This window comes from Leifsonia xyli subsp. xyli str. CTCB07 (genome assembly GCF_000007665.1).
GTDB classification, from domain to species: domain Bacteria; phylum Actinomycetota; class Actinomycetes; order Actinomycetales; family Microbacteriaceae; genus Leifsonia; species Leifsonia xyli_C.
In genome coordinates this window covers 629,123-683,397 of record NC_006087.1, presented here as the reverse complement: position 1 = coordinate 683,397, position 54,275 = coordinate 629,123, and the positions used below count along the sequence as shown (strand labels likewise).

Annotated in this window: 61 protein-coding genes, 1 tRNA gene and 7 pseudogenes (1 of these 69 cut by a window edge); 26 read left to right on the top strand and 43 right to left on the bottom strand. The window is 67.8% G+C overall.

The window, feature by feature from the left end:
- Positions 1-118 precede the first annotated feature (118 nt).
- Positions 119-1,129 (bottom strand): annotated as a pseudogene (locus LXX_RS13410) (IS481-like element ISLxx4 family transposase).
- 268 nt (positions 1,130-1,397) lie between these two features.
- On the opposite strand from LXX_RS13410, the gene LXX_RS03325 reads away from it, so the two are divergent.
- From LXX_RS03325 to LXX_RS16555, 4 genes are read left to right on the top strand one after another with little or no spacing between them, the layout of a single operon-like run.
- Positions 1,398-2,021 carry a flavodoxin family protein gene (locus LXX_RS03325; RefSeq protein ID WP_011185617.1) on the top strand — a complete coding sequence of 208 codons (624 nt, stop codon included), beginning with the start codon at positions 1,398-1,400 and terminating at the stop codon, positions 2,019-2,021.
- Entirely contained in the window at positions 2,018-3,241 is a 1,224-nt protein-coding gene (locus tag LXX_RS03320) for an MFS transporter (protein WP_011185616.1), read from the top strand. The genes LXX_RS03325 and LXX_RS03320 overlap by 4 nt, the downstream gene beginning before the upstream one ends.
- 54 nt (positions 3,242-3,295) lie before the next feature.
- Positions 3,296-4,024, top strand: a complete 729-nt coding sequence (locus tag LXX_RS03315; RefSeq protein ID WP_192807313.1) for a hypothetical protein — start codon at positions 3,296-3,298, stop codon at positions 4,022-4,024.
- Positions 4,025-4,063: 39 nt separating this feature from the next.
- On the top strand, positions 4,064-4,405 hold the full coding sequence (locus LXX_RS16555; RefSeq protein WP_041767216.1) for a glycosyltransferase: 342 nt from the start codon (positions 4,064-4,066) through the stop codon (positions 4,403-4,405).
- A gap of 195 nt (positions 4,406-4,600) precedes the next feature.
- Here LXX_RS16555 and LXX_RS03305 read toward each other — a convergent pair whose 3' ends face one another.
- Together LXX_RS03305 and argS are read right to left on the bottom strand one after the other, a co-directional pair.
- Entirely contained in the window at positions 4,601-5,299 is a 699-nt protein-coding gene (locus tag LXX_RS03305) for an LmeA family phospholipid-binding protein (RefSeq protein ID WP_011185614.1), read from the bottom strand.
- A gap of 92 nt (positions 5,300-5,391) precedes the next feature.
- Positions 5,392-7,080 (bottom strand): arginine--tRNA ligase, encoded by a 1,689-nt coding sequence (gene argS / locus LXX_RS03300; protein ID WP_011185613.1) that lies wholly within the window; start codon positions 7,078-7,080, stop codon positions 5,392-5,394.
- Positions 7,081-7,167: 87 nt separating this feature from the next.
- On the opposite strand from argS, the gene LXX_RS03295 reads away from it, so the two are divergent.
- Positions 7,168-7,767, top strand: coding sequence for a hypothetical protein (locus tag LXX_RS03295; RefSeq protein WP_041767213.1), 600 nt, complete (start codon positions 7,168-7,170; stop codon positions 7,765-7,767).
- A gap of 62 nt (positions 7,768-7,829) precedes the next feature.
- Positions 7,830-7,902: transfer RNA gene (locus tag LXX_RS03290), tRNA-Arg, on the top strand.
- A 1,095-nt stretch (positions 7,903-8,997) separates the two neighbouring features.
- Here the strand turns inward: LXX_RS03290 and metG are convergent.
- Positions 8,998-10,707, bottom strand: a complete 1,710-nt coding sequence (gene metG, locus LXX_RS03285; protein ID WP_256030696.1) for a methionine--tRNA ligase — start codon at positions 10,705-10,707, stop codon at positions 8,998-9,000.
- 187 nt (positions 10,708-10,894) lie between these two features.
- Between metG and LXX_RS13405 the strand changes: the two genes are divergently transcribed.
- Positions 10,895-11,185 (top strand): histidine phosphatase family protein, encoded by a 291-nt coding sequence (locus LXX_RS13405; protein ID WP_081423070.1) that lies wholly within the window; start codon positions 10,895-10,897, stop codon positions 11,183-11,185.
- Positions 11,186-11,559: 374 nt separating this feature from the next.
- Positions 11,560-11,771 (top strand): annotated as a pseudogene (locus LXX_RS14140) (class I tRNA ligase family protein); the annotation flags it as partial.
- Positions 11,772-12,206: 435 nt separating this feature from the next.
- Here LXX_RS14140 and LXX_RS03280 read toward each other — a convergent pair.
- From LXX_RS03280 to LXX_RS15345, 5 genes are all read right to left on the bottom strand, one after another.
- On the bottom strand, positions 12,207-13,352 hold the full coding sequence (locus tag LXX_RS03280) for an ROK family transcriptional regulator (protein ID WP_041767211.1): 1,146 nt from the start codon (positions 13,350-13,352) through the stop codon (positions 12,207-12,209).
- A gap of 68 nt (positions 13,353-13,420) precedes the next feature.
- On the bottom strand, positions 13,421-14,284 hold the full coding sequence (locus LXX_RS03275) for a carbohydrate ABC transporter permease (RefSeq protein WP_011185610.1): 864 nt from the start codon (positions 14,282-14,284) through the stop codon (positions 13,421-13,423).
- Positions 14,281-15,198, bottom strand: coding sequence for a carbohydrate ABC transporter permease (locus LXX_RS03270; RefSeq protein ID WP_011185609.1), 918 nt, complete (start codon positions 15,196-15,198; stop codon positions 14,281-14,283). Before LXX_RS03270 ends, LXX_RS03275 begins: the two co-directional genes overlap by 4 nt.
- A 14-nt stretch (positions 15,199-15,212) precedes the next feature.
- Positions 15,213-15,959 (bottom strand): hypothetical protein, encoded by a 747-nt coding sequence (locus tag LXX_RS15350; protein WP_218060897.1) that lies wholly within the window; start codon positions 15,957-15,959, stop codon positions 15,213-15,215.
- The gene (locus LXX_RS15345; protein WP_218060896.1) at positions 15,956-16,612 is read right to left on the bottom strand and encodes an ABC transporter substrate-binding protein; all 657 of its coding nucleotides are present in this window, start codon (positions 16,610-16,612) and stop codon (positions 15,956-15,958) included. The genes LXX_RS15350 and LXX_RS15345 overlap by 4 nt, the downstream gene beginning before the upstream one ends.
- A gap of 128 nt (positions 16,613-16,740) precedes the next feature.
- Between LXX_RS15345 and LXX_RS03260 the strand changes: the two genes are divergently transcribed.
- From LXX_RS03260 to LXX_RS16550, 8 genes are all read left to right on the top strand, one after another.
- Positions 16,741-17,058, top strand: coding sequence for an oxidoreductase (locus LXX_RS03260; protein WP_011185608.1), 318 nt, complete (start codon positions 16,741-16,743; stop codon positions 17,056-17,058).
- A complete protein-coding gene (locus LXX_RS03255) occupies positions 17,055-17,855 on the top strand; it encodes a sugar phosphate isomerase/epimerase family protein (protein ID WP_011185607.1) in 801 nt (266 codons plus the stop codon). The genes LXX_RS03260 and LXX_RS03255 overlap by 4 nt, the downstream gene beginning before the upstream one ends.
- Complete coding sequence (locus LXX_RS15340; RefSeq protein ID WP_218060895.1) at positions 17,852-18,115, top strand: MGH1-like glycoside hydrolase domain-containing protein; 264 nt, start codon at positions 17,852-17,854, stop codon at positions 18,113-18,115. Before LXX_RS03255 ends, LXX_RS15340 begins: the two co-directional genes overlap by 4 nt.
- A gap of 30 nt (positions 18,116-18,145) precedes the next feature.
- A complete protein-coding gene (locus tag LXX_RS15335) occupies positions 18,146-18,670 on the top strand; it encodes an MGH1-like glycoside hydrolase domain-containing protein (protein ID WP_218060894.1) in 525 nt (174 codons plus the stop codon).
- Between the two features lie 48 nt (positions 18,671-18,718).
- Complete coding sequence (locus LXX_RS15330; protein ID WP_218060893.1) at positions 18,719-19,120, top strand: MGH1-like glycoside hydrolase domain-containing protein; 402 nt, start codon at positions 18,719-18,721, stop codon at positions 19,118-19,120.
- Positions 19,121-19,142: 22 nt separating this feature from the next.
- The gene (locus LXX_RS03245; protein WP_011185606.1) at positions 19,143-20,285 is read left to right on the top strand and encodes a glycerate kinase; all 1,143 of its coding nucleotides are present in this window, start codon (positions 19,143-19,145) and stop codon (positions 20,283-20,285) included.
- Positions 20,286-20,639: 354 nt separating this feature from the next.
- Positions 20,640-20,840: a hypothetical protein gene (locus LXX_RS15325; RefSeq protein ID WP_223227705.1), complete on the top strand. Its 201-nt coding sequence runs from the start codon at positions 20,640-20,642 to the stop codon at positions 20,838-20,840.
- Entirely contained in the window at positions 20,762-21,271 is a 510-nt protein-coding gene (locus tag LXX_RS16550) for a M23 family metallopeptidase (RefSeq protein ID WP_370558469.1), read from the top strand. The genes LXX_RS15325 and LXX_RS16550 overlap by 79 nt, the downstream gene beginning before the upstream one ends.
- Positions 21,272-21,543: 272 nt before the next feature.
- On the opposite strand, the gene LXX_RS12555 is transcribed toward LXX_RS16550, so the two are convergent.
- The 7 genes from LXX_RS12555 to msrB form a co-directional block, all read right to left on the bottom strand.
- The gene (locus LXX_RS12555) at positions 21,544-22,227 is read right to left on the bottom strand and encodes a GntR family transcriptional regulator (RefSeq protein WP_011185605.1); all 684 of its coding nucleotides are present in this window, start codon (positions 22,225-22,227) and stop codon (positions 21,544-21,546) included.
- Positions 22,228-22,304: 77 nt separating this feature from the next.
- Positions 22,305-22,697 (bottom strand): hypothetical protein, encoded by a 393-nt coding sequence (locus tag LXX_RS03225; protein ID WP_011185604.1) that lies wholly within the window; start codon positions 22,695-22,697, stop codon positions 22,305-22,307.
- A 28-nt stretch (positions 22,698-22,725) separates the two neighbouring features.
- Positions 22,726-24,789: a PTS fructose transporter subunit IIABC gene (locus tag LXX_RS03220; protein ID WP_011185603.1), complete on the bottom strand. Its 2,064-nt coding sequence runs from the start codon at positions 24,787-24,789 to the stop codon at positions 22,726-22,728.
- Positions 24,790-24,821: 32 nt separating this feature from the next.
- A complete protein-coding gene (gene pfkB / locus LXX_RS03215; protein WP_011185602.1) occupies positions 24,822-25,769 on the bottom strand; it encodes a 1-phosphofructokinase in 948 nt (315 codons plus the stop codon).
- Positions 25,766-26,551 carry a DeoR/GlpR family DNA-binding transcription regulator gene (locus LXX_RS03210; protein WP_011185601.1) on the bottom strand — a complete coding sequence of 262 codons (786 nt, stop codon included), beginning with the start codon at positions 26,549-26,551 and terminating at the stop codon, positions 25,766-25,768. Before LXX_RS03210 ends, pfkB begins: the two co-directional genes overlap by 4 nt.
- 419 nt (positions 26,552-26,970) lie before the next feature.
- Positions 26,971-27,480 carry a peptide-methionine (S)-S-oxide reductase MsrA gene (gene msrA / locus LXX_RS03205; protein ID WP_011185600.1) on the bottom strand — a complete coding sequence of 170 codons (510 nt, stop codon included), beginning with the start codon at positions 27,478-27,480 and terminating at the stop codon, positions 26,971-26,973.
- Positions 27,477-27,944: a peptide-methionine (R)-S-oxide reductase MsrB gene (gene msrB / locus LXX_RS03200; protein WP_011185599.1), complete on the bottom strand. Its 468-nt coding sequence runs from the start codon at positions 27,942-27,944 to the stop codon at positions 27,477-27,479. The genes msrA and msrB overlap by 4 nt, the downstream gene beginning before the upstream one ends.
- Before the next feature lie 248 nt (positions 27,945-28,192).
- Between msrB and LXX_RS03195 the strand changes: the two genes are divergently transcribed.
- A complete protein-coding gene (locus tag LXX_RS03195) occupies positions 28,193-29,188 on the top strand; it encodes an SDR family oxidoreductase (RefSeq protein ID WP_041767204.1) in 996 nt (331 codons plus the stop codon).
- On the opposite strand, the gene LXX_RS03190 is transcribed toward LXX_RS03195, so the two are convergent.
- Positions 29,114-30,037 carry a gamma-glutamyl-gamma-aminobutyrate hydrolase family protein gene (locus LXX_RS03190; protein WP_223227704.1) on the bottom strand — a complete coding sequence of 308 codons (924 nt, stop codon included), beginning with the start codon at positions 30,035-30,037 and terminating at the stop codon, positions 29,114-29,116. The genes LXX_RS03195 and LXX_RS03190 overlap by 75 nt on opposite strands.
- 141 nt (positions 30,038-30,178) lie before the next feature.
- On the opposite strand from LXX_RS03190, the gene LXX_RS03185 reads away from it, so the two are divergent.
- The 3 genes from LXX_RS03185 to LXX_RS03175 are packed head-to-tail and all read left to right on the top strand — an operon-like array spanning position 30,179 to position 32,668.
- Complete coding sequence (locus LXX_RS03185; RefSeq protein ID WP_041767202.1) at positions 30,179-30,901, top strand: TPM domain-containing protein; 723 nt, start codon at positions 30,179-30,181, stop codon at positions 30,899-30,901.
- Positions 30,898-31,842: an arginase family protein gene (locus LXX_RS03180; RefSeq protein ID WP_011185597.1), complete on the top strand. Its 945-nt coding sequence runs from the start codon at positions 30,898-30,900 to the stop codon at positions 31,840-31,842. Before LXX_RS03185 ends, LXX_RS03180 begins: the two co-directional genes overlap by 4 nt.
- Before the next feature lie 40 nt (positions 31,843-31,882).
- Complete coding sequence (locus LXX_RS03175) at positions 31,883-32,668, top strand: crotonase/enoyl-CoA hydratase family protein (RefSeq protein WP_011185596.1); 786 nt, start codon at positions 31,883-31,885, stop codon at positions 32,666-32,668.
- A 27-nt stretch (positions 32,669-32,695) separates the two neighbouring features.
- Here the strand turns inward: LXX_RS03175 and LXX_RS14820 are convergent, their stop codons facing one another.
- The gene (locus LXX_RS14820) at positions 32,696-32,911 is read right to left on the bottom strand and encodes a hypothetical protein (RefSeq protein ID WP_176714772.1); all 216 of its coding nucleotides are present in this window, start codon (positions 32,909-32,911) and stop codon (positions 32,696-32,698) included.
- On the opposite strand from LXX_RS14820, the pseudogene LXX_RS03170 reads away from it, so the two are divergent.
- Both LXX_RS03170 and LXX_RS14135 read left to right on the top strand, forming a co-directional pair.
- Positions 32,811-34,230 (top strand): annotated as a pseudogene (locus tag LXX_RS03170) (NAD(P)/FAD-dependent oxidoreductase). The gene LXX_RS14820 and the pseudogene LXX_RS03170 overlap by 101 nt on opposite strands.
- Positions 34,231-34,351: 121 nt before the next feature.
- Entirely contained in the window at positions 34,352-34,750 is a 399-nt protein-coding gene (locus tag LXX_RS14135) for a hypothetical protein (RefSeq protein ID WP_141692824.1), read from the top strand.
- A 58-nt stretch (positions 34,751-34,808) separates the two neighbouring features.
- Here LXX_RS14135 and csrA read toward each other — a convergent pair whose 3' ends face one another.
- The 21 genes and pseudogenes from csrA to fliD form a co-directional block, all read right to left on the bottom strand.
- Positions 34,809-35,066, bottom strand: a complete 258-nt coding sequence (gene csrA, locus LXX_RS03160) for a carbon storage regulator CsrA (RefSeq protein WP_011185595.1) — start codon at positions 35,064-35,066, stop codon at positions 34,809-34,811.
- Positions 35,067-35,225: 159 nt separating this feature from the next.
- A pseudogene (locus LXX_RS13390) lies at positions 35,226-35,883 on the bottom strand (FHIPEP family type III secretion protein); the annotation flags it as partial.
- Between the two features lie 25 nt (positions 35,884-35,908).
- On the bottom strand, positions 35,909-36,796 hold the full coding sequence (locus tag LXX_RS03145; RefSeq protein WP_011185594.1) for a MotA/TolQ/ExbB proton channel family protein: 888 nt from the start codon (positions 36,794-36,796) through the stop codon (positions 35,909-35,911).
- Positions 36,797-36,848: 52 nt separating this feature from the next.
- Complete coding sequence (locus tag LXX_RS03140) at positions 36,849-37,079, bottom strand: flagellar FlbD family protein (RefSeq protein ID WP_011185593.1); 231 nt, start codon at positions 37,077-37,079, stop codon at positions 36,849-36,851.
- Positions 37,080-37,161: 82 nt separating this feature from the next.
- Positions 37,162-38,334, bottom strand: a complete 1,173-nt coding sequence (locus LXX_RS03135; protein ID WP_011185592.1) for a flagellar hook protein FlgE — start codon at positions 38,332-38,334, stop codon at positions 37,162-37,164.
- Between the two features lie 22 nt (positions 38,335-38,356).
- Positions 38,357-38,515, bottom strand: a complete 159-nt coding sequence (locus tag LXX_RS14130; protein ID WP_011185591.1) for a hypothetical protein — start codon at positions 38,513-38,515, stop codon at positions 38,357-38,359.
- Positions 38,512-38,775 (bottom strand): flagellar hook assembly protein FlgD, encoded by a 264-nt coding sequence (locus tag LXX_RS12550; protein WP_223227746.1) that lies wholly within the window; start codon positions 38,773-38,775, stop codon positions 38,512-38,514. Before LXX_RS12550 ends, LXX_RS14130 begins: the two co-directional genes overlap by 4 nt.
- Positions 38,776-38,800: 25 nt before the next feature.
- On the bottom strand, positions 38,801-40,144 hold the full coding sequence (locus LXX_RS03125) for a flagellar hook-length control protein FliK (RefSeq protein ID WP_041767193.1): 1,344 nt from the start codon (positions 40,142-40,144) through the stop codon (positions 38,801-38,803).
- The gene (locus tag LXX_RS03120) at positions 40,141-40,941 is read right to left on the bottom strand and encodes a C40 family peptidase (RefSeq protein ID WP_050737827.1); all 801 of its coding nucleotides are present in this window, start codon (positions 40,939-40,941) and stop codon (positions 40,141-40,143) included. The genes LXX_RS03125 and LXX_RS03120 overlap by 4 nt, the downstream gene beginning before the upstream one ends.
- Positions 40,938-41,363 carry a hypothetical protein gene (locus tag LXX_RS03115; RefSeq protein WP_050737826.1) on the bottom strand — a complete coding sequence of 142 codons (426 nt, stop codon included), beginning with the start codon at positions 41,361-41,363 and terminating at the stop codon, positions 40,938-40,940. The genes LXX_RS03120 and LXX_RS03115 overlap by 4 nt, the downstream gene beginning before the upstream one ends.
- Positions 41,360-42,685 carry a FliI/YscN family ATPase gene (locus LXX_RS03110; protein ID WP_011185589.1) on the bottom strand — a complete coding sequence of 442 codons (1,326 nt, stop codon included), beginning with the start codon at positions 42,683-42,685 and terminating at the stop codon, positions 41,360-41,362. Before LXX_RS03110 ends, LXX_RS03115 begins: the two co-directional genes overlap by 4 nt.
- Positions 42,682-43,239, bottom strand: a complete 558-nt coding sequence (locus LXX_RS03105; protein WP_011185588.1) for a FliH/SctL family protein — start codon at positions 43,237-43,239, stop codon at positions 42,682-42,684. Before LXX_RS03105 ends, LXX_RS03110 begins: the two co-directional genes overlap by 4 nt.
- Complete coding sequence (fliG, locus tag LXX_RS03100) at positions 43,229-44,269, bottom strand: flagellar motor switch protein FliG (RefSeq protein WP_011185587.1); 1,041 nt, start codon at positions 44,267-44,269, stop codon at positions 43,229-43,231. The genes LXX_RS03105 and fliG overlap by 11 nt, the downstream gene beginning before the upstream one ends.
- 229 nt (positions 44,270-44,498) lie before the next feature.
- A complete protein-coding gene (gene fliF, locus LXX_RS03095) occupies positions 44,499-45,824 on the bottom strand; it encodes a flagellar basal-body MS-ring/collar protein FliF (RefSeq protein ID WP_011185586.1) in 1,326 nt (441 codons plus the stop codon).
- Complete coding sequence (locus LXX_RS03090; RefSeq protein WP_011185585.1) at positions 45,824-46,138, bottom strand: flagellar hook-basal body complex protein FliE; 315 nt, start codon at positions 46,136-46,138, stop codon at positions 45,824-45,826. The genes fliF and LXX_RS03090 overlap by 1 nt, the downstream gene beginning before the upstream one ends.
- Complete coding sequence (locus LXX_RS03085) at positions 46,138-46,536, bottom strand: flagellar basal body rod protein FlgC (RefSeq protein ID WP_011185584.1); 399 nt, start codon at positions 46,534-46,536, stop codon at positions 46,138-46,140. The genes LXX_RS03090 and LXX_RS03085 overlap by 1 nt, the downstream gene beginning before the upstream one ends.
- Positions 46,533-46,889, bottom strand: coding sequence for a hypothetical protein (locus tag LXX_RS03080; RefSeq protein WP_011185583.1), 357 nt, complete (start codon positions 46,887-46,889; stop codon positions 46,533-46,535). Before LXX_RS03080 ends, LXX_RS03085 begins: the two co-directional genes overlap by 4 nt.
- A gap of 163 nt (positions 46,890-47,052) precedes the next feature.
- Positions 47,053-47,328 carry a hypothetical protein gene (locus LXX_RS03075; RefSeq protein ID WP_041767191.1) on the bottom strand — a complete coding sequence of 92 codons (276 nt, stop codon included), beginning with the start codon at positions 47,326-47,328 and terminating at the stop codon, positions 47,053-47,055.
- Positions 47,321-47,755, bottom strand: coding sequence for a flagellar export chaperone FliS (gene fliS, locus LXX_RS03070; protein WP_011185581.1), 435 nt, complete (start codon positions 47,753-47,755; stop codon positions 47,321-47,323). Before fliS ends, LXX_RS03075 begins: the two co-directional genes overlap by 8 nt.
- Positions 47,756-47,774: 19 nt before the next feature.
- Positions 47,775-47,939: a hypothetical protein gene (locus LXX_RS14815; protein ID WP_176714773.1), complete on the bottom strand. Its 165-nt coding sequence runs from the start codon at positions 47,937-47,939 to the stop codon at positions 47,775-47,777.
- 69 nt (positions 47,940-48,008) lie between these two features.
- On the bottom strand, positions 48,009-48,818 hold the full coding sequence (gene fliD, locus LXX_RS12545) for a flagellar filament capping protein FliD (RefSeq protein WP_050737825.1): 810 nt from the start codon (positions 48,816-48,818) through the stop codon (positions 48,009-48,011).
- Here fliD and LXX_RS12540 point away from each other — a divergent pair.
- Entirely contained in the window at positions 48,802-49,014 is a 213-nt protein-coding gene (locus LXX_RS12540) for a hypothetical protein (protein ID WP_050737824.1), read from the top strand. The two genes, fliD and LXX_RS12540, sit on opposite strands and share 17 nt — an antisense overlap.
- Positions 49,015-49,016: 2 nt before the next feature.
- On the opposite strand, the gene LXX_RS12535 is transcribed toward LXX_RS12540, so the two are convergent.
- The 4 genes and pseudogenes from LXX_RS12535 to LXX_RS03050 all read right to left on the bottom strand — a co-directional run bounded on the left by LXX_RS12535 (position 49,017) and on the right by LXX_RS03050 (position 52,423).
- Positions 49,017-49,211 carry a hypothetical protein gene (locus tag LXX_RS12535; RefSeq protein WP_050737823.1) on the bottom strand — a complete coding sequence of 65 codons (195 nt, stop codon included), beginning with the start codon at positions 49,209-49,211 and terminating at the stop codon, positions 49,017-49,019.
- A 117-nt stretch (positions 49,212-49,328) separates the two neighbouring features.
- Positions 49,329-50,162 (bottom strand): flagellin, encoded by an 834-nt coding sequence (locus LXX_RS03060; protein ID WP_011185580.1) that lies wholly within the window; start codon positions 50,160-50,162, stop codon positions 49,329-49,331.
- Positions 50,163-50,387: 225 nt separating this feature from the next.
- Entirely contained in the window at positions 50,388-51,206 is an 819-nt protein-coding gene (locus LXX_RS03055) for a sigma-70 family RNA polymerase sigma factor (protein ID WP_011185579.1), read from the bottom strand.
- Between the two features lie 218 nt (positions 51,207-51,424).
- Positions 51,425-52,423: pseudogene (locus LXX_RS03050) on the bottom strand (IS481-like element ISLxx4 family transposase).
- Between the two features lie 133 nt (positions 52,424-52,556).
- Between LXX_RS03050 and LXX_RS03045 the strand changes: the two are divergent.
- From LXX_RS03045 to flgK, 3 genes and pseudogenes are all read left to right on the top strand, one after another.
- Positions 52,557-53,042, top strand: a complete 486-nt coding sequence (locus LXX_RS03045; protein ID WP_041767189.1) for a flagellar protein FlgN — start codon at positions 52,557-52,559, stop codon at positions 53,040-53,042.
- 38 nt (positions 53,043-53,080) lie between these two features.
- Positions 53,081-53,182: pseudogene (locus LXX_RS16545) on the top strand (hypothetical protein); the annotation flags it as partial.
- Between the two features lie 38 nt (positions 53,183-53,220).
- Positions 53,221-54,275: pseudogene (flgK, locus tag LXX_RS03040) on the top strand (flagellar hook-associated protein FlgK) (its annotated part continues 241 nt past the right edge of the window); the annotation flags it as partial.

Genomic DNA, 54,275 nt, shown 5'->3' with positions numbered 1-54,275 from the left:
TCAAAGTTCGATGACCAGGTCGCCCACCGTCGCCATCGACCCGACCGATCGAATTCGGTCCACGACAACGGACCCGTTACCGAGGCCGCAACATCGTCGAGCGCTGCTTCAATGACGCTCAAGCAGCAACACACCCTAACTGTGATGTGAGGTTGTTGTCGATTCTGCTAATGGGTGGGGCTCTGATGGCGGAGTGGTGCTGGTGATGATTGTAGAAGTGGGGCCAGCCGGGGAGTGCTTCTCGTCGTTCGGCCTCTGAACCATAGAACTGGGCGTAGGCCCAGCCGTCGGCGAGTGTGCGGTGGAAGCGTTTGATCTTCCCGTTGGTCTGTGGTCGGTATGGTCGGGTCTTCTTCGCCCTGATCCCGAGCTCTGTGCAGGCGTCTCGCCAGGCGTAGGACTTGTAGGCGGAGCCGTTGTCCGAGAGGACGAGTTCGACGCTGACATCCCGGTCGGCGAACCAGGCGACAGCACGCCGCAGGACACCGATCGCGGTGTCCGCCTTCTCGTCGGAGCAGATCTCGGCGTAGGCGACGCGGGAGTGGTCGTCGATGATCGTGTAGACGAACACGGTGCCCAACCGTGGCTCGTAGCGGTGGTTCCTGCTCTTCGTGCGGGTGGCGGTCGCTTCCCGGTTGCGTTCGCCCTGGACGCGGCCGACGAATCGTCAGCCGCCGCCGTTGGGGATGTTGCCGAACTTCGTCACGTCGACATGGATCAGCGATCCAGGGTGGTCGTGCTCGTAGCGACGGATCGGCTCGCCCGTGACCCGATCAATGGTGCAGAGCCGGTTGATGCGGCAGCACACCAGGACGGCGTGGACGGTCGAGGCGGGAAGGCCAAGCTCGCCGGCGATCTGCACCGGCCCCAGGCGTCGTCGCCACCTCGCCCGCACGATCCGCTTGAGCACGGGCAACGGCGTCCGCGTTGGCATCGATCGTGGGCGGCTAGACCGGTCGGTCATCCCTCCCGTGCCTTCGGCGCGGAACCTCGCCGCCCATTTCCGCGCGGTAACGGGCGAGACCATAAACATCTTCGCTGCGACGGAGACCAGCCAATGGTCCTCGACGATGAGCCTGGCAAGGCGCAGACGAGCGCGCGGTGTGAGAGCAGCGTTAACGTGGGACACGAAGGCCTCCTGGATCGTGAAGCGGTTGAACTGAACAGCTCCACTTCACAACCGGAGGCCCTCGCCCCTCAACTCCTCACGACCGTATCGCCGAAACAACCCCCCTGGACATCACACCTAGCACCCCACGAACACCGTGTTAAATTTTCCATACCTCATGGCTATCGTCCAGAATATCCATAACTGCGATCAACTTGCCCAGCACTCGCCTCCTCGATTGTGTCGAAAAATCAACCGTTGCTAGGACCCTTTCATCTGAGGATTTCGAATGAGAATTCTTGCCATCAATGACTCGGAGCGCGTTGATGGATGGACGTCGAAGGTGACGGCGTTCGCCCTCGATCGAGCTAGCAGCCGAGGCTGCGAAACGCAGCAGATTGGTCTCGCTGACTACCGTGTCTCGCAGTGCAACTGCGGTCAGCGCAACTCACGAGCTACACCATGTCCTGTTGACGATGACGTGCCTCTCATCGTTGAGGCCATGGAACGGTCCGACGCGGTGATGCTCGCTGCGCCTGTCCACGGCTTTGGACTTGCAGCACGGATGCAGCTTTTCATCGAGCGGGCGGGAGTTGGGGTCATGAGATTCCACCGGCCTCTCACCAACAAGCTCGGTGCAGCAATCGTCATCGGCCGGCGTTATTCCCTGAAAGGAACGCACGCTCAGCTCGTCAACAATCTCCTCCTTAACCGGCTGATCGTCGTCGGGAGCGGATTCCCCGCCCTCGTCCACACGGTGGGCGTTGGCGGCGCGTTGGACGACGAAGAGGGTCTCGACTCCGTGCGCCGCACCTTTGACCGCATTGTCGATGTGGGACAGCTATTCGAATCGGTCGGACTTGAGATCTCTGCACCACACGACGTCGAGATTCGCTTGGGAAGAACCGGATGAACACCACCGCACCCGAGCCGGATGCCGGCGCCTCGCTTGCGAGCACGGATTTTCGAGTGCTGCTCGCCAGCCGAATCTTTTCAGCTATGGCATCCGGACTAACCTGGGTCTTGCTCAGTCTGTGGGTGTTCGCTCAAACCGAATCCCCATTCCTGACTGGTCTCATGAGCGCCACCAACGTAGTTCCGTACATCGTTTTCGGGATTCTGGCCGGCGCAACGGTAGACCGCGGCACGCCAAGTGCGGTGATCGCCGCGATGGAGTTCGTTAACTGCGCAGCGCTTGCGGTAGTTCCGATCCTCACCTTGACCGGGACGACAGCGATCTGGCCATTGTTCCTCGTGGCCGCTGTATCATCCACGGCCTACGTTTGGTTCGATGTTTCGAGCAGCGCTATCGTCCCAAGGATCGTCCCGGGACGCGATCTCGCTCTCGCAAATAGCCGTCTCTGGCTGATCTCTACGCTCGTCTCCGTCGCCGCGGCGCCCCTTGCTTTTACCATGCTGAACACGTTTGGCCTCGGGACCTCGTTCGGTATTCTCGCCGCTCTGTATGCGATTTCGGGATTCGTCCTGACGAGACTTAAAGCACTCAACCCGGTGGCTCCATCCGTGGGGAGTCGCCTTCAGCAGCTTGTCGAGGGCCTTCGGTTCTCCGTTGTGGAGCCAACGATCCGTTTCTTCATGACGACCAGTATCGGAATGGGGATCAGCGGAGGCGCCGTCTACGGCATGCTGATCGTATTCAGCTCCGATGCTCTTGGGCTGGCATCCACCGACCTTCACATCTCACTTATTGTCGGGGCATCCGGGCTAGGCGCACTGATCGGTGCTTTAGCGACCCCACGGCTAGAGCGATGGAGCACGCTTCGTATGGTCCGGGTGCTTCTTCTGGCGAACGTCGCATTGATGTTTCTCTTCACGCGCTCGCCAAACTGGCTGATCGCCGGGGTTGCGGTGTTGGCATGGAATGCCACACAGACCTCGCTTATGGTGCTCAGCATTGCCGCGCGCCAGCGCGTGACACCTCTTCATCTGCAGGGACGCGTCAATTCCGCTGGCAGGACCGTTGCTTGGGGATCTGTGCTGGTCGGCACCTTCGTGTGCGGTTCCTTGGCGTCTGGGCTGGGAGTTCGCACCGCGCTCTTGGTCCTCGTTGTGCCGGTCACAGCGAGCTTCGTCATCGCTCTCATTTTACGGTTTCCACGATTGGCGGCATAAATGCGCGTACTTGCTTTTTCATTCACTCGCAGCAGTTTGGGACATGTCCGTCGCATGGCTGCTGCTGCGGAAGCATTGATTGCCCGTGGACACGAGGTAGCTATTGCCTCGCACGAGGCCGGACGCGAGGAGGTCACACGCGCCGGTGCGAGGTGGCTTGGGATCAGAGAAATCGCGCCCGATCTACGATGGCATGAGATCTCCGAGCCGGATGCGTTCAGGGATTTCGTACGCACCCGCCAGGCAAGTAGGTCTTATGTCGAGTCCAGCCTGGAAGATGAATTCGGGACAATTGAGGCGGTGCGACCCGACCTGGTTCTCGCGGACATGCGAAATACCGCCGGTGTTGCGGCAGCGCTCCATGGCATACCTTCCATCACCGTTCACAACCTCCGCCTATTTGCCCATCCGCTCCATGTGATCTTGCCTGAATTGCTGAGGACACTCGACGATATCGGTATCGACAGCAATGCAAGAAACAAGATCCTCGGCGACGTCTTGGCGATACCGAGCCTTGGAGCCCTCGACCCATGGAACGAACTTGCCCCCGAGATCTCGGGAATGGTTATGGACCTTGTGCTCGAGGCACGTCACATCGGGCCATTGTTCTCGGCTGCGGATCGCCGCGACCTCCTCGACCTGCCGCCAACACGCGATCGAAAGATTGTCGTGACGCTCGGAGGAAGCGGAGCCGGCGGCGACGATGTACGTCACTTCCTCGATTCAACCGCACGTCTCGATATCGAGACCAAAGTCATTATCGGCCCGGATGCTGCACAGTGAGTTGCTGAGGGTGTCACCCGGTGGAAGCACGCGAGATTCTTGAACTTCACGCAAGGGGTGATAGCCGAGATCCGCGGAGCGAGCCTCGTCGTTACTCATGGCGGGCACGGCTCACTCCTCGAGACACTTGCTGCCGGACCAGCAGCGTTGTTCTACCCGCGTTCGCCAGAGCAAATCGGAAACGCGCAACGTGCCGTCGAGCTGGGGCTCGGCGCACGTGTCGATGCCTCGATGCCTGGGGACGAAGTGGCAAGGACGGTGGAAAGGCTCATGGCAGAACAGGAGCCCCGCACCAGCTTGAGAGAACTTCTGAGGAGCACCGACGGAGCCACAGCCTTGGCGGAGCTGGGGGAACAGTTCGTTGCCACACAGCCGAGCTGAGGCCCGTCTCACTATTGATCATGCCAACGCAGGCAGATTGGCCACGTCCCACTGGTGCCTTTCCGCCGTTACCTGCCTCGCTTCGCCTTGGAAATTGAGGACGCCGGCACCGCTTCGCCATGTACGGTTTCCTGGCCGACGCGCTCCAGCCGATCAATCGTGTCTTGTCAAGGCATGTTCTCGGGGCAGTGTCCCTTACTGCGAAGGAACTCCTCGCCCATCACGAAGCGCGAGGCGCTCAGCACCACCGTCGCACGGCCCGGCGTCACCGTGATGTCGCGCACCAGAACGCCATCCGGCAGGTACTGCGCCGCGCACACCGGGAAAGGCCCGCTCTCGGTCAGCGACTGGAGCAGCCGTGTGACGTTCACATCGCCCGTCGCCATCGAGATGCTGGTCTTTCTCCGGGTGCAACAGCACTTCCTTGCCCGCCGCCTCCGGCTTCGCGCTCACCGTGTAGCCGACGGGGAGGCCGAGGAGATCGAGGCGGCCGTCGTAGCCGACAGCGCCCTGCTGCAGGGTCAGGTCTCCGGTGACTCCCGGAACGGTGACCAGCTTGTTCAGCGAGTCCTGCGAGACGCTCAGCGTGCCGGTGGCGGAGGCGATCGGCACGCCGAGATCGGTGGGGACGCCGGTCGCGTGGACGCGGAAGCTCAGCGGAGCGCCTGCGACCGTCGCACGCGGGGCGAGGAGGTCGACGCTCTCGAACTGGCCGGCGAGAAGCTGCTGGAGCACGGAGAGTCCGCCGATGCGGACATCCACATCGGCTTTCACGGTCTCGGGCAGGCTTTTCTCGATCTCGGCGGCGACCCGCTGCTCCAGGACCGAGCGCGCGATGGCATCGGTCGCGACAAGCAGAATCGCCAGGGCCGCGAGCGGGACGAGCGTCCACACGAAGAGGCGTGGCCAGCGGAGCCTCGCCCGGGACGGAGCCTCCCCCGCTGCCCCCCGGCAGCAGCTGTTCCGTCGGCTGATCGGTCATCGGATCACATCCGCTCCGGAGCGGACACCCCCACCAGCCTCAGGCCGTTGCGGAGAACCTGGCCGGTCGCGTCGTTCAGCCACAGGCGGGTGCGGTGCGCGTCCGTCACCGGCTCCTCGCCGAGCGGGATCACGCGGGTCGAGCCGTCGCGGACCGCGTACCAGGCGTGGTACAGCCCGGCCAGCTCCTCGATGGAGCGGGCGACGCGGTGCGGCTCGCTCAGCTCGGCCGCCTGGGCGACCACCCGCGGGAACTCCTGCAACCCGCCGAGCAGTGCGCTCTCGGTCTCGTGCGTGAGCAGCTCCGGCTTGAACGCGCTGCGGTCCACACCGGCGCGCTCCGCGTTGGCGGCCACCGAGCGAGTGCGGGCGTGCGCGTACTGCACGTAGTAGACGGGGTTCTCGTTGCTGCGCTTGGCGAGCAGGTCGAGGTCGACGTCGAGCTGCGAATCGGTGGACGAACGGACGAGCGCATAGCGGGCGGCGTCCACCCCGACTGCGTCCACCAGGTCGTCCAGCGTGACGATCGTGCCGGCGCGCTTGGACATCTTGACCGGCTCGCCGTCCCGGACGAGGTTCACCATCTGGCCGATGAGGATCTGCAGGTTGACGTTCGGGATGTCGCCGAAAGCCTCCACCATCGCCATCAGCCGGCCGATGTAGCCGTGGTGGTCGGCACCGAGCATGATGATGTTCTGCTCGAAGCCGCGCTCGCGCTTGTCCAGGTAGTAGCCGAGATCACCCGAGATGTAAGCGGGCTCGCCGTTCGAGCGGACGATCACCCGGTCGCGGTCGTCGCCGAAGGCTGTCGTGCGCAGCCACACCGCACCGTCCTCTTCGAAGATGTGGCCGAGCTCGTCCAGGCGGCGGATGGCCCGCTCGACGGCCCCCGAGGCGTGCAGCGAGTCCTCGTGGAAGTAGACATCGAAGTCGACGCCGAAGGAATGCAGGCGGTCTTTGATCTCCTGGAACATCAGCGCTGTGCCCGCCGAGCGGAACACCTCCTGCTGGTCGTCCCGGGAGAGCGCGGCGAGGTCGCCGTCGTAGCCCGCAGCGACCTTTGCGGCGATCTCGCCGATGTAGCCACCCCCGTAGCCGTCCTCCGGCGTCGCCTCGCCCCGATGGGCGGCGAGCAGGCTGCGGGCGAAACGATCGATCTGGGAGCCGTGGTCGTTGAAGTAGTACTCGCGGGTCACATCCGCGCCCTCTGCCTGCAGGATGCGCGCCAGACTGTCGCCGACCGCCGCCCAGCGCGCGCCACCGAGATGGATGGGCCCGGTGGGATTGGCGGAGACGAACTCGAGGTTCACGAGCAGACCGTCGTACAGGTCCCCGGTGCCATAAGCTGCCCCGGCCTCCAGGATCGTGCGGGCGAGCTGGCCGGCCGCAGCAGCCTCCAGCCGGAAGTTGATGAAACCCGGGCCGGCGACCTCGGCGGAGGCCACACCGTCGATTCCGGCAGCGGCCTCCGCGATCTCTGCCGCGAGCTCGCGAGGGTTGGCGCCGGCCTTCTTCGCCAGCCGCATCGCGACATTGGAGGACCAGTCGCCGTGCCCGCGGTTCTTCGGGCGCTCCAGCGGAACGTCCTCGACGGTCAGCTCCAGGCCAGCGATGTCCGCCCCCGTCGCCCGGCGCCGGTCCATCGCCGTCGTGACGATGGCGAACAGAGCGGCGGAAAGGTCAGCGGGAGTCATAGAGACCGATTCTACCGGCCAGCCACACGGCATCCCGCCTTGATAGAGTCGCGGAGACCGCATCGCAGCACGGAAGACGCACGCCGCATGAAAAAGCATCCCGCCCGGATCATCGCCGCCACCATCGCCCTGGCATCGGCAGCCGCCCTCGCGGGCTGCGCTCCGACACCGGCCCCGACGAGCACGCCGGGGAAGACCGCGAACGCCAAGACGGCCCCGGCCGCCCCGGCGACGCCGGCAGCGGCACCGACCGACCCGCCGACGCCACTGGCCATCGCCTGCGACGCACTTGTCACTGCCCAGCAGCTGTACGCCTTCAACCCGAACGTTGGCAGCGCGCCAGACTACTCCCCCAAGACCGGCAGCCTGGAGAAGCGGATCGCCGAGTGGAAGGGCACCGCCTGCGCCTGGCAGAACCAGACCAGCGACCAGCTCATCGAGATCGCCGTGGCCCGCCCGCCCGCCAACCAGCTCGAAGGCCTCAAGAACGCCGCCATCACCGACGCCCAGCCGGTCCCGACCTACGGAGCCCCGCCCATCGAGGGCTATTTCAAAGCCGGAACAAGCGGGCAGGTGCAGATCTTCCGCGGCACCGAGTGGATCGTCGCCGAGTCCGCCGCCTTCTTCGAGCCGGGCGACGCAGCGCAGCTCATGGCGAATGTGCTGGCGAACATTCCCGCCAGCTAGTTCTTCGCGAGGGCGTGACCAGGCGGCATCCGAAAGGATGCTAGCCTGGACGGGAACTCCTGGCCCCCATAGCTCAGGGGATAGAGCGTCTGCCTCCGGAGCAGAAGGCCGTAGGTTCAAATCCTACTGGGGGCACCTCAATGTTCGATGTTCGAACCCGCGGCCGAGTGAAGGGGTCGGTGGTTTGCCGGTTGAGCTTTCGATCACGGCCTGCTGAGTGTTCTTGTCGAAGTAGAGCCCGAAGGGTTTGGCCGCAACGGAGTCGGTTTCGCCAATGAGGACTTTGATGAAGAAAGCCTGATTCATGAGGCGGCGGGTCTGGTCTGCTGGCGCGAGTGTAGATGTCGATCATGTTATGCATTGATTGCAAGACTTCTTAGATTTTGGATGTTCTGGTCTTCCTGCCATCATGAGCGTTGCTTATGCAATGCTCATGGAGTTAGCCGGAAGTCGGCGCGTGTTTTTCGTTCACGGTGGATTGGGCTCGTGACTGATGCTGCCCTTATTGTATTTCTTTTCCTCCGCTTGCGAGTCAGGCATTGACGCCCGTCCCGGCTGCGGTAGCCTCCTCTTTCGTCAGAGCCTGGATGGCGTTAGCCCGGCCTATTACGCGGACGGAATGTCTCAATTTGAGCTAATCAACCGAACCATGACAGGGATTTCTTGGTGATCGGAAGCATCGAACGCCCGCTTGCAATCGGACTAGTTACTTGGATCGACGCGGAGCAAGGCGGCAGGGCGAGTGGGCCGCCGACCGCTGCTGTTTACGCAGCAACCGCTACGTTCGTGGACACAGGCACGAATGCAGTCCCGCAGGATGTTGAGCTTCATAGCATCCTGCTGCAGCGGATCCTGCCAGATATTTAGTTGGGTTCTTGTTCCCGGACCACGTTAGAATTTTGCTTCGCGCTAGCGAAAAGATCTATGTAACGGAGGGGGTGCGGCGGGTTGCAACCGTCGAAATAATCACCCTCTTGAAACGGTGATCGCGGGGTGTCGCACTCCTAGCGATTCGAACAAAATACAACGTCAGACCCCGCCGCTCGGGACCCCGGGCGCTCGGTTCCTGTTGGATCCCGTAGAAAAAGGAAGCGTCCCCGCCAGCCAGAGCAGGAACGCGCATTAAAGCACCCCTCAGGCATAGACAGAAGGCGCACCAGACCGGAAGTTGCCACAGGGAACACCTGCCGCAACGAGCGAAAGCGGCGAGAATCCACGGCGAAGGTATAGCTAGTCTTGCGCTAGTAGGGCATCTTTTTGAGCATCAGTCCTCGCTCTCCTTCTTTGCTGCGACAGGGTGGAGGAGTTCGTCCAACGTCGCGCCGAGCGGGCGGCGGTCGTGCGGGCGACCTCGATCATCTCTTCAGCGGTGAGGCTGAGCCGGGCGTCCGTCCCTCCGCGATGGCGGTCACCGCCTCCCGCTCGATGCGGGGGAAGAGCGGCGGCACGTCGGCGATGGCGACACCCCTCAGGAGGCTGCCGCCGGCCGCGCCCCTCTCCGCCGTCTGACCGTCGTAGGTCGCCGCAGACCGCCTCCGCCCCGAGTCCCGCCCAGATCGCCTGGGCGGTGTCGGGGAGGAACGGACGCAGCAGCACGGCCAGTTCGCGAAGACCCTCGGCCACCGTGTTCAAGACGGTGTCGAGCCGGTGCGCCTGCGCTTCGTCCCGCGCGAGACTCCACGGCGTCTGCTCCGTGATATAGCTGTTCAGGCGTTCGACGATCGTCCAGACCTGGCCGAGGGCCTCGGAGAGGGCGAAGCGGTCGATCGCGGCAGACGCGTTCGCCCGCGCCTGCGTGATCGTGTGCCGAACCTCGTCCTCCGCCGCTGTCGGAGCAGCGGCCTCCGGCACGATGCCAGCGCGGTACTTCGTGATCATTGCGATCGTGCGCGACACGAGGTTGCCGAGTCCGTTCGCCAGATCCGCGTTGTACCGGCGGTGGATGTCGTCCCAGCTGAACGAGCCGTCCTGGCCGAACACAATCGACCGTACGAAGTAGTAGCGGAAGGCGTCGATACCGAAGGCCTTGACGATCTGTTCGGGCCCGATCCCCGTCGCGTTCGACTTCGACATTTTCTCGCCGTTCACGAGCAGCCAGCCGTGCGCGACGATCCGCTTCGGCACCGGAAGGTCCGCCGCCATGAGCATCGCGGGCCAGAGCACCGCGTGCAGCCGGGCGATGTCCTTGCCGATGATGTGAACGTCCGGCCACCTCCGGTCGAACTCCTCAACATCCGAGCCCCATCCGATCCCCGAGATATAGTTCAGCAGAGCGTCGAACCAGACATACACGACGTGGCCCGGCTCCCAGGGGACTTCGACGCCCCAGTCGAAGCTGGACCGGGTGATCGAAATGTCCTTGAGCCCGGAGCCGACGAAGGCGAGGATCTCGTTCCGCACCGCCGCTGGCCGCAGGAACTCCTCATCCGCGAGCATCTCCAGCAGCCGATCCTGGAACGCGCTCATCTTGAAGAAGTAGTTCTTCTCGTTCACCACGTCGACCGACCGCGCATGCACCGGGCACAGAACCTGTCCCGCGAACGCCCCCGTGCCGGCAATGATGTCACTCTCCTGCTTGTACTCCTCGCAGCCGACGCAGTAGAACCCCTCATAGGTTCCCTCGTAGACGAGCCCCTTCTCGCGTAGTAGCGTCAGGAAGGCGATCACCACCACCTTATGCCTGTCCTCGGTCGTGCGGATGAAGTCGTCGGCGGAGATGCGCAGAGCCTCCAGCAGCGGCCGCCACGAGTCGTGGACGAGCCGATCGGTCCACTCGGCGGGGCTGAGCCTCTGAGCGGCGGCGGTACGGAGGATCTTCTGCCCGTGCTCGTCCGTGCCAGCGAGGAGCCAGACATCCTCCCCGGCCTGGCGGTGCCAGCGCACGAGCACGTCGGCGGCGACCTCCGTGTACGCGTGGCCGATGTGCGGGACGTCGTTCACGTAGAAGATCGGTGTTGTAATGTAAAAGCTGGACGCATTCCGAAGAATAACGGAATCCAAACAACAGATGTGAAGATGACGAAGGAGTCGAAATCTATGATTACATATTTTCTCACGCGACACGCGACACGCGACACGCGAACGCCGACTACGAGTCTCTTGAGCGAGTCGATCCGGCGCATGCCGGATTCAAACGAGACTTCGCGCACTCAGCGCACGCCGACGTGCGCAGGCGGACCGGCTGGGGAGCGACTTCGCCGGCCGCGGAATCGATCTCTTCGTCTCCTCTCCGTACACTCGGAGGTTGCAGACGGCCTCGCGGCTCGCGGCTGGCGCGAATGCCCCGTTGCTGGTGGACATCCGGCTGCACGACTGGCTCCCGGTCAAGGACGCTTCCGACACGATCACGACCGAGGATGTGGAGGCGGCCTCCCGGGCTTACGTCGCCTCGGGCGGTCAGCAGGCAGCCGCCTCCTGAGAGTCGGAAGTCGAGATGATCGCGCGAGTATCCGCGGTGCTCGCCGACCACGCCCACTACTCGAACGTCGTCATCCTCTCTCACGAGGCACCGTTGTGCGCTATGGCAGAGCTGACTTCGCTGGGCGAGGCCCTCTCCCACCCACGAATCTGGAACCGCTCCTGCCCAAGACGCCGCTCGCCGTCGAGTTGAGACAGGGTTCTTCGCGCAGTGTGCTCCGCATCGGCTACAATCCGGCTTGCTACACGAGAGAACTCGTCCGCGAGCTCGCAGAAACGCTCGTCCGACATCTCGCCTGATCCACGAACGCGACCAAACAGGTGGCACGGGGAGAGCGAGGCGGACAGAACACGGCCCGCCCGTAGGATGATTTCATGTCCGATGGCTCCCCCTTCTACATCACGACGCCGATCTTCTACGTGAACGACATCCCGCACATCGGGCACGCCTACACCGAGGTCGCCGCCGATGCGCTGGCCCGCTGGCACCGTCAGACGGGGAGGACACCTGGCTGCTAAGTGGCACCGACGGTCACGGGCAGAAGATCCTGCGCACTGCGACGACGAACGGCACCACGCCGAAAGAGGGGCTGACCGCCTGGTGTGGGAACGAGGATGGGGAGCAGTTCCCCACGAAAACCCATACGTTGAGCAGGCCCGGATAGCGTCCAGTAAGATAGTAGTTGTGGGTTATCGCCCGCGTGGTCCTTTCGGGTGTGGCCACCTCGTGTTTCGCTCGGCGATGGCTATCGCTGGCTTCTGTGCCGCCCGCTGGGTTGCGGAGGCGGCACCGGCGCAAAGCCCAGGCGGCCCTGCCTGCGACGATAAGCACTGCAGCAAGCAGTCCGGTGCCGCCTAACCACCAGGTGGAGAGGTCCTGGAACTTCGCGAACGATCCCCGCTTGCCGTCAGCGTGTTCGCTTCGGTTGATGCGGACGCGGTGAGCCGGTCGAGTTGGCTGGCGAGCGTGGTTAGGAGTGCGTCGATGGGCTCCGCCCTGTGGCGAAGCGCTCTCACGGGCGTCACGCGAGCTGATGGTTGATGGCGTCGGCGGAGTAGAGCGAGTCGGTGACGATGCGGGCCATTCCGATCAGTCCGGCGTCGGCGCCGAGTTCGCCGAGGCGGATGTCGAGGTTGCGGGTGGCGCGCGGGAGGGAGTGCGGGTAGAGGGTTTCGCGGAGGCCGCCGAGGAGCGCGGCAGAGGCGAGGTCGCCGGAGACGATGAGTGTGCCCGGGTTGATCATCGAGATGACGGTGGCCATGACTTCGCCGATACGCATTCCGGCCCGGTGGGTGAGGCGGAGGGCGTCGATGTTGCCGTCGCGGAGGAGCCGGCCGATGTCATGTCCGGAGGCGGCGGGGACGCCGGAGCCGGTCAGCTGCATCGCGACCGCGCGACCGCTGGCGACGGCGGCGAGGCAGCCGCGGGAGCCGCACTGGCAGATGGCGTCCTCGTCGGCGAGCCTGATGTGGCCGATGTCGCCGGCGCCGCCGTCGATGCCGTGGTACACCGAGCCATTGATGACCAAACCGGCGCCGATGCCGGTGGAGACCTTGACGAGGCAGACCGCCGGGTCGTCCGGGAAGTTGGTGGACTGCTCCCCGAACGCCATTGCGTCGGCGTCGTTCTCGACGAAGGTGGGCACGGGGAGGGACTGGGCGAGGTGCTCGGCGATCGGGAAGCCGTCCCAGCCGGGCATGATCGGCGGCTGGGACGGACGGCGGGTGCGCGGGTCCACCGGGCCGGGGACCGAGACGCCGGAACCGACGACGTCTCGGCCGTGGGCGGCCCGGTCGATCAGCCCACGCATCGAGGCAGTCAGGGCGTCGAGCAGGGTCGTCGGGCCGTCAGTGATGGCCACCTCGACGGTGTCGGTCGCCAGCACGCGTCCGCTGAGGTCGGTGAGGGCGGTGCGGGAGCGCTCGGTGTCGACGGCGGCCACCGCCAGCACCGAGCGCTCGACGTGGAAGGCGAGCCGGTCGGGGCGGCGGCCACCGGTAGCCTCGCCCGCGCCGGCGTGCTCCACGATGAGTCCCGCGTCCATGAGCGCATCGATACGCTGGGCGACGGTCATCCGCGACAGGCCGGTGAGCTGCTGCACTTCGCCGCGGGTACTCGCCTCCGAACGGCGAATGAGCTGAAGCACGTCTCCCGGTCCCGAACTCATCCGCCGCCTCTCCTCCGGAGGCGCCCAGCGGCCTCGGTCCATCGTACGAGGCCCCCGCTCGATCCGGCTCACCCCTTGTCCGCTCCGCTGGTGAGGCCCTCGGTGAGCGAGCGCTCGGCGAGGCCGTAGAGCACGATGATCGGGATGGTGAGCAGCACCGAGCCGGCCATGAGCACGGTCTTGGAGACCTCGATGCCGTTGGAGAGCTGCGAGAGGCCGAGCGAGACAGTCCACAGATCGCGATCGGCCGCGAGGAACAGAAGCGCGAACAGGAACTCGTTCCACGCGATCATGAACACGTACAGGCCGGTGGAGACGATCGAGGGCATGGCCAGCGGGACGGTTATCTGCCACAGTATCCGCCCTCGGCCGTCGCCGTCGACCATCGCCTCCTCCTCCACGCTCGCCGGGATGGAGCGCAGATAGGAGCGCAGCATGTGGATGGACATCGGGATGGTCTGGGCGATGTACACGATGACCAGGCCGAACAGCGACTCGCGGATGCCGAGGGCGGAGAACCCGACGAACAGCGGAATGGCGATGATGACGGGGAACAGGTAGACGGCCAGGAAAAGGGCGCTGATCTGCCGGCGTCCGAAGAAGTTCAGCCGCGACACCGCGTAGGAGCCCGGGATGGACACCAGCAGCATGACGGCGACGGTGGCGAGGGCGACGAGGGCGGAGTTGAGCATGAAGCCGCCGAAGCCCTGACCGCCGTCGTCCTGCGACGTCATGACGTCGGCGTAGGTCCGCAGGGTCAGATTCTGCAACGGGACCCAGAGCCGGTCCGGGTGCAGGAGCACCTGCTCGATCGGCACCAGACTCAGCTCGGCCATGTAGTAGAACGGGAACACGGTCGCCACGACGAGCACGGCGATCACGACCCAGCGCAGCGTGCCAAAGGTGCGTCTCTGGACGAGGATGCGGCTCATTCGTCCTCTCCCTTCCCGGCGAAGAACTTCACATAGACGAACAGGAACACGCCGAGGATGGCGGAGAGCACGAACGCGTTCGCGGCCGCGCCGCCGATGTCGAAGCTGCCGACGAGCTGGTCGTAGACGCGGACGGCGGAGACCTCGGTTCCCGCGCCGCCACCGGTGAGCAGATAGACGTCGTCGAACTTGTTGAACGTCATGATCAGCCGCAGCACGGACAGCAGCGAGATCACCGGCAGCAACTGCGGCAGGACGATGTGCCGGAAGTTCTGCCACGGCGTCACCCCGTCCACCAAGGCCGCTTCCTCCACATCGCCGGGGAGGTCGACCATGCGTGCGGTGATGAAGAGGAACGCGAACGGGAAGTAGCGCCAGATCTCGAAGACGATCACGGTGATCAGCGCGTAGGGCGCCTTGCCGAGGAAGTCGATCGGGTGCTCCCAGCCGAACCATGCTTTGCCGATCGTGTTGACGATGCCGAACTGCGCGTTCAGCATGATCTGCCAGACGAAGGTCACGGCGACCACCGGTGCGACATAGGGCAGCAGCATCAGCGACCTCGCCAGGCCGCGCCCGCGGAAGGGCGAGCGGAACGCCAGCGCCGCGACCAGGCCAACCGCGATCGAGCCGACCGTGGAGAGCACCGAGTAGACGATCGTCGTCCACAGCGAACTCCAGAACCCCGGGTCGGCGAAGACCGCGGCGAAGTTCTCCAGCGTGAGCGGGTTGAACAGGCCGTTCTCGGCGATCGTGCTGAAGTCGGTCTCCTGGAACGCGAGCACGAGGTTCCAGATCACCGGGACGATCACGATGGCCAGGATGATCAGCGTGGTCGGCAGGACCATCGTCAGGCCGGCGCGGTTGTCGCGGCTGGCCAGAGCGGACCGCCGGTGCGGGCGCAGGTGGTGCAAGGTGCGTCATCGTGTCACTTCTTGAGCTTGGCCTGGAGTTGCTCGAACGCGGAGGTCGCCGTCTGGGCAGCGTCGGCAGGCGAGATCCCGGAGCCGAGGCTGGCGACAGCCTTGGAGATCGGCAGCTGAGTGGTCACCGGCCCGAGCAGCGCGCCCTGGTCCTGGGGGATGGCCCAGCGGTCGATCGTCGCCGGCACGGTCAGCAGGGCGTCGATCGTGGCGGCGTCGTAGATGTCGGAGAGCTTCTTCTTGGTGTCGACGCCCGCTTCGAGGTCCTTCCAGCCGTCGCTGAACGCGGTCGCATTGTCCACGGTGCCCGTCCGCAACGGGACCTTGCCCTCGGGCGCGACGCCGAGCCAGTCGAGGTAGCCGTCGGAGAGCATGTACTCCACGAACTGCTCCGAAGCGGAGGCGTTCGCCTTCTTCGTGATCAGCCAGGATGTCGCCTCTCCGTAGGTGCCGCCGTCCGTGCCATCCGGACCGTGGATGGAGGTCACGATTCCGCTTTTCTTCGCCAGCCAGGTCGGGTCGGAGGCGCATTCCGGGCAGGTCGGCAGCGCGTCGTTGCGCAGGCCGCCGAGTTCGTCCAGCAGGAAGGTCGACCAGTCGACCATCGCGGCCTGACCCGCGAAATAGGTCACGCACGTGGTGTCGACGGTCTGGGTTCCCTGGGGCGAGTACTTCTGCGCCAGCGCCCCGTAGGCGTTCCAGGTCGTCGTGCAGGCCGAGGAGTCGAGCTGGATGTCACCGCTGGTGTTCACGAGCTGGCAGTCGTTGCCGAGCGCGAGGGACTCGAACGTCTGCGAGGTGAAGACGTCGGCCGGTCGGTCGCCAGGGTGATGCCGTACTGACCCCCGGTGGTGAGCGCCCTCGCCGCCTTCTCCAGGTTCTCGTAGGTCGTCGGCGGCTGAAGACCGGCCTTCTCGAATAGGTCCTTGCGGTAGACGAGGATCTGCGCGAACGCGGACTCCGGCACGGTGAGCTGACGGTCGCCGTCGCGCACCAGGTCGAAGGCGGAACCGACGAACGTCTTCTCGCCGAGCATCTTCACGACAGCGGCTGACGCGTCGGTGTTCAGCAGCTTCTGTGTGTCCAGCTGCCGCACGGTGGACAGCGGGATCGCGCCCATGACATCCGGCAGTGTGCCGGAGATCGCAGCGGAGGCCACCAGCTGCGGAACCTGGTTCTCGTCCACCGGGACGAGCTTGACCCTGATGCCGGTCTTCTTCGTGAAGCCCTCGATGATCTTCTTGGTGGTGTTCACACGATCCGGCTGGTTCTCCTCGGACCAGACCGTGATCGTCTTGTTTGCGTCACCGGAGCCGCCGCTGCTGGAACAGCCGGCGAGCATCGCCGCGCCAGCCGCCAGCAGCGCCGCTCCAGCGACGGTCTTCGTCAAACGCGACGTCGTCATCGCGTCTCCTCTCTGAGATGGGGGTGATGAGGAGCGTAACGCATCTTTTGCATATTGTCTAAGCAGAAAAGGTTTAGTCATAATACTAATGTGGCCCAACCGACCACTCCGATCCAAGGACGTACGCAATGAACCGCCTCCTTCGCTTCTCCGCTCCCCGGACGGTCGAGATCGTCGATGCGCCCCGACCCGCGCTGGAACCGGGACAGGTGCGGGTCCGCACGCTCTCTTCGGGCATCTCGGCGGGGACCGAGCTGACCGCCTACCGCGGCACCAATCCCTACCTGACCAGCCAGTGGGACCCGGAGTCGCGCCTGTTCCACGAGACGTCCGGCGACGGAGGCCTCGCCTATCCGCTCGACGGCTGGGGCTACTCCGAGGTCGGCGAGGTGATCGAGGTCGCGGCTGCAGGTCGTCCTGGAATTCTGAGCAGGGGAGTTCGATGACCAATCCGATCACCATCCAAGAGCAGCAGCTGCCCGGGGAGACCCTGGAGCGGAAGTTCGAGACCGCCCTCGCCTGGGGCTTCGACGGCATCGAACTGCGCAGCCGCGGCGACCTCCACTTCGCCGGACGCCTCCCGGAACTGCGCCGCGCCCGGGCGGCCGGCGTCCTCATGCCCACCGCCTGCGTGGAGATGCCGCACTTCATCGGCGCATTCGACCGCGAGCTGCGCGAGGACGCCATCACCCAGCTCACCTCGCAGCTGAGCGTCATGGCCGAGATCGGAGGCGTGGGCGTGATGACCCCCGGCTCCTACGGGATGTTCTCCCGTCGCCTGCCGCCGTTCGAGCCGCCGCGCTCGCCGGAGGAGGACCACGACATCCTGGTGGACGCGCTCGGCCGGCTCGGCCAGCACGCGCAAACCGAAGGGGTGGAGCTGTTCCTGGAGCCGCTGAACCGCTACGAGGACTACCTGGTCAATACGCTGGCGCAGGCCGCGACGCTCCTCGACGAGGTGGCCTCGCCCGCGATGAGGATCGTGGCGGACACTTACCACATGAACATCGAAGAGGGCGACCCGGCCGCCGCGCTGCTCGCGGTCGCACCGCACATCGGGCACCTGCAGGCCAGCGACTCCAACCGGCTGGAGCCCGGCGCTGGACACGTGGACTGGGCGCTCTTCGGCGCGACCGTCGCCGCCCTCGGCTACGAGCGGTCCATCGCGATCGAGAGCCGGCTCTCCGGCCCGGCCGACCGCGTGCTCCCCACTGTGCCGCCCCTGCTGCGACGGTCTCTGTGAACGCCCTGCGCGCGGCGGCCGCCGCCGTCCTCCTCTCGAACTGGCGCCGCGACTACACCGTCCCGGCCAGCGGGCTCTACCCGCACCAGTGGAGCTGGGACTCCGCGTTCATCGCCATCGGCCTGCGCCACCTCTCACCCCGCCGGGCGCAACAGGAGCTGGACACCATCCTCAGCGCCCAGTGGAGCGACGGCCGGCTGCCGCAGATCGTCTTCCACTCCGGGCGGGACGACGGCTACTCCCCCGGCCCGGCCTTCTGAAACAGCCGCAGCGTCCCCGGCTCGCCTCCGGTGCAGACCGCCGGGCTGATCCAGCCACCGAACCACGCCCTCGCCGCTCTCCTCGTCCACCAGTCCGACCCAGCCGAGTCGCAGCGGCGCGGGTTCCTGACGCGCGCCTACCCGCGCCTCGTCCGCTGGCACGACTACCTCCGCGGCCGACGCGGCGGTCACTCCGGGCTCGCCCGAGTCATCCACCCCTGGGAGAGCGGGATGGACAACTCCCCCTACTGGGACGCCCGCCTCGCCGCGATGGCCGAGACCTATCACGACGACATCCCCCGGCCCGACCTGCTCCATGCGGACGCCGGCCACCGGCCCTCCAACGGCGAATACGGCAAATACCTCTACCTGGCGGCGCGCTACTGCGACGACGCCGACACGGGCTACCCATTCCAGTTCGAGGACCCGGCGTTCAATGCGCTCTGGGCACGCTCGGAACTCGCGCTGGCCGAGATCGCACAGCAGCTCGGCCTCGACGCCACCCCGCACCACCGTCAGGCGCAGCGCATCGCCGACGCACTCGACCGGCTCTGATCGCCGGAGCTGGGATGCTACGTCGCCCGCGACACGATCAGCGACGAGTTGCAGCACCTCCGGACGATCGCCGGTGTCGCCCCGCTGCTGGTACGCTCGCTCCCACACGAGCAGGATCTGCTGGACCTGCTGCGCGGCCCGCACTTCGCGCTCGGAACCGTGGCGATGGTCCCCAGCCACGACCTGCTGGCGCCTACCTTCGACCCGGCGCGCTGCTGGCGCGGGCCGTCCTGGTTCAACACCGCCTGGCTCATCGCCGAGGCGCTGTGGGAGCGCGGGCTGACCTCCGACGCCGAACGGCTCTCCCGCTCGATGGACGACAGCGCGCTCGAGCACGGCTTCCCCGAATACCTCGACCCCTACACGATGGCACCGCGCGGCACCTCCCGGTTCAGCTGGACCGCCGCGCTCGCCCTCGACCTCTCGACCCGGCTGGAGGCCAGCCGATGACCCCGATCCGGGTGAACGACCGATGAGCCGACCGCTGCGGATCGTCGTCGCGCCCGACTCCTTCAAGGGCACCGCCGATGCCGCCGCCATCGCCCGAGCGCTCGCCGGCGGCTGGCTCTCGGCCCGGCCTCAGGACGACCTGGCGCTGCGCCCGATGGCAGACGGCGGCGAAGGCACCGTCGCCGCCTTCGCCGCTGCAGTCCCCGGCGCGCGAACGCGCACCGTCATCGTCGACGGTCCCGACGACCGCCCCGTCAAAGCCCACTGGGTACACCTGCCGGCCAGCGCCGGGCGTCCCGGCGGCACGGCCGTGATCGAGGTCGCCGAGACCAGCGGCATCGGACTGCTCGACCCGCTCCGCCCGCACGACGCACACACCCGCGGCCTCGGCCAGGCCATCGCCGCCTCGCTCGACGCCGGAGTCTCTCAGCTCCTCATCGGCCTCGGCGGCAGCGCCTCCAGCGACGGAGGGGCCGGAGCCCTCGCCGCGCTCGGAGCGCAGCTGCTCACCCTCACCGGCACGGACATCCCCGCCGGCAACCGCGGGCTCAGGGAACTCGCGCGCCTCGACCTCGCCGAACTGCGCGCGCTCCCGCCCGGCGGCGTCCGGCTGCTCGGCGATGTGCGCAGTCCCCTTCTCGGTCCGGACGGGGCCGCCGCGGTCTTCGGCCCGCAGAAGGGCGCGACCGCCGCGGAGGCCGGGCAGCTGGAGGCCAACCTGCGCCGGTTGCGGGACAGTGCAGCGCGCAGCCATCCCGCCGCCGTCCCCCTGAGTCGGCTCCCCGGCGCCGGAGCGGCAGGCGGCACCGGATTCGGCCTGCTGCTCTGGGGCGCCTCTCTCGTTTCTGGCTCCGCCGAGATCGCGGAGCGCATCGGACTCGACGCCGCCCTGAAAGACGCCGATCTCGTCATCACGGGCGAAGGCCGCTACGACCGCCAGACCGCCCGCGGCAAGGTCGCCTCCCATGTCACCGCTCTCGCGGCCGCCCAGAACACACCCGTCGCCCTCGTGGCCAGACTGATCGAGGCGCCCACCACGGCCTTCGCCCACCGCATCGAGCTCGCCGGCCTCGCCGGTTCAGCACAAGAGTCCCACACGAGACCGCTGCACTGGTGTCACCAGGCCGGAGCCATCCTCGCGGGCCAGGTCGGCAGACGAGGCTGACGCACCAGCGCCCGTCCAGGGTGCGGCCATCTCTCGATCGCCGGGCAACGGGCTGATGCCCCTTCCGTTGTGCCGTCCGCGCGCCTTGCGCGCGGGGTGACGATGCGCTCCCCCCGGCCGTCTGGCCAACGGCGATGAGCGCGGCGGCGAGCAGCGTGATCGCTCAGACGCGGATGACGGGATCGGGACCGTCCCGGACGGTCCCGATCCCGTCGCATCGCATCGAGAGGTGTCAAGGTCCGTTCCTAACCAAAAGCTGAAATTTTGATGTCACAATTGATCAGTTAATCATTGCAGTATATCGTTGTTTCAAAACTTCTAAACGCTTCCAAACACTTCAGAAGGATGGACTTGGTGACTTTTCGATCGCAGAACGGACCCGCACTGGCCCGGCGCTCCCTCACGCTCGTCCTCACGGCCATCTGCAGCCTCACCATCGTCGGCCTCCCGGCCCCCTCCCTCGCCGCTGTCGCCGCATCAGCACCGCCCGCCTCAGCGTCGCAAACGCTGTCGACGTCGCACAGCGACTCGACCGCGAGCAGGCCGCCGTCATAACCCCACCGTCCGTCTTCTGGCCGCTCGCGCCCGGCGTCGACATCACCGACGGCTTCGGCCCACGCACCGCGCCCACGGCGGGCGCGTCCACGAACCACCGCGGGATCGACTTCGCGGCGCCGCTCGGCACTCCGGTCCGCTCCGTGTACGGCGGGGTCGTGATCAGCACCCAGCCCAGCGACCTCGGCGGCTGTGGCCTCTCCGTCGAGGTGGCCCACGAGTTCCACGGGCACAGCATCGTCACCCGATACTGCCACCTCGACACGCTCGCTGTTCAGCCCGGACAGCAGCTCTCCGGCGGAGAGACCCTCGGCACGCTCGGCTCCTCGTGCGTCTCGACCGGACCCCACCTGCACTTCGAGCTGATGGTGGACGGCACGCACGTCGACCCCCAGGACTGGCTCGGAAACAACACGAAAGGATGGCTATGAACGCCTACGAAATCCCCTGCGTCGCCCGTGGACGCTAGATCACCGTCACCGTGGAAGCCGCAGACGCCGCACGCGCGGAAGCCGTCCTTCTGAAGGCTGTCGAGCCGGCCACCATCCTCGGCCCGGTCCTGGAGCGAGAGGAGTCCCTGACCCACGCTGTGTGACCCGCCCCCGTGACGAACCCGAATCATCGCGGTCGGCGACCTGATACGGCGGATGCCCCGGCTCTTTCTGGAGCCGGGGCATCCGCTGCTTGGAGCCGAGTGCGGGGCTCAGCGCCCCGAAGCCTCCTCGCCGGGGCGGAAGTTCGGGAGCTGAAACAGCGCATCGGTCGCCCGCCGGCCACGCAGGCCGTCCCGCTCAGCGATCGCCGCGGACAGCTCGTTCAGGAAGCGCACCGTCGACTCGCTATCGAGGATCTGCACCAGGCGGGCGACCCGGATCTTGTAGGAAAGCCCGTCGACGGTCTCCCGAAAGAGCTTGATCAAGAGGGTGTTCTTGGAGTGCTCGACCAGCTTTCCGTAGGCCGTGAGCACATTCGCCCGGATCCGATCGGCATCCGCGTCCTTCACTCCCGCAATCGCCTGCGAGAGCAGCTTGTCGAGTTCTCGCGCCTGCGCGGCCGTCAAGGCCGGTATCGCGATCGCCGCCGCGCCGCCATAGATGACCCCGAGCACCGCGAGGGCCTCGAGCGCCTCGGAGTCCGAGTGCAGCATCGCGACCCGCGTGTAGCGGTTCGGCTCCATCTCGATGAGGCCGACGCGGGCGAGCTCGTTGAGAGCGTCGCGGATCGGTGTGCGAGAGGTCCCCAGCCATTCCTGCAACGCCTCGTCCTGCAGCGTCTCACCGGGTTTCAGCGTGCCATCCATGATCGCATCGCGGATCTGGTCGCGGACGACATCCCGCAGGAGCACGCGCTTCGGCGCGACGGACTGTTTCGTCACCGGAATCGGCATGACTTCTCCTTGTGTCAGTGGTCAACGCTACAGCGTACTACAACTTCGACATATCGAAAGTTGAAACATTAAAACTTCTACGATGGGTCGGTGTCGTCGACGATCCGCAGCGGGAGCCCCTGCGAGCACCGGGCCTGGAGGCGCAGTTCGTAGCCGTGGCCGATGCGCTCGAGAAGCTCGAACGGGTCCACGCCCTCGATCGCGAACTCCCGCACCGGCAGGCTGCCGCCCGCGGCCGCTGCAGCGCGAGCCAGGATGTCGCCCCCGGCCGGAAGCCGATCGCGGGCGATCGCCAGCACCCGGAGCTCCCGCCGTCCGTCGCCCACGACGATGTCCATCCCCAGGACAGACCAGCGCTTCGCGTCCAGACCGACCAGCTCTTCCAGTCGCGGTCCCGAGATCCGCTGGTCGACCCGGACGGTGCCGCTCCAATCCGGGGTGTTCATCGCCGAACCCTGCTCTGTGGACATCGGTGCTCCTTCCGTCGTGGAGGCAACGCTAGTGCGTCCAGGCCATCGCGACCGCAGCGACAGTCTGCTCGGACGGATCGGCGGCCACGGCCGCGCTCCGCGGCGCCACGAAACGCTTGAGGACGACGGCGACGAGAGCGGTCACGACGGTTCCTGCGGCGAGCGCGAGCAAGAAGCCCCCGACCGGGTCGATGGCGAAGAACACGAAGATGCCGCCGTGCGGGGAGCGCGACTCCACTCCCAGCGCCATCGCGAGGCCGCCTGCGACAGCGCCTCCGGCCAGATTCGCCGGGATGACGCGCAGCGGGTCCGCAGCGGCGAACGGGATGGCGCCTTCGGAGATGAAGGAGGCCCCGAGCAGCCAGGCGGCCGCGCCATTCTCACGCTCGACACGGGTGAACCCGCGACGGTAGAAGACAGTGGAGGCGAGCGCCATGCCGAGCGGTGGCACCATTCCGGCGATCATGACGGCGGCCATGATCTGGAAGCTGGCTTCGGTCTGCTGAGCGAGACCGGCGACGGCGAAGGCGTAAGCGACTTTGTTCACAGGACCGCCGAGGTCGAGGCACATCATCAGGCCCAGGATGACGCCGAGCACGATCGCCCCGGCGCCGGTGAGGCCGTTGAGGAAGCCCGTCAGCTGTGTCATCAGCAACGCGATCGGCGCTCCAAGGATCAAGAGCATCAGACCGGAGGCGATGACCGACGCGCCAAGCGGGATGACGACGACCGGCATCAGGCCGCGCAGCCAGCGCGGAACGGCGGGACGGCAGATCAGCCAGGCGGCGAAGCCGGCGAGCAGCCCGCCGATCAGGCCGCCGAGGAAGCCGGCGTTCATGAAGACGGCGATCGCGCCGGCGACGAAGCCGGGGGCGATGCCGGGCCGGTCGGCGATCGCGAAGGCGATGTAGCCGGCCAGCGCCGGGACGAGGAAGCCGAGGCTCAGGGCACCGATCTGGAACGCGATCGCGCCGAGGTAATAGCCGAGACCCTCCGGCGGCAGGTTCCAGATCGCGAAGTGCTGCAGCGTGTAGACGGCGTTGTTGACGCCGGAGTCGCCGTGTGAGAGCGCGATGCCGTAGCCGCCGAGGAATGGCAGGAAGCTGATCGCGATGAGGAGGCCGCCGCCGGCGACGAACGGAATCATGTAGCTGACGCCAGTGAGCAGGATGCGCTGGAGGTTGCGGCCCCACGAGAGGCGCTCGGCGGGAGCGGAGCCGGCCACCGCCCCCGGCGCGGCGACCCGTGCCCCGTTCGGGTCGCCCGCCACGGCGACCGCCTCGGCGATCAATTCGGACGGACGCTCGATGCCGCTCTTGACACCGGTACGGACGACGGGCTTCCCGGCGAAGCGGGACTCCTCGCGCACATCGACGTCGTTCGCGAAGATGATGGCGTCCGCGGCGTCGATCGCACTCTGCGGGAGGGGCTGGTAGCCGCTCGACCCCTGCGGCTCGACGGAGAGGTCGATGCCGGCGGCCTTTCCTGCGGCGCTCAGGGCGTCGGCGGCCATGAAGGTGTGGGCGATTCCGGTGGCGCAGGACGTGACGGCGACGATCCGCGCGGGGCGGCCGTTGACGATCAGGCCGTGGGTCGCGGCGGTGTGCGGGGAGGGCGGAGCCGATTCGGGCGCAGCGTCATCTCCTTCGATCGCTCCGTTGACGAGCGCGACGATCTCCTCAGGAGTCTTCGCCGCGCGCAGCCGGGCGGTGAACTCGTCCAGCAGGAGGCTGCGCGCGAGCTTGGACAGCACGACCAGATGCATCTCCTCGGCGCCCTCGGGCGCGGCGATGAGGAAGACGAGGTCGGCCGGACCGTCCGGCGCGCCGAAGTCGGCGCCCGGCGTCAGACGGGCGAACGCGATCGAGGGGACCGCGATAGTGGCGCTTTTCGCGTGCGGGATGGCGATGCCGCCGGAAACGCCCGTGTCATCCTTCTGTTCGCGTGCCCAGACGTCCGCGTAGAGGACGTCGGCGTCGGTCGCGCGGCCACCGGCGGCGAGACACTCGGCGAGCACGCGGATGACGGCGCTCTTATCGGCTGCGCCGATGTCGAGGACGACAAGTTCGGGGGCGATGGTCTTCGATGACACAGGTTCCTCCAAGGGTGAGCGGGTTTCAGGGTTCAGGGTTGGAGTGCGGCGACACGGATATCGTCGCGGGGCAGGTCCGCGGGGTGCGGGGCCTGGGTTCCGGGGAGCGCTGCGGCGGCGGAACCGTAGCGGATGGCGCCGGCGAGCCGCTGGGGAGCGGACGCTCCGGCGACATCGGCCAGCAGGTAACCGGCCAGGGCGCTGTCCCCGGCTCCGACGGTGCTTTGCACCCGGATGCGCGGGGCCGCCGCGACATAGCCGCCGCTGGGCGTGACGAGGATGGAGCCACGGGAGCCGAGGGTGATCAGCGCCGCGCCGACCCGTCCGGGGACCAGCGTGCGGGCGACACGGAGAACGGACCGCTCGACGTCGCCCGGATCGAGCGCGGCGCCGGAGAGCTCGGCCAGTTCGTCGTCGTTGGGCTTGATGAGGTCGGGACGCGCGTCGGCGACGACCGTGCGCAGCGCCTCTCCCGCGGTGTCGACGGCCACACGTGGCGCGGCCTCGCCCCAGCGCTCGCGAACGGCGCGGATGACGGTCACGTAGAAGTCGTCGCCCACCCCGGGCGGAAGCGAACCGGCGAGGACGAGCCAGCTCGCGCCGGCGCAGGCGTCGACCACCGCCTCGCCCAGGGTTTCCGCCTCCTCGGCGCGCAGAGTCGCTCCGGGCAGGTTGAGCTTGGTCGTCGCCCCGGCGGGGTCGGTGATGGTCAGATTCGCCCGCGCGTGACCGTGGATCGCGACCGGACGGGTGGGGACCGCGGAGCTGCGCAGGACGGCGCCGAATGGATCGTCTCCGGCGAGCGGCAGGACCGCCAGGGTCGAGACGCCGGCGGCGGCGATCACGCGGGCGACGGTGATGCCCTTGCCGCCAGCGTCCTCCCGGGACGAAGCGGCGAACTGCACCTCTCCCGGCCGCAGCGGTCCGGCGAGCGCGACGGCGCGGTCGAGCGAGGGGTTCGCGGTGAGGGTGACGATCATGGCGACCACACCTCGGCCCCGGCGGCGGCGAGCGCGTCGGCGAGCGCGCCCTCCGGCTCGCGATCGGTCACCAGCACGTCGATGGCGTCCAGGGGCGCGAACGAGACCAGGCACTCCTGACAGAATTTGCTCGCATCGGCAACGAGGACAACCCGGAGCGCGGCGCGGACGATGGCCTCTTTCACCGCCGCCTCCTCGGGATCGGGGGTGCTCATCCCGAACCCGGCGGAGAGGCCGTTGGCGCCGACAAAGACAATGTCGGTGCGGAGCGATTGGATGGCGCGCACGGTTCCCGCACCGACCGCGGCAGCGGTCACCCCCCGGATGCGGCCACCGACCACCGTCAGCGAGACACGGGCGGCGCAGGCGAGCGCCGGGGCCAGGGTGAGCGAGTGCGTGACCACTTCGGCGACGCCCCGAACGGCGGCGAGCCGTTCGGGCAGAAGTCGTGCGACAGCCGCGGTGGTCGTCCCGGCGTCGAAGTAGAGGGACCCGTGGAAGTCGGCGGCGAGGACGTCCAGGGCGCGCGCCGCGATCAGCTGCTTCGTTGCCGCGCGCAGCCCGCTGCGCTCGGCCACGGGGACCTCGGCCGTGCCGATCCGTTCGGTGGCGACGGCTCCGCCGTGAACCCGGCGAAGAATCCCCGCCTGCTCGAGCACGCGCAGGTCGCGGCGGACCGTTTCGGTGGTGACAGCGAACCGCTCGGCGAGATCGACGACGGCGACACGGCCACCCTCTTCGAGCACGCGCTCGATCAGCCCCTGACGCTCCAGTGGATACACGCGCCGCCTCCTTCAAGGTGCAACATAACACGATATTATCCAACTCAAAACAACAGATATGGCCGGTTGTTTTATGCCCGTTTCACAAAGAGCGCCCTGGAAAACCCGTAAAATCGTCGTCGCACGGGCATTCTTCGCACGCCGGCGCGGGAGACTGCCGATCATGCGCACGAGGAGCGCGCCCAAACCGGCGATCGTCAACCCGCCACGGCGGCATCGGCGCAGAACTGGCCAGCTGGCTGAACGGCTCCGGGACGGAGCGCACTGCCCACTCCCACTGCGACCGGGTCGGCCTCGCAGGCAACCTGGCCCAAATGCCGGGCCACCGCATCCGGACCGGCCGCGCGCTCGACATCGTCCCGCGGACCGCGCACCTGGAGGTGGCGGTGCCGCTGGAGCGAGAGCCCGACCGGCCGGGCTCAGTCCCCCGCTGCCTCGCGCTTCGGGAGCGTCCAGCCCGGACGCGGGAAGTGGCAGGTGTAGCCCCACGGGATACGCTCCAGGTAGTCCTGGTGCTCCGGCCCGGCCTCCCAGAACGGGCCGGCCGGGCTCACCTCGGTGACGACCTTGCCGGACCAGAGCCCGGAGGCGTCCACCTCCGCGATGGTCTCCTCGGCGACACGGCGCTGCTCCTCGTCCTCGTAGAAGATCGCGGAGCGGTAGCTGGCGCCGACATCGTTGCCCTGGCGGTTCGCGGTCGAGGGATCGTGGATCTGGAAGAAGAACTCGAGCAGGTCGCGGTAGCCGATGCGCGACGGGTCGAACTCGATCTCAATGGCCTCGGCATGGCTGCCGTGATTGCGGTACGTAGCGTTCGGGACATCGCCGCCGGTGTACCCGACGCGGGTGCGCAGGACACCGGGACGCTTCCGGATGAGGTCCTGCATGCCCCAGAAACACCCTCCGGCGAGGATCGCTCTCTCTGTCATCGCCGCCCTCCTTCTCCCTCATTCTCGAACAGGCGCTTGTAATCGCCATAGCCCTGCTCGTCCAGTTCCGCGAGCGGGACGAAACGGAGCGCGGCGGAGTTGACGCAGTAGCGCAGCCCGCCGGCCTCGGCGGGGCCGTCGTCGAAGAGATGGCCGAGGTGGCTGTCGCCGTGCGCGGAACGCACTTCGGTGCGCAACGTCCCGAAGGACCGGTCGGTCTTCTCGACGATGTTCCCCGGCTCAACCGGGACGGTGAAACTCGGCCAGCCCGAACGGCTATCGTACTTGTCCACGGAGGCGAAGAGCGGCTCGCCCGACACGATATCGACGTAGAGCCCCGCCTCGTGGCTGTTCCAGAACTCGTTGCGGAACGCCGGCTCGGTCGCCGACTCCTGCGTGACCGCGAACTGCGCGGCGGTGAGCCGGCCGATCGCATCCCGATCCTTGCGGTACTCCTGTGTCACGGTTCCTCCTCGGTGGGGCGCACTGGCCGCGACGCCGTCACTGAGACAGAACAGCGGAGGGGGCGAGGATGGTCACGGCATTCCTGCCAGTTCGCTGTGAGCGCGGAAGCTGCAGGACGGCCAGCACCGCAATGAACCTCTAGTCATATGTGGAATATAAGCAAGTCCTCTTCTTGAGCGGGAGCGCTCTCGGACTAATCTGGTCGTTCTGGGGGACATGACGATGGCGACGATGTGAGGAGCAGGGGATGGCAGCGACACGGATACTCTTCATCGGCGGTACGGGGGTCATCAGTTCCGCGTGCGTCGCTGAGGCGCTGAAACAGGGACACGAGGTGACCGTCGTGAACCGGGGATCGAAGACGCAGCGGCGGCTGCCGGACGGGGTGGAAGCGCTGCACGCCGACATCCGGGACCCGGAGAGCATGCATGCCGTTCTGGGCCAGCGGAGCTTCGATGTGGCCGCGGAGTTCCTCGCTTTCACGCCCGAGCACATCCACACCGACTTCGACCTGTTCGAGGGGCGGGTCGGACAGTACATGTTCATCAGCTCGGCGTCCTCCTACCAGACACCGCCGTCACGGCTGCCGGTGACCGAGTCCACTCCCCTGCGGAACCCGTTCTGGCAGTATTCGCGCGACAAGATCGCGTGCGAAGACCTGCTCGTCCAGGGGTATCGCGAGCGGGGTTTCCCGATCACGATCGTGCGGCCGTCGCACACCTACGACCGGACGATGATCCCGACGAGTGGGCACTGGACCGACCTCGAACGGATGCGCCGGGGCGCGCCGGTGGTGGTCCACGGCGACGGGACAGGCCGCTGGACGATCACGCACAGCACCGACTTCGCGGTCGCGTTCACCGGGCTGCTGGGCCGGCCGGAGGCTGTGGGCGACACGTTCCACATCACGTCCGACGAGGCGCCGACCTGGGACCAGATCTATTGCTACCTGGCCGAGGCGCTCGGCGTCGAGGCCGAGCTCGTGCATGTGGCGAGCGAGTCGATCGCTGCGGCCGTGCCGGAACTCGGTCCCGGCCTGCTCGGCGACAAAGCCCACTCCATGCAGTTCGACAACAGCAAGGTCAAAGCCCTGGTGCCGGAGTTCCGGGCCCGGGTGCCGTTCGCACGCGGTGCGGGCGAGATCGTCGAGTGGTTCCTGGGAGACAGCTCACGTCAGCGCCTCGACCCGGACCTGGACGCCGCCTTCGACCGGCTGGTGGAGCACGCACGGGCCTTCGGGTGACACGGCTTCCTCTCCGCCCCGGCCGCCCGGTCCTTCCTCCAGCCACGACGGCGGTGCGGTGACGCTTCGAGAGCGCGGTCCGGCGGGCAGAGCACCCTCGTCGCCAGCGGCACAGGACCGCACAGCGACCGTGCTCACACGGCGGCGAGCGCCGGGACGCGCAGCCATCTGACCAGCGGGCGCGCCCGGATCCTCCGGATGCCACTGGACAGCGAGGATCGGGGCCGAATCGTGCTCGATCGCCTCGATGTGCCCGTCCGGAGCGCGGCCGGCGACGACGAGACCGGCTCCGAGCGCGTCCACAGCCTGATGGTGGGCGCTGCGAACCCGGGCGACCGGGCCGAGGAGCGCTTCCACACGGCTGCCGGATTCCAGCAGCACGGCGTGATCGGTGAGCGTATCGGGGACCGGCGCCCCCCGGTTGACATGGATGCCGTCGCCAAGATCCTGCACGAGCGTGCCGCCAAGCGCCACATTGACGATCTGAAGTCCCCGGCAGATGCCGAGGAGCGGGACGCTGCGCTCCACCGCCTGGCGTACGAGGGCGATCTGCGCCGCGTCGGCCGTCTCGAGGTACCGCCCTTCGTTCGCATAACCGCTCGGTCCGCCGTAGAAGCGCGGCGCGATGTCCTCGCCGCCGACGATCACGACAGCGTCCGCGCCGGCGGTGCGGTCGAGCACGACGCTGGCTCCCCGGTCGGCAGCGGTGCGCGTGACCGTCCAGCCGGCCTCCGCCGCACGGGCGAGCACGGCCCCGACGAGCAGTTGCGCGTACACGTGGTATGCCGGATCGTGGCCGCGGAACCGCGTCGCCTCGACCACAGCGAGCGTGTGCGCGGAAGTGGACACACCGCTCATTCTGGGGGTGGCCGCCAGGCCGCGCATCCCGGGCCGTAACAGGCGGCAACAGTGACAGCGGCCCGCCCTCTCAATAGACTCGGCTCGAACCCAAGGAGAGTTCGGAAAGCGGGGTGCGCGGGCTTGAGACGAGTGCTGACCGGGATGCTCCTTGCGGCCGGACTGGCGGTGATCCCGGCGGTGTTCGCGGAAGCGGCCCCGGCTTCCTCCGCTGAATCGGCTTCGGCTCCGCGGTCCGTCTCGACACAGGACCCCGTCTCCCTGGGCAGCAGTCACGTCCTGGATCAGGCCGGTGTGCTCAGCCGCGGCGACACCAAACGCATCGAGAACGCCGCGAAGAAGCTCCGCTCGGACCACAAACTCGACCTCTACGTCGTCTTCGTCGACCGGTTCACCGGCCCGGAGGACGCCGAGGACTGGGCAAACGAGACGGCCTCGGAGAACGGCCTCGGGCCGACGGACTATCTGCTCGCCATCGCGGCCGACGGACACGCCTACTCTCTCTCCGGCGACGACATCGGCCCGGTCGACGACGACCGGTTGGGCAAGATCGAGCAAAACGACATCGAACCCCGGCTGCACGACTCCGAGTGGGCCGGTGCGGCCATCGCCGCCGCTCAGGGGCTCGGGGACGCGGTCGACGGCGGGAGCGACGGCCCCGCTTTCCTCGTGCTGTCCCTCCTCGGCGCGATCCTCATCGGCGGCGCTGCGCTCTTCGTCGTTCGCTGGCGGCGGAGGAAGAAGGCCGCCGGAGGCGCGGAGCCCGGACAGCCACCCGCAGGGCCACAGCGCCGAACACGCCGGGACGGCGATCCGCTTCCCGGTCCGGAGCTGAATCAGAAGGACAAGGGATGAGCGGTGCGTCGTTCCTCGTCATCCCGCAATGGCAGGGTTCCGGTTCGTCGCGGGCCATGCGCCTGATCGACGGCGCGGAAGCCGTCCTCGGCGACCTCCCGGTCTCGCGAACCCACGTCGTGACCGTTCCGGCTGCGGCCGGCGAGGCGCTCGGGACCGGGGTTCAGCGGTACTCGTCGCTCACCGCGATCCGCGAGCTGGCCGCCGCGGAGATCGAGGTGCTCGCAGCACCGATCGTGACCGTGGGTGGAGACTGCGGCGCGGACCTGGCGAGCGTACAGCACGCGGTTTCCACTCGTCCCGGGGGCGCGCTCGCGCTCGTCTGGTTCGACGCACACGGCGATCTGAACGACGTCGCCACTTCGCCGTCGGGGGCGTTTCACGGAATGGTGCTGCGCGCTCTGCTCGGCGACGGACCGGACGGACTCGCCTCGACGGGCTCCGCTGTCCTGAAGCCGTCCTCCATCGTGCTCGCCGGGACGCGCGCACTGGACGAGGGCGAGTCGGCCTTCGTGGCGAAGAACGGCATCCGGGTCGTCGAACCGGGCGACTTCGATGACCCAGACGCCCTCGTCCGCGCCGTCGGGGCCTCCGGAGCGACCGCGGTGTATCTGCACATCGACCTGGATGTCCTCGACCCGGCGGTGGTGGACGGGATCGGGTCTCCAGAGCCGTTCGGGGTGACGACGGAGCAGCTGTGCGATGCCATCCGGGCGCTGCGGGCGCGGTTCGAGCTGGCCGGGGCGGCGGTGACGGAGTTCGCCCCGGAGTCGGCGGAGGCGGCGGTCCGGGATTTGCCGGTGATCCTGCGAGTTCTGGGCGCGCTGACGAGCCCGGTCGCGGGTCCGCGCACCTCTGGCACTCCGGTCGCACCCGTTTCCCCGGACGCTCCTTCCTCCACAGCGTCCGGTCCGCAGCGGTTATCCACAGATGCGCCGTGACCCGGATGACTCCTGTCCAGCCCGGCGGTAGCTTGAGAGCATGACCGAGCCCAAGATCCTGACCGAACGGCGAGGGCACATCCTGCTGATCGGCTTCAACCGGCCAGAGAAGCGCAACGCTGCGGACTTCGAGCTGCTGACCGCTCTCGCCGAGGCCTACGGCGAGCTCGAATGGAATCCGGAACTGCGCGTCGGCGTCGTCCACGCCATCGGCGACCATTTCACCGCCGGTCTCGACCTCGCCGACCTCGGCCCGCGCATCGGCAGCGGCGGACTCTCGTTCGTCTCCGGAACCGGCATCGACCCCTGGCAGGTCTCCGGCCGCTCCCTCAGCAAGCCCGTCGTCATCGCCGTCCAGGGCACATGCCTCACACTCGGAATCGAACTCGTCCTCGTCGCCGACATCGCGGTCGCAGCCCGTGGAACCGTGTTCGGCCAGATCGAGGTCACCCGCGGCATCCTGCCGTTCGGTGGCGCGACCATCCGCTTTCCGCGCGCCGCAGGGTGGGGCGATGCCATGCGCTACATCCTCACCGGCGACACCTTCGACGCCGCAGAGGCCCACCGCATCGGCCTCGTCCAGGAGATCGTCGACGACGGCGAACAGCTGGCGGCGGCGCTCGGCATCGCGGAACGCATCGCCTCCCAGGCTCCGCTCGCGGTGCAGGCAGCGCTGCGCAATGCCAAAGCAGCCGTCCGCGAAGGGGACGACGTGGCGGAGGCCGAGCTGCCGGCGGAACTGGTCCGGCTGGCGGGAAGCGAAGACGCCCGGATCTGGATGGAAGCTTTCCTGACGCGAACGGAGGCGCGGTTCATGGGGCGGTAGCAGCGGGTCACAGGCGGTGGCAGCGGGTCACAACTCACCCCGCGGCCCGGTGTCCCACACCAGCCATCCGCTCTCGTTCTCGTTCTCGCCCGTCTTCTTCTCGCCCGTCCCCCACCGCACAGCTCGACAAGCAGGAGGAAGAATGACCACACCCACCGAGTACGACGTCATCGTGATCGGGGCCGGGGCGATCGGCGAGAACGTAGCGGACCGGGCAACCCAGGGCGGGATGCGCACGGTCATCGTGGAAGCCGAACTCGTCGGAGGCGAATGCTCGTACTGGGCGTGTATGCCCTCAAAGGCGTTGTTGCGCTCCGCTGCGGCGTTGCGCGCGGCCCAGCGGGTGGGCGGCGCGCGCGAGGCAGTGACCGGGCCCCTGGATCAGACGGCGGTGCTGAAGCGCCGCTACATCATGACGAGCGGCTGGAAGGACGACAGCCAGGTCGACTGGCTGAAGGGCGCAGGCATCGACCTCGTGTACGGGCGGGCGACGATCGCCGCGCCACGAGAAGTCGCCGTCACCGACGAAGACGGCGCCGTGACCGTGCTGACAGCGAAGCACGCGGTCGCGGTGTGTACGGGCTCGGCCGCACTGATGCCAGACATCCCCGGGCTGCGCGAGTCCGGGCCGTGGACCAGCCGCGACGCGACGAGCGCGCAGCGGATTCCGGCGTCGCTCGCGATCCTCGGCGGCGGGGGGTCGGCACAGAGATGGCGACGGCGTACGCCGAACTCGGCGCCGAGGTTCACCTCATCTCCCGCAGCGGCCTCCTCAGCGGAAACGAACCGTTCGCCGGCGAGGCGGTGGCCGCCGCCCTGCGCGAACTCGGCGCGACCCTGCACCTGGACACGGCGCCCACCGCGGTCGAGCGCAGCGCCGGCGGCCGGTTCCGTCTCCGGCTGGACGACGGCGCGACCGTCGAGACGGATGAGCTGCTCGTCGCGACCGGCCGCGTCCCCCGCACCGGCGGTCTCGGCCTGGACGCCTTCGGCCTCGAAGACGGAGACTGGCTGAAGGTCGGCGACAGCATGCGGGTCGTGGACGAGCACAGCGAGCCCGTGGCGGAGGGCTGGCTCTACGGGGTCGGCGACGTCAACCGCCGCGCGCTGCTCACCCACCAGGGCAAGTACCAGGCCCGCGCCGCCGGCGACGCAATCGCGGCCCGGGCGAAGGGCCGCGAGCTCCCCCTCGCACCGTGGAGCGCTTTCGCCGCGACGGCCGACACCGAGCCGTCCCCCAGGTGACGTTCACTGACCCCGAGGTCGCCTCGGCCGGGCTCACCGCGTCGGCGGCGGAGAAGGCCGGCTACCGCATCCGCATCGTCGACTACCCCCTCGGGAGCGTCAGCGGTGCCTCCGTCGTCGCGGACAACTAAGGCCGCGCGCGGATGGTCGTAGACGAAGACCGGAAGGTCGTCCTCGGTGTGACCTTCGTCGGCCAGGATGTCGGCGAGCTCCTCCACTCGGCCACGGTCGCGGTCGTCGGCGAGGTCCCACTCGACCGGCTCTGGCACGCCGTTCCGTCGTACCCGCGCTGGAGACACGGATGGGGTCGACGCTGAGCACGCGGGTGGTGTGCCAGCGCATGTTGCGGATCTCGGAGGCAGCCGCCGCCGAGGAGAGGTTGTACGCCCAGCCGCAGGCGCTGCTGGTGACGAACCGGTTGAGGTCGAGGAAGCCGGTTTGGAGGGCATTGCGCTCGATCAGGGCGCGGAGGCGGAGGATGAGATCGTCGATCTCCTGCGGCTCGAGGGCGTACTGGGCGGAGGCGCGGTGGGCGATCATCTTGTCGTAGTCGGCGTTTCCCAGCAGTTCGATGATCATCCACCGGGCGGTGGTCTCCTCGATCTCCGCGGTCACGGCCTGGGCGGCGATGGCGCTGATCCGGGCGTCGATGATGGCACGCTTGGCACTTGCGTTGTTCGCCATGATGGGCCTGTGCGTGGGAAGGGGCGTTTTTCCAGAGACATCATGGCGATGTGCCTCGTACAGGGGGAAGGGGTCTCACCGGAGTGGTCTCTCCGCGTGCCCATCTCTGCACTCATGCCCCGGCTATGCGACGGGGCGGGCCAGACGGTGTGAGTTCTCCTGGCCGGGCGTGTCACCGGCGCGCTGAGTGCGGGCTGGACCGGCTCGCAGCTCAGCGCGGTGGCGGGTCCTCGGCGTTCTGGAGAGCGGTGAGGGAGGCGATCAGCTCGAACTCGGCGGCCGGGTTCCGCATGGCGGCGCTGCGGTTCTCCGCTTCGATCGCCTTGCGCACTTCGTCGCGCTGGATGCGGATGCCCCGGGGTGCGCTGATGCCGATGCGGATACCGTCGCCGCGGGTGTCGAGGACGGTGATCTCGATATCGTCGCCGATGAGAATCTTCTCGCCCTGTTTCCGGGTGAGGACAAGCATGCTGGTCCGTTCGTTGAGGTGGTCGGCGCTGAGGGGTCAGCCGAGCGCGCCGCTGTTGTCAGACCAGCCGACCGGCACGCCGAGGAGCACGGTCGAGTCGGGGGTGGTCGTGTCGGCGACGCCGAGCGCCGCGATCGCGTCGATGCCGGTGCCGGCATCGGCGATCGCCTCCTGGATCGCCAGGCCGTCCTGGAGGGTGCCGATCGCGATGCCGCCGACGATGTTGATGACGATGATCAGGATTCCGGCGATCGCGTCGCCCTTGACGAATTTGCTGGCGCCGTCCATCGCGCCATAGAAGTCGTCCTCCGCAGCGACCTCCGCCCGGCGCTCGCGCGCCTGGCTGTCGGTGATGAGCCCGGCGTTGAGATCGGCTTCGATCGCCATCTGCTTGCCGGGCATGGCGTCCAGGGTGAAGCGCGCCGACCTCGGCCACGCGTTCGGCTCCTTTGGTGACGACGACGAACTGGATGACGACCAGGATGAGGAAGACGACGCCGCCGATGATGTTTCCGCCGACGGCGACGTGGCCGAAGGTCTGGATGACCTGGCCGGCGAACCCGTTTCCGAGCACGAGGCGGGTGGAGGCGACGTTCAGCCCGAGCCGCAGCAGGGTCGCGACCAGGAGCAGCGACGGGAAGACAGAGAAGTCGAGGGGCTTCTTGACGAACATGGTCGTCAGCAGGACGACGACACCGAAGACGATGTTCACGGTGATCAACACGTCGAGCGCCCAGGAGGGCACCGGAACGATGAGCAGGAGGATGACGCCGACGACCCCGAGGGGCACGGCGATCACCGGCAGGTTCTTCCTCACGGCTACAGCTATGCAGCGGAGCCGGTCAGGAGCTGGGGGTCCGCGGGGGCGGCAGGTGCAGGACGCTGTCGAGGGAGGCGCCGCGCTTGCGGAGCATCATGACGAACGCGAGGACGTGTGCGACCTGCCCGAAGTGCTCGTTCGGGATCGGCTGACCGAGCGGGACATCCCTGTGGAGCGCGCGGGCCAGCGGGAGGTCCTGCACCATCGGGACGCCGGCGGACCGTGCCTCTTCCCGGATGCGGGTCGCGACGAAGTCGGCTCCCTTAGCGACGACGCGGGGGGCGGACTTCCCCGCCTCGACGATCAGGTGCATCCGCTCGGACTCCAACTCCGCGAGCCGGTACAGGCGGGTGCCCAGCGGCAGCCAGATGAAGTTGGCCGACACGAGACCCCACAGAGTGGCGATGAACGCACTGGCGATCATCGGTCCGAGTTTGTCCGGGCTGGACAGGTTCTCGAGCACATGAGCGAGCGAGACGACCGGGCCGATGATGCCGACAGTCGGGGCGTAACCGCCCATCGTCGTGAAGTACTTCGACGCGTTCTTCTCCGCATGAGTGCGGGTCTGGATCTCTTCTTCGAGCAGGTCCGGGAGATCCTCGGAGTCTTTGCCGTCCGTGAGACCCTGCAACGCAGTCTTGAAGAACGGGTCGCCGATCCGGTCCCCTTCGCCGTCGAGGGCGAGCAGGCCATTGCAGCGGGCCTTGTCGGCCAGCTCGACGATGCTGTCGATCGTCGCCGGGAAGTTCGGCTTCTTGCCTTTGAGCGCCTTCGGGATCGCCGCGAACCCGCGAACGCCGTCGGTGATGGTCGATCCGGCGAACCCGATCGCGATCGTCGCGCCGAACACGAGGATCATGGGGCCGGGAAGCAGCAGAGAGACGACCGGGGTTTGCTCGATGAACACCATGAGAGAACGGCGCCGAACGCTCCGAGGACACCGACGATCATTCCGAGGTCCATCAGCGGGAACCTCCCCCGCCGAGGGGGCCGACGCCGTGTTCGTACGCGACGGCGAGGACCTTGGCTCGATAGGCGGCGATGAGGTCGATGATCGTGTCGACGTCTTCCAGAACCACATAGCGAACACCGTCGACCATCGTGACGGCCGAGTCGGGGTCGGAGGTGATGCGTTCGATCAGGTCGGGGTTGACCGCGAATTGCGCCCCGTTCAACTTGGTCACTTTGATCATTCGGCTCTCCGGAAACGTGGGCGAGGGAATCTCCCCTCTCCGCTGGCGAAGGACGGCAGAGCGCCTCTGGGCGGCGGGCGGATCAGCGGCTCTTGAGCTGGGTCAGCTCCTGCAGGATTTCGTCGCTGGTGGTGATGACACGGGCACTGGCCTGGAACGCACGCTGGGAGACGATCAGGTTGGTGAACTCCCTGCCGAGGTCGACGTTGGAGCCTTCGTACGCGCCGACGGTGATGGTGCCGGTTCCGGAGTCGGCGGCGACCTGCGGGATACCGGAGTCGGCCGTGGCGGTGAACGCGGAGCTCCCCGCTTTCTGGAAGCCGCTCGGGTTGGAGAAAGTCGCCACGGCGACCCGGCCGATCGCCAGGCGGGCGCCGTTGGAGAACGACCCCTCGATGGTGCCGTCCTGGTCGAAGGTGAAGGACTGGAGGGCGCCCGCGGCGGAGCCATTCTGCTTGGTGATGCCAGCGGAGGTGGCTCCGGCGTAGACCGTCATCTGGGTCATGTCCACGCTGATGCCGCCGACGGCGAGTGTGCCACCCGTGCTGCGCGCCCCTGCGGTGAAGGCGAGGGGGCCGGAGGCGGTGGCCCCGTTCGCATCGGCGGCGTTGACGCTCCAGCTGCCGCCGCCGGAGCTGGTGAAGGTGAGCGTCAACGTGCGTTCGCCGCCGGCGGCGTCGTGTACCCGCACGCTCGAGGAGACGACGGCGCCGGCCGCGGCGTCCGAGGGGAGGTTGCCGGTGGCTGTGGCGCTCGTGGTCGCCACGGCCGGGGACTGCACGTTCAGCGGGATGGTGATGGTGCTGGGTGCGACGCCGCTGTTGACCACGCCGCCGGCCGCTCCCCACCCCTGGACGCGGGCCCCATCGGGGGTGACCAGGGTGCCGCTGTCGTCGGTGGTGAAGTTACCGGCGCGGGTGTACTGAGTCTGGCCGGCTGAGCGGATGACGAAGAACCCGTCGCCATTGAGCGTGAGGTTGGTGGCCTTGCCGGTGGTCTGGGTGGCACCCTGAGTCCAGTCGGTGTCGATGCCGGCGGCGCGGACGCCGAGGCCGACTGCGGCCGGGGTGGTGCCGCCGATGACATCGGTGGGCGCGGACGCGGTGCGGGTCACCTGGGAGAGCGCGTCCTCGAACTGGACAGAGGACGCCTTGAACCCGGCGGTGTTCACATTGGCGATGTTGTTGGCCGTGACGTCGAGCATCGTCTGCTGGGCCTGGAGGCCGAAGACACCGGAGTCGAGAGAACGAAGCATGGTGAGCCTTTCGTGGGAGGGGTCAGGCGTCGGTTTGGTCGATGCCGACGATCTGGGAGAAGGCGACGGTGGTGTCGCCGATCTTCATGAGCGGCCCCGAGCTGGTCAGGGACACTCCGGTGGCGACGCCGGTCTGGGTCTTGCCGTCCGGGGCGAGGTAGCTCAGGCGCTTGCCGATCATCGACGAGGCGACGCTGGCCTGGTGCAGGCCGAGGTCGCTGGTGAGGGCCGAATGATGTCTTGCATGGATCGCATCATCGCCAGCTGCGTCGTCTGCTGGACCATCTGCGCGGTGTCCATCGGTGAGGTCGGGTCCTGGTTCTGAAGCTGAACGACGAGCAGGTGCATGAACTGCTCAGCTCCCATCGTCTGAACCGGCTGTCTGGTCGGCTGCGTGGCGTACAGGGAAGGGGTGGAGTTCGCCGAGGCGATGGAGTTCACAGCGGTCAACGAGACGCTCCCGGGGTCAGGCGAGGACATCGAGGGTGTAAACGCTCCGCCGGGCGATGGTGCGGTTGTCCGGGGCGTCCTGCCCTCCGCCGCCGATCTCACCGCGACGGTTGCCTTCCTGTGGCTGCGCCCAGGAGTGCTGAGCGTGATCTTCCCTATCGGCCGACTGCCCGGTTTGGTCAGCGACGTTCACGAATCCGTTCGCGTTCGCGGCGTTCAGATCGGCGCGGAGCTCAGGGAGGATGTGCCGGAGGGCCTCTCGGCCAGCCTCGCTCGGCGCGGACAGCTCGAAACGGACCGTCGTAACCGTGAGGTGCGCGCGGACAGTGACGGGGCCGAACTCGTCCGGAGCGCCCGGACGATGACGCTCTGCTCGCCGTTCTCCCCCCTGTGCCAGCGCCAGCATCGGCTGGAAGAGCTGCTGGCTCAGCGGCTGCTGCGGGTTCGGAGCGATGAGCTGCGGCACGGCCGGGGGCGCGGCAGGCGGGCTCACCCACTGCGGGACCTGCGCGGCGGGGGCTGAGGAGGCAACGGCCGCCCACTCGGCGCGCAGCGCCGGCGAGGCGTCGGAGGGCAGAGGGCGAGCGGCGACCGGACGGCCCAGCGCCGGGCGCTCCACAGCCGAAGGACCCAGCACCGGACCCAACGCGACCGAACGATCCGGCACCAGGCCGAGCGTGGCCGGGCGATCCGGGGCCGGGAGCGCCGCCGTGGGACCTGCAGCGGTCGTGGGCAGCGCTGCCGCCTCCCCCGCCGCTGCGGCCAGCGGATGAGGCAGCGGCTGTGACACAAACACCTGCGGCACACGAGCGGCCGGGGCGGGAGCGCAGAAGCCGTCCGACATGCCCGGGCTGCTGGCTGCCGGTCGAGCGGCTGATGCGAGGGCGGAGGGAGCCGGAGCCGCCGGTGGGGCCGACGCCCCAGGAGCGGTCGCGTCTGGCTGCGGGAGGAGCGGTGCGGTGGCCGCCGCGCTTGTGAACGTGCTCGCCGGGGGCGGGTCCGTCGCCGGGCGGTCCGGTTTCTCGTCCGTGTCGTCGTGGTCTGCGCAGCGGGCGTCCTGAGCGGTCGCGTCGGACAGCGTCGATCGCCGTTCGAGCGGGGTGGGAGCCGCAAGCGCGACGGCGAAGAGCGCGGGGGCCGTGACGGGAGCGGCCATCTCCGGGTCAGCGCTCGACGGGGAGACCGGCACGGCTGCCGGCGGCTTGGCCTGGACTGTCCCGTCCGGGGCCGCCGCTTTGGCCTGCTGGGTGGCGTGGCCCAGGAGAAGCCTGAACAGGCCAGCGGCACCGGCTGCACTGCTCGTGGCGCCGCTGGTGGGCGCCGGGGCGCCGGGCGACGCGGTCGCGATAGTCGTGATCATCGGGTTCCTCCTGCCAGGAGAGCGGCCAGGGAGCGCTGCTGGGAAGCGGTGGACGGGGCGGGCAGAGACCCGAGCTGCGACGGGTCTGCGCCGAGACGGAGCAGGGCGGCGAGCTGAGACGCCTGCGCGCTGGACACCCCGGAGAGACTGCTGCCGCCCGGCGAGGGGCCGAACAGGGGTGAGAGAGATCGTGAGGACAGCCCGGAGGAGGCGGCCTGAGACAGACGCCACGGAGACGACGGGGCCGGGACGATCCGGCGGATGTCCTGGATGCCGGACGGGTCGAGCCAATTGGCCGTCTCGGTGACAGTGCGGCCGGCGTCTGGGGCGTGGATGACCTTCCCCTCGCCCGCGTAGATGACGATGTGCCCGTTGCCCTTGGTGGAGATGAGATCACCGGGCTGAAGGCCGGAGAACAGGACCTCCACCCCGACGCTCCCCCGCCCGGACACCAGACGAGGCAGGCTGACGCCGAGGTCGGCGTAGACGCGCTGGACAAGTCCGGAGCAGTCCAGTCCGGCGGAGGTGGCGCCGCCGGGCACATAGGGGACGCCGATGTACCTCCGGGCCTGGGCGACGACATCCTGCCCCGTGACGCCGGTGTCGACGAGAGCGCCGGCGGTCGCGGTCGCGCCCTTCGCCGCGGAGAGCGCCAGAGCGAAGCCGTCGGCCGACACGGACGCCGGGTTCGCCGCCGTCGCCGCCGAGCCGGCCCCCGGGGCGGCCAGCGTCCCGCCGAAAGCGTCCATCTGCGTCTGGATCTGCTCGATCCGGCTCACCGTGGCAACGAACATCATCGCGTGGTCCTTCCGTCCTGGCGACGCCACGACGTGACAGCGGCTTCGTCGAGGGCGGCCTGCTCGGCGCGAAGGCCCTCCACAGCGGCGGTGGTCTGGTGGCGCTCGTACAGCTTCTCGATCCCGCGGGCCTGGCCTTTCGCCGTCTGGTGAGCCGTCGCGACGGTACGCGCAGCGGCGGTCTCGTGCATGATGGCGAGCCCAGCGAGCATGGATTGGAAGGACGCCCGGGACATCGCGAGCGCCAGCAGAGTCCGGTCGGACACCGTTCCCGGCTCCGCACCGGCCATCTCCGAACGGATGCGGGCCCGCTGATCGTGGACCCGGTCGAGGGCCCGGTTCACGTCGGCGAACGCGGCGGCCGCGATCTGCTCCTGCAGGTTCCGCAGCCGCAGCAGGCCGGAGAGCGGGAACCCGCTCATCGGAAACCCCCGAACCCGGTGACGAGTTCGCCCAGGTCGGTCCACGCGGCCTCGGCAGTCGTCTGCTCCCCCATCCCCTGCTGGAGGAAGGCGGCGATCCGGTCCTCGTGCTCGACGCCGGCGTCGACCAGCGGGTTCGCACCGGGCTTGTAAGCGCCGACGTCGAGAAGATCCTGTGCCGCGCGCCGGGCGGCCATCACCTTCCGCAGGGCGGTCGCCGCCGCCTGCTGGCCGGGCGTGCAGATCTTCCCGGCGAGACGGGAGATCGAGCCCAGCACGTCGATCGACGGGAAGTGGCCGTTGATCGCGAGCTTCCGGTCGAGGAGGACGTGGCCGTCGAGGATGGACCGAGCGGCGTCGGCGATCGGCTCGTTGTGGTCGTCGCCGTCGACGAGGACGGTGTAGAGGCCCGTGATCGAGCCGGTCTTGGCGGTGCCGGCCCGCTCGAGCAGAGAGGCCAGCGTGGAGAACGTCGACGACGGATACCCCCGGGTCGCCGGGGGCTCCCCTGCGGAGAGGCCGATCTCCCGCTGCGCCATCGCGACGCGGGTGAGAGAGTCCATCATCAGCATCGCGTCAGCGCCGTTGTCGCGGAAGGACTCGGCGATCCGCGTGGCGGCGAACGCAGCACGCCTCCGCATGAGCGCTGGCTCGTCGCTGGTGGCGACGACGACGACAGACCGGGCGAGACCGTCTGCGCCGAGGTCGTCTTCCAGGAACTCGCGGACCTCGCGGCCTCGCTCGCCGATGAGGGCGAGGACGAAGACGTCGGCGTCGGTGCCGCGGGCGATCATCGACAGCAGGGAGGACTTGCCGACGCCGGAACCGGCGAACAGGCCGAGTCTTTGACCACGGCCGACGGGGATGAGCGTGTCGAGCGCGCGGACGCCGAGCGGCAACGGGGTGTCGATGCGAGCGCGGTCCAGCGGGTTCGGGACGGCGTTGTCCAGCGGTAGACAGGAGGTCGCGTCCAGGGGGCCTTTCCCATCGATCGGGTGACCGAGACCGTTGATGACCCGGCCGAGGAGTCCGCGGCCGGTGGGGACCGTCGGCGGACGTAGCGCGAATCGGGCGCCGGCTCCGGTGGAGTGCCCAGCGGCGGGAGTCATCGGCATGCACGTCATCTCGGGGCCGACGGCGACGATCTGAGCGTGGGTGACGCTGCCGGGCTCACCGATCTCGACGAGGTCGCCGACAGCGCCACGCAGCCCGGCGACAGTGAGCGAGAGCCCGACTGCGCTGGTGACGGCGCCGACGCGCTCGGGTGCGGCGACCCGGAGCGCCGCAGCGTAACGGTCGGCGCCGGGCCGGTACCCCGTCATGCGTGCGTTCCCGTGAGGACGATGCGGGCGCGGTCGAGGGCGGCGCAGATGCGAGCGTCGATGAACCCGTCCGTCATCCGGATCTGCGCGTCGCCCGTGTTCGCGCCGGCAAGGAGGCTGACGTCGGCGGGGCTCATGTGGACGGCGACGACCTGTTCGTCGGCGACGGCGGCCAGGGCGCGGCGAAGCGTGTCCGCTGCGGTGACGTGGCCTTCCGCCACTTCGCGACCGAGGATCGCCTCGGCGAGTTCGAGCCCGGCCTCCACGAGGGCGTCGTCGGCGTCCTGGATCACGGGAGCCTGCCGGGCGTTCAGACGCCCGATCGCGGCGCGGATGGCGGCGACAGCCTGGTCGACCTGCCGCTGCTGGCGCTCGATCGCGTCGCCGATCCGCTGCTGCCTGACGGCCTCCGCGGCGATGTGCTCTTCCTGCGCTTTCCGGGTGCCATCGGCGTAGCCGGCCGCGTACCCCCGGGCGCGTTCGGTCTCAGCGCCGGGGATCGCCCGGGCGCGGACCTGTGGGTACGCTGCGGGTGCGAACGACCTACTCGACATACTGCTCGTCCTCGGAACGCTGCACCGTGATCAGGCCCTCCGCTTCGAGGGTGCGGATGGCTCGGACGATCTCGGAGCGAGCCTCCTCGACCTTGGAAACGCGGACGGAGCCGAGGATTTCCAGTTCGTCCTCCAGGGTCTCGCGGTTGCGCTCGGACAGGTTGTTCTTGATCGCCTCCTGCACCGGCTGCGGGGAGCCCTCCATCGCCAGGGCGAGGACCGGCAGGTCGATGCCGCGGAGGACATGCTGGACGTCGCGGTCTTCGAGCTTGACGATGTCGTTGAAGGTGAGCATGCGGGAGCGGATCTCTGCGGCGAGGCCGGGATCGCGGCTCTCCAGCTCTTCGAGGACGGTCTTCTCGATGGCGACGGCGGCCCGGTTGATCATCTCCACGAGCGGCTGGACTCCACCGGACGCCTCGTTCTGATCCTTCGTCGAGATGACCAGGCCGGAACGCACACGCAACGTCTCCGCAATGCCGCGGACGGCTTCGGGGCTGGCGGTTGTCATCGTCGCCACACAGTGGGCCACCTCGGTGCGAATGGAGTCGTTGAGCGCAGTGAGGACCTTGGAAGCCTGGTCGGGGCGCAGGTGGGCGAGGACGACCGCGGAGGTGTGCGGGAGTCCCCCGTCCAGGAGCATCGCGACCTGGTGCGGGTCGGCGTTGTAGAGGAAATCGAACGCCCGGCCTGCGAGCGAGGACGTCACGCGCGACATCACCGACGCGGCCCGCTCGGAGCCGAAGGTCGCCTCGAGCAGCTCAGCGGCGATGTCGCGGCCACCGCGGGTCCGGGACGAGCTGCGGACCGACAGCTCGTGGAAGTCGTGGAGCACCCGGTCGACGTCGCTGCTGTCGACGTTCTTCAGCTTGACGATCGCCGCGGTGATCTCCTCCGCCTGGCCCTCCGGCATATGCTGGAGGATTGCGGAGGCGGCGGACTGGTCCATGTTGATCAGGACCAGGGCGGCTCGCTCGATGCCGGTGAGTTCGACTCGCTGCTCGTTCTCGGGATGTCTCTGGTCGGTCACGGAGCGCTCCTGTCATCCATGAAGCCGGGAGGAACTCTGCGGCGCGCGCGGGGTCGCTGAGGGCGAGCGCGTCGAGCTCCTGCTTGCGGAGGTTAGCGTCGACATTCGGGGCGGCAAGTTTGGCGACGGCAGGCCGGTCGCCGAAATCGAACGGGAATCCGGCGGCGTCCGCCTCGCCCCCCCTCCTGTGGCTTCGCCGTGCGGCGGCGACGGTAGGCGATCCAGACGATCAGCGCGGCGGGAGGGCGACGGCGACCAGGCCCTCGCGGGTCCACTCGGCGAGCTGCTGCCCCTGCTGATCTTGCTGCGCCTGCTTGAGCGCCTGCTGCGCGGCCTTGGAGAACCCGACGAACTCGACCGAAACGGTGTCGCCGCGAGTCGTTTCGACACCGGCGGCCGCGGAGACCATCTGACTCAGCTGGGCGGTGGCGAGCCCGGCGGCCTCCGCCACAGTCTTGTTCACGACGACCGAGACGGTGAGCCGCTGGAGAAGTCCGGCGGGGATGCTCTGGGTCTCGGTGACGCTGTTGAGAGCGTTGTCCTTGACGAGCTTAGCCGATTGGTAGGAGCCGTTGCCGCCGACAGCGCGGGTGGTGTTGCGGGTGCCGTTCGTGGCGACGTCGAGGCTCGGCTGCCCGAGGACGCCGGCGGCGGCTGGACCGCTTCCGGTGTACGTCTCCTTCTCCTCGCTTGAGCTGGTCACCGGAGCGCCAGTCGGGACGGTGTACGTCTGGGTGGTCTTGGTGCCGGTCGCCTGCGAGAGGCTGGCGTTGGCTGTGACAGTGGAGTTGCCGGAGCCGAGCACCTTGTCGAGCATCCCCTGCACGGCTGACTGGACGCTCGCCTGAAGGGTGTCCGCGGTGCCATCGGAAACCGATGCGGAGCCGCCGATGGCGGAGAGGACAGCTCCGCTGGAGTCGATGACGGACACATCGGCCGGCTTCATTCCGACGATCGCTGCGCTGGTCAGATGGACGATCGCCTGCACCTGGCCACGGGTGAGCGTGTGTCCGGACGCGGTGGCGATGAACACGCTCGCGGTCGGGTCCGCTGCCTGGTCGGTGAAGACCGTCTTTTCGGGGATCGCCAGTTTGACCGAGGAGGACTTCACGCCGTCCATCGCTTCGATGGTGTTGGCGAGCTCGCCCTCCATCGCACGCTGGTAGGTGACGCTCTGCTGGAACTCGCTGGTGGTGATGCTCATGTTGTCCAGCAGCGAGTAGCCCTTGTTCGCCGCCGTCGGCAACCCGGCCGCGGCGGACTTCAGGCGCTCGGTGTAGACGCTCTCCTGCGGCACGAGGATGCTGCTGCCGCCGTCGGTGAGCTGATAGCTGACGTTGTCGGTCTTCAGCTGCTGAGTGATCGCCTCCGCGTCGGCCGCCGAGAGCCCGGTGTACAGCGGTACGCGCTGCGGCTGGGACATCCAGAGGGACAGCCCGGTGACCCCGAGGGCCAGGACCAGAACCGCGAGGATCGAGACGGTCTTCTGCGCGAACGAGAACCCGGCAGCGGCGCTGCTGATCTTCTTCCAGGCCGTGGTGAGCCGAGGGGGCATCAGGCCTCCATTCGCATGATGGTGTTGAACGCGTCGACGGCCTGGTTCTTGACGGTGGCGAACAGCTGTATCTCCGTGGACACGCGTGCGGCGGCGACGGTCGCATCCTGGATGTCGTCGAGGCTGCCGGTGACCGCCTGGATGTTCAGCCGGTCGGAGACCGTCTGGGACTGCTGCACCCCGTTCACAGCGCTGGCGAGGGACGCCGCGAAGCCGCCGTCGCCGGCGGGGGAGCGACCGGCGACGGGAACGGCCGGACCGATCGGCCCAGCCGACCCGGTGGCGGTGAGGGGGGCGAGGGCGGAGATGGGCACTACTTCTGTCCGATCTGGAGGGCTGACTGGTACATATAGCGGGCGGAGGAGACCGTGTTCGCATTGGCCTGGTAGGCGCGCTGGGCCATGATCAGGTTGGTCATCTGCACCGACAGGTCGATGCCGGTGCCACGGACGTACCCCTGCGCGTCGGCGTTCGGGTCGCGGAGCGAGTACACCAGGCGGCCGGCAGCGGACCCGAAGGGAGTCCCGGCGACGGCGACACCGCCGGAGTCGGAGTCCGCCTGCGCCAGCACGAACCGCTCCTGGAAAGCCGGATTGGCGCGGTTCGTGGTGTCGTCGATGTTCGCGAGGTTGTCGCCGATGGCGTCCAACCACTTCTGGTTCAGGTTCATACCGGTGCCGGCGATACCGATCGCATCGAGTTGCACCGTCACACCTCCATCGCTGCGCGCATCGAGGAGAACTGCTGTTGCGCAGCCTGCGACGCGAACTGGAACTTCAGGTTCGCGCTGATCTGCTGGGTCGTCTCGGAGGCGAGGTCGACATTGTTGCCGTTCAGTCGCGTCGGCTCGAGGCTCTCGGCCGGCGTCAGCGCGCTCGAGCCGAGGAGACCGCTGCCCGCGGCGACGGAGGCGGCCAGCGTGTCCGCGAACTGAACCTCCTGGGCCGTGTAGCCGGGGGGTCCACGTTCGCGATGTTTCTGGCGATGGCGCGCTGCTGTGCGTCGTAGCCGTCCAGCGCGGATGTCATAGCGTTCAGGGTCACGGAGTGAAGCACGACGAATCACCTCATCGGGGAGTGGGCCGGGGCCGATCCGTGGCCGGGGAGACGAGCTTTCCGTGCTCGACTAGCTAATCGGCCGAACCCGGCCAGGTGTAAACACGAACGGCGCGGGATCGGTGCTGCTCTCGCACCACGACACCGCGCGGCGCGAGGTCCGCAGGTGAGGGTCAGAGCGCCTCGTCCAGGTACTGCGGCTCATCGGCGGCGAAAAGGGCCGGGACGATGCTGACCATCTTCTTCCGGCTGTCCAGCTGTGCGAGCTCTTCCTGCACAGCCGTGATGGACGCGGAGATCCTGGCGAGGACCAGGCGGGCGCGATCGTGCAGCGTCCCGGGGATCGGGCCGAGACCGGCCGGCGGCTGCCACTCCCCCAGACGGGCGTCCCGGGAGCGGGCCAGGGACTCCATCTGGTCGAGCGCTTGCGACCAGGTCGGCTCAGGCAACGGCGATCACCTGCGACTCCTCGCCGGCCTCCGCCGTCGTCTGCCACGAAGGCCGTGTCGCCAGAGACGCGGACGCCTCCTGGAACGCCTCGCGGAGCGGCTGCATCAGAGCGATGCACTCGTCGAGGAGTCCGGGGTTGCGGGTGAGGTTCGCCCGGACGAGGGCGGTGGCGACGTAGATGTAGAGGCTCAGCAGCCCGTCTGCGCCATCCCAGACATCCGTGCGGAGCGAGCCGGCAAGCGTCGCGATGATCTCGCCCGCGTGGGCAATGCGGTTCATGGCTTCGGCGGAGTCATCCGTGAGCAGAGCCTCGCGGCCGAAGGTGAGGTCGAGGAGGAGCCGGTCGTAGAACATCGTCAGCAGCTGGGCCGGGGAAGCGGAGAGGATGGCATTGTCGCGGTACGTGGCGAGGGGATTGGCGGGCATGGCGAGGCGCCTCCTGGTGCTACTTCGAGGTGAACATGGCGTCGAACTGCTGGGAGAGGTAGGCCTGCACGTTCTGCAACTGTCCGAGGGTTCTGACGAGGGCGGCATACTGGGCTTCGAGGCGGATGCGCTGCTGGACGAGCCGGACCGTCCACGCGTCGATTCCGTTCCGATCCGCGTCCACGACCTTCTTCTTCGCAGCGATCGACGTTGTGAGGGAACCGAGCTGCGCGTCAGAGGCTTTCGTGGCGATCTAGGCGATACGGGTGGAGATCTGCTGAACCGCGGCGACCGTCCCGGTGAGATCGGCCGCGATCGCCGCGGCGAATGCCGGGGCGTCGACGTCGATGGTGCCGTCGGGGTTCAGGGTGAACCCGTACCGCGCCGGGGAGACCGTGGCTCCGGCTCCGAGCGGGGCGGAGACCGCCTTGATGATCTGGAAGCGGAACGCCGAGATGGTGCTGTCACCGGCGAACGACGCCGGTGTCGTCGTAGTGCTGCCGTCGGCGTTCGTCTTCGTCTGGTCCTTCGAGTTCGTGTCGATGAACTGGACGATCTGCGTGACGGCGGCGACGAGGGCGGCGGCGTTGGAGCCGACGCTCTTGGCGTCGGTGGAACTGGTGAGGGTGACAGCGCTGGCCGTCGGTGCGGAGACCGTGACGTCGATGCCCTGGAGGAGGCCCTCGAAGGTATTGCCCGAGCTGGTGACGACCTGCGCTGACGACGTGCCCGGGTAGAGGGTGATCTGAGCGTCCTGGGCGCTGGAGAGAGTGCTCGCGATCGCTGTGGCCGCGGTGCCGGCGCGAACATCGGCGACCGTGCCGGCGTAGAGCCGGAACGCGCCGCCGGCGCCGGCGGTCTTCGAGCTGAGCTGGAGGCGGGAGAGCGCATTGCCGTCTCCGTCTTTGCCGGCGGCGACCACGGTGGCGGCCACGCCCTTGCCGGAGGCGTTGATGGCGGCAGCGATGTCGTGGAGGTCGGTGGACTTCGCGGCGATGGCGGTCGCAGCGCCGGTGGCGTCGACGATGGTGACGGCGGTGTTCGCAGTGGGCCAGACCGTCATCGGGCGGGTGACGGACACTTGGGACTGGGCGATCTTCTCGACGCTGAGGGTGAAGGCGGTGGCAGCGGCCGTGGTTCCGGCGGTTGCGGTGACGGATTTGTCCGTGCTGCTGACGGTGAGCAGTTTCAGGCCGTTGGCGCCGTCGGCCTTCGCGGTGGTGGCGAGCGTGGAGAGGAAATCGTTGAGGTTTTTGTAGGCCTAGATGACGGTGGTCTCAGCGGCGAGCCCGGCCTGGAGCTTCGCCTGCGGCACGGCGGCCGCGCGCATGAGGGCGTTGACGATGGAGTCGGTGTCGAGATTGCCGACCAGACCGCCGACATGCACCTTGCCGTCGTCGCCGACCGTGAGGCTGGGCATGCTGTTCGCGGTGCCGATTGCGCTGATGGGGCTCACCTGTGTCCTCCGTTGCGTCGAGGGGGAGATCGTCTACGGGCAAATCGTTGCGGCGAGGGGGAGAAGCGGAACCGGTGGCGGCGGTGGAACTCCCCGCCACCGATCCGTGGCCGGCGGCTAGCCCTGCAGCAGCTTGAGGACCTGCTGGTTCTGCTGGTTCGCCTGCGAGAGCATGGCGGTGCCGGCCTGGGTCAGCACGTTCAGCTTGGTGAAGTTGGCCATCTCGGAGGCCGTATCGGTGTCCGCGATGGTCGATTTGGCCTCCTGGAGGTTCTCGATGTTGGTCGCCAGGGTCGAGGCCACGTAGTTCAGGCGGTTCTGGGTCGCACCCAGGCTGGCCGACGTCGTGGAGATCGACTGGATATTGGCGTCGAGCGTGCCGATACCCGCGAGGGAACCCGACGCGGTCGTCAGGTCGATGGCTTTGACCGCCGTGACGATGGCGGCGATCTTGACGCCGGTCAGGTCGATGCCGATCTGGTCGTTCACGGCGACGGAGCCCGAGCCGACCTGGAGGGTCAGGTTGGCGGTGCTGTCGAGCAGCTTGACACCGTTGTAGTTCGTCGACGCCGAGATCTGGGTCAGCTGGTCGGCGAGAGCGTTGACCTCGGTCCTGATGTCCAAGCGCGAGTTCGTATCGTTGGTGTCAGTTCCGGCCTGGACGGTCAGGTCGCGGACACGCTGCAAGATGTCGGAGACCGACTTCAGCGCGCCGGAGGCAATCTGGACCAGTGCGATGCCGCTGGCGGTGTTCTTGCCGGCCTGAGTGAGTCCGCCGATCTGCGACTGCAGGCCGATCACGACCGCGCTGCCGGCAGCGTCGTCCGCCGTCGTGTTGATTGCGGAAGCGATGGACAGCTTCTGCATAGAGCTGGCCAGAGCCGCATTGTTCTTGTTGATCGCATTGATCGTCTGCAGGGCAGAGACGTTGGTTTTGATGGTCATTGCCATTATGGGTTCCTCCATGGTGTGTGGCGGTGCCGAGCGTGTGGTTATTCGCTGTGCCTCGCTGACCCATCCGTGGGCCAGCGATGACGCACTATCGGCCGCCGAATCGGCGATGTAAGCGGATGCCCGAAGATTCTCCGGCTTCGCCGCAAAACCGCGATGGAGGAAGCGGCTGCGCCGCTGGCGGCCCCCGCTGCGGCTGCCCAGCGCTTGCGAAGCCGGACGGCCTCAGACGCTGCTTTCGAGGACTGGGCCGGCGGTTTTGGACATATCGGCGAGCCGGTTCAGGTACATGGTGCGTTTGGGGGTCATCTTCGCTGAGGGCGCTTGCCCCGCGGCGGCGTCGAAATGGCGGACCCAGCCTTCGTGGAGCATCCGGACGGCTTCGCTTTTGGTCATGGAGACGGCGGCGTGGGTGATGCCGAGTTCGGCAGCGACATCTTTGACCTGCCTCTCCTCGCAGAAGATGCGAGTGACGACCAAACGCAGCCGATCTGGAAGCGCCTCGACGGCGGTCCGCAGGAAAACATCCCGTTCGGTGATCTCCGCGGCCTCATCCGGGGCGAGGTCGTCGAAGCTGACCGGCCCGGTCGCCTGATGATGCATTGCCTCAGCGAGGGCCTTCTTGCCGATGCCGAGGAGCGAAGCGACCTCGTCCTCCGTCGGTGTGCGCCCGAGCGTCTTCGCGAGGTCGTCGCGGGCGGACTGCGCCGCCTTGATGCGCTTGCGCATGCCGCGGGAGACCCAGTCCTTCGAGCGGAGCTCGTCGGAGATCGCGCCGGAGATGCGGGTGCGGGCGTACGAGGCGAAGGTGACGCCCTTGTCCGGGTCGAACGCCCGGGGAAGGGCGAGGTTCCCGGCGGACGCGAGCTCGTCCCGGTCGAGGTGGGCGGCCTTCATACACAGATCGGAGACGATGTACCCCACCAGCGGGAGATGGTCGGTGACAAGCCTATCACGTTCCTTCGTGTTCACGGAGTCCTTCTCCGCGGTGTGGCCCAGGGCGATGCGGTGGGGCGGGCCGTCTTGGCCCTGCGCGGTCAGCACCCTTCCGTGGTTACTCGTGACCTGCCACAGCTATGCACGATCTCCCCCGTTCGGCTGTCTGTGCCGCGACCGGAAGGGTCTCGCGGACCTAGCGCGCCGGAAGAGGCTGCACCACGACAGCGGGGGTCGCCCTTACTTCCCCGCCCCGGCTGCCGATATGAAGCACACGGTTGTTCACCACATCCGATGACGCCGCCGTGGCTGACCAACACGACGCGCTAGGTGTGATGTCCAGGGAGGTTGTTGTCGATTCTGCTAATGGGTGGGGCTCTGATGGCGGAGTGGTGCTGGTGATGATTGTAGAAGTGGGGCCAGCCGGGGAGTGCTTCTCGTCGTTCGGCCTCTGAACCATAGAACCGGGCGTAGGCCCAGCCGTCGGCGAGTGTGCGGTGGAAGCGTTCGATCTTCCCGTTGGTCTGTGGTCGGTATGGTCGGGTCTTCTTCGCCCTGATCCCGAGCTCTGTGCAGGCGTCTCGCCAGGCGTAGGACTTGTAGGTGGAGCCGTTGTCCGAGAGGACGAGTTCGACGCTGACATCCCGGTCGGCGAACCAGGCGACAGCACGCCGCAGGACACCGATCGCGGTGTCCGCCTTCTCGTCGGAGCAGATCTCGGCGTAGGCGACGCGGGAGTGGTCGTCGATGATCGTGTAGACGAACACGGTGCCCAACCGTGGCTCGTAGCGGTGGTTCCTGCTCTTCGTGCGGGTGGCGGTCGCTTCCCGGTTGCGTTCGCCCTGGACGCGGCCGACGAATCGTCAGCCGCCGCCGTTGGGGATGTTGCCGAACTTCGTCACGTCGACATGGATCAGCGATCCAGGGTGGTCGTGCTCGTAGCGACGGATCGGCTCGCCCGTGACCCGATCAATGGTGCAGAGCCGGTTGATGCGGCAGCACACCAGGACGGCGTGGACGGTCGAGGCGGGAAGGCCAAGCTCGCCGGCGATCTGCACCGGCCCCAGGCGTCGTCGCCACCTCGCCCGCACGATCCGCTTGAGCACGGGCAACGGCGTCCGCGTTGGCATCGATCGTGGGCGGCTAGACCGGTCGGTCATCCCTCCCGTGCCTTCGGCGCGGAACCTCGCCGCCCATTTCCGCGCGGTAACGGGCGAGACCATAAACATCTTCGCTGCGACGGAGACCAGCCAATGGTCCTCGACGATGAGCCTGGCAAGGCGCAGACGAGCGCGCGGTGTGAGAGCAGCGTTAACGTGGGACACGAAGGCCTCCTGGATCGTGAAGCGGTTGAACTGAACAGCTCCACTTCACAACCGGAGGCCCTCGCCCCTCAACTCCTCACGACCGTATCGCCGAAACAACCCCCCTGGACATCACACCTAGAGGAGCACTCAAATGGGAACCAACGAACTGTCGAACGAACTGTGGCGCCAAAGGCAGCTGCTGGAGACCCTGCTGTACAAGTTCCACATCGAGAGGCTGCTGATCAGCGCCGGTTTCACCCGGTGGATTCCGCAGGCGACCAGCGACGTCGAGACGGTCGTGAACAGGCTCAAGACCGCCGGGCTCTCCCTCGCTGTCGAGATGGTCGATGTCGCCCGCGAGTACAGCTTGTCCGATGACGTGACCCTGCGTGATGTCGTCGCCGCTGCACCGGAGGGCGCGTGGCGGGAGATCTTCGCCGCCCATCTGAAGGCGCTCAGCGACCTGACCGCCGAGATCCGTGGCACCCGGGACGAGAACAGCCGCCGCCTCCGTGCGGGACTGCGCTTCACACAGGAGACCCTCAATCTGATGGGCGAGCCATCATCGACCTACGCCGCCGACGGAACCGTTGGGTCGGCGATCCCTGCCGCTCGTCTCGTCGACGCCGCACTCTGACCCACCCGGAAGGACACCATGACGGCCGGAAAGACCCTATGACCGAGAACGCACTCGGCGGCCTGCGCGCCGCTTACTCCGGCCTCCAAGCCGCCCAGGCGGGGATGGACATCACCGGCCAGAACATCGACAACGCCAACACCGTCGGCTACGTCCGCCAGAGCGTCAGCCAGCAGTCCATTCCAACGGCCAGCCCGGCCGCGTCGGCTCGGACGCGAACGGCCCCCGGTCCGGGCAGGGCGTCGCCGTCGCCGCGATCGCCCAGTCCGGTTCCTCTCTGCTGGACGCGCAAGTCCGGAACACCGCAGCGGAAGCCGCGTACAGCAGCATGCGCTCCGGCGCGCTCGACCAGATTCAGACGATCCTCGGTGAGCCCTCCGGCGACGCGATCAGCGGACGCCTGCAAACGTTCTGGAACGCGTGGCAGTCGGTCGCCAACCGGCCCGGGAGCAGCGCCCCGGTCGGGGTGCTGCTCGGACAGGCGACGACTCTCGCCAGCACCATCGCCACAGCGTACAAAGCACTCCAGAGCCAGTGGTCGCAGACCAGCAGCCAACTGACGACGACGGTGTCTCAGCTGAACGCCGACATCGCCCACATCGCCGATCTGAACGGCCAGATCCGCACCGCCATCGCCGCCGGTGGCAACGCGAACGAACTCATCGACCAGCGCAACGTCGCCGCCCAGAGACTCGCCAAGCGCGCCGGCGGCCGTGTCGACATCGCCGGTGACAACACGATCTCTGTTTCCATCGGCGGGATCGCCGTGGTCCAGGGCACCAGCTTCGAGCAAGTGCGGGTCTCCGGCGGCACTCAGCTGGAAACGGCCGGCGCGAGCCCGGTCGGACTCGTCCTCGCCAGCGACCCGTCCGGTCCGGCGCTCACACCGTCCACCGGCGAGATCGCAGGTCTGGTCTCTCTCCTCGGCGCGGCGAACGCGTCGGGCACCGGCGGCGCACTGGCCGAGACCACCGCCCACCTCGACCAGCTCGCCACCGGCCTCGCCACCCGGGTGAACGCGATCAGCCGGACCGGCGTCTCCTCCACCGGAGCGACCGGGCTGGACTTCTTCGCGATCGGCGCCAGCCCTGCCCTGTCCCTCACCGTCATCCCGGCCGACCCGTCCGGCGTCGCCACCGGAGCGGCCGGCGCAGGAAAACTGGACGGCACCGTCGCCGACAAGATCTCGCAGATCGGCAACGCGGCCGGCTCCCCCGACGCGGCGTGGTCGGC

Bases quoted from the DNA above. Each gene is read 5' to 3' on its own strand.
- LXX_RS03060 (WP_011185580.1), bottom strand. From the start codon at position 50,162: ATGGCAATGACCATCAAAACCAACGTCTCTGCCCTGCAGACGATCAAT.
- LXX_RS03280 (WP_041767211.1), bottom strand. From the start codon at position 13,352: ATGAGTTCGGGACCGGGAGACGTGCTTCAGCTCATTCGCCGTTCGGAG.
- LXX_RS03275 (WP_011185610.1), bottom strand. From the start codon at position 14,284: ATGAGCCGCATCCTCGTCCAGAGACGCACCTTTGGCACGCTGCGCTGG.
- LXX_RS03295 (WP_041767213.1), top strand. From the start codon at position 7,168: ATGAAAAAGCATCCCGCCCGGATCATCGCCGCCACCATCGCCCTGGCA.
- LXX_RS12555 (WP_011185605.1), bottom strand. From the start codon at position 22,227: ATGCCGATTCCGGTGACGAAACAGTCCGTCGCGCCGAAGCGCGTGCTC.
- argS (WP_011185613.1), bottom strand. From the start codon at position 7,080: ATGACTCCCGCTGACCTTTCCGCCGCTCTGTTCGCCATCGTCACGACG.
- LXX_RS15345 (WP_218060896.1), bottom strand. From the start codon at position 16,612: ATGACGACGTCGCGTTTGACGAAGACCGTCGCTGGAGCGGCGCTGCTG.
- fliD (WP_050737825.1), bottom strand. From the start codon at position 48,818: ATGACGGTCTGGCCCACTGCGAACACCGCCGTCACCATCGTCGACGCC.
- msrA (WP_011185600.1), bottom strand. From the start codon at position 27,480: ATGACAGAGAGAGCGATCCTCGCCGGAGGGTGTTTCTGGGGCATGCAG.
- LXX_RS03260 (WP_011185608.1), top strand. From the start codon at position 16,741: ATGAACCGCCTCCTTCGCTTCTCCGCTCCCCGGACGGTCGAGATCGTC.
- LXX_RS03320 (WP_011185616.1), top strand. From the start codon at position 2,018: ATGAACACCACCGCACCCGAGCCGGATGCCGGCGCCTCGCTTGCGAGC.
- LXX_RS03225 (WP_011185604.1), bottom strand. From the start codon at position 22,697: ATGTCCACAGAGCAGGGTTCGGCGATGAACACCCCGGATTGGAGCGGC.
- LXX_RS14820 (WP_176714772.1), bottom strand. From the start codon at position 32,911: ATGACCGTGCGCATCCCGCCCTGGGTTGCCCGGTCCGCTACGTTCTCG.
- LXX_RS03120 (WP_050737827.1), bottom strand. From the start codon at position 40,941: ATGATGTTCGTTGCCACGGTGAGCCGGATCGAGCAGATCCAGACGCAG.
- csrA (WP_011185595.1), bottom strand. From the start codon at position 35,066: ATGCTTGTCCTCACCCGGAAACAGGGCGAGAAGATTCTCATCGGCGAC.
- LXX_RS03315 (WP_192807313.1), top strand. From the start codon at position 3,296: ATGGCTGCTGCTGCGGAAGCATTGATTGCCCGTGGACACGAGGTAGCT.
- LXX_RS03105 (WP_011185588.1), bottom strand. From the start codon at position 43,239: ATGTCGAGTAGGTCGTTCGCACCCGCAGCGTACCCACAGGTCCGCGCC.
- LXX_RS03325 (WP_011185617.1), top strand. From the start codon at position 1,398: ATGAGAATTCTTGCCATCAATGACTCGGAGCGCGTTGATGGATGGACG.
- LXX_RS03255 (WP_011185607.1), top strand. From the start codon at position 17,055: ATGACCAATCCGATCACCATCCAAGAGCAGCAGCTGCCCGGGGAGACC.
- LXX_RS03245 (WP_011185606.1), top strand. From the start codon at position 19,143: ATGAGCCGACCGCTGCGGATCGTCGTCGCGCCCGACTCCTTCAAGGGC.
- LXX_RS03110 (WP_011185589.1), bottom strand. From the start codon at position 42,685: ATGACGGGGTACCGGCCCGGCGCCGACCGTTACGCTGCGGCGCTCCGG.
- LXX_RS03175 (WP_011185596.1), top strand. From the start codon at position 31,883: ATGACCGAGCCCAAGATCCTGACCGAACGGCGAGGGCACATCCTGCTG.
- LXX_RS14130 (WP_011185591.1), bottom strand. From the start codon at position 38,515: ATGATCGGCAAGCGCCTGAGCTACCTCGCCCCGGACGGCAAGACCCAG.
- fliS (WP_011185581.1), bottom strand. From the start codon at position 47,755: ATGCCCGCCAATCCCCTCGCCACGTACCGCGACAATGCCATCCTCTCC.
- LXX_RS03140 (WP_011185593.1), bottom strand. From the start codon at position 37,079: ATGATCAAAGTGACCAAGTTGAACGGGGCGCAATTCGCGGTCAACCCC.
- fliF (WP_011185586.1), bottom strand. From the start codon at position 45,824: ATGCCCCCTCGGCTCACCACGGCCTGGAAGAAGATCAGCAGCGCCGCT.
- LXX_RS03145 (WP_011185594.1), bottom strand. From the start codon at position 36,796: ATGGTGTTCATCGAGCAAACCCCGGTCGTCTCTCTGCTGCTTCCCGGC.
- LXX_RS03045 (WP_041767189.1), top strand. From the start codon at position 52,557: ATGGGAACCAACGAACTGTCGAACGAACTGTGGCGCCAAAGGCAGCTG.
- LXX_RS03115 (WP_050737826.1), bottom strand. From the start codon at position 41,363: ATGAGCGGGTTCCCGCTCTCCGGCCTGCTGCGGCTGCGGAACCTGCAG.
- LXX_RS03195 (WP_041767204.1), top strand. From the start codon at position 28,193: ATGGCAGCGACACGGATACTCTTCATCGGCGGTACGGGGGTCATCAGT.
- pfkB (WP_011185602.1), bottom strand. From the start codon at position 25,769: ATGATCGTCACCCTCACCGCGAACCCCTCGCTCGACCGCGCCGTCGCG.
- LXX_RS03180 (WP_011185597.1), top strand. From the start codon at position 30,898: ATGAGCGGTGCGTCGTTCCTCGTCATCCCGCAATGGCAGGGTTCCGGT.
- LXX_RS03125 (WP_041767193.1), bottom strand. From the start codon at position 40,144: ATGATCACGACTATCGCGACCGCGTCGCCCGGCGCCCCGGCGCCCACC.
- LXX_RS03135 (WP_011185592.1), bottom strand. From the start codon at position 38,334: ATGCTTCGTTCTCTCGACTCCGGTGTCTTCGGCCTCCAGGCCCAGCAG.